The sequence below is a fragment of the Variovorax boronicumulans NBRC 103145 genome, from assembly GCF_001591345.1.
Taxonomy (GTDB): domain Bacteria; phylum Pseudomonadota; class Gammaproteobacteria; order Burkholderiales; family Burkholderiaceae_C; genus Variovorax; species Variovorax boronicumulans.
Genome location: NZ_BCUS01000053.1, coordinates 1 through 41,652, shown reverse-complemented (window position 1 = coordinate 41,652; position 41,652 = coordinate 1). Strand labels below are relative to the sequence as shown.

Here is a 41,652-nt window from a genome sequence, read left to right as displayed (position 1 = left end):
CTGCTGTCGCCGGGCGCCCGCGCGCCGGTGGCCGTGCAGTCGCGCGGCAAGCCGGTGTGCGCCTGCTTCAACGTGACCGACCGCGCCATCGAGGCCGAGCTGGTGCGCTGCACCGGCAGCGCCGACGAACGGCTGGCGGCGCTGCAGGGGGCGCTGAAGTGCGGCACGAACTGCGGGTCGTGCGTGCCGGAACTCAAGCGCATGGTGCGGGCCACCCCGGCCGAAGCACTGGCCGTGGGGGCATAAGCCGACTCACATTCCGGCATAAGCGTTGCGGGACAATCCGCCTACCCATGGGAATCAGCCACTACATCAAGGAAATCGGCCGCGGCGCGCGGGGCGCCCGTCCGCTCACGCGCGAGCAGGCCTGCGACCTGTTCGGCCAGGTGCTGGACGGCACGGTCACCGATCTGGAGATCGGCGGCTTCTGCCTGGCCATGCGCATCAAGGGCGAGACGCCCGAGGAGATGGCCGGTTTTCTCGACGCCACGCATGCGCGCCTGAACCCCGTGACGACCCGCGGCGGCCCGCTGATCGTGCTGCCCAGCTACAACGGCGCGCGCAAGCTGCCGGTGCTCACGCCGCTCCTGGCGCTGCTGCTGGCGCGCGAAGGCCTGGCGGTGCTGGTGCACGGCAGCGCGAGCGAAACCTCGCGCGTACTGGCATCGAACGTGCTTTCAGCCCTGGACATGCCCCCGATGACCACGCTCACCCCCCTGGCCGCCGGCCAGGTGGGCTTTGCCCCGACCGAGCTGCTGAACCCCGCGCTCAAGCGCCTGCTCGACGTGCGCCGCGTGGTGGGCCTGCGCAACCCCGGCCACAGCGTGGTCAAGCTCATGCGCCCGACCACCGGCCCCTGCGTGGTGGTGGCCAGCTACACGCACCCCGAATACGCCCGCACGATGGGCGAGACCTTCGAGCTCACGGGCATGACCGCCCTGCTCTCGCGCGGCCTCGAAGGCGAGGTGGTGTCCGACCCGCGCCGCACCGCGCAGATCGACGGCTTCGTGCGCGGCGTGCGCAGCGAACTCCAGGCCCAGGCCGCCGGCACCGCCGCCGACGTGCCCGGCCTGCCGAAAGAAATCGACGTCGCCACCACGGCCGCCTACACGCGGCGCGTGCTGGCCGGCGAGCTTCCCGTGCCCGAAGCCATCGCGACGCAAGTCAGGCACATCACCGAACTGGCCTCCCACGCATGAACACCCCTTCCACCCTCATCACCGGCCGCTGCACGCTGGTAGGCGCCGGCCCCGGCGACCCCGAGCTGCTGACCGTCAAGGCCGTCAAGGCGATCCAGGCCGCCACGGTGCTGCTGGTCGACGACCTCGTGAACGACGCCGTGCTCCAGGCCTACGCCCGGCCCGGTGCGCGCATCGTGCACGTGGGCAAGCGCGGCGGCTGCAAGAGCACGCCGCAGGCCTTCATCGAGCGGCTGATGATCACGGCCGTGCGCGAGGGCGAGACCGTGGTGCGCCTCAAGGGCGGCGACCCGTTCATCTTCGGGCGCGGCGGCGAAGAGGTGGAGCACCTGCGCGAGGCCGGCATCGAATGCGCGGTGGTCAACGGCATCACCGCCGGCCTGGCCGCCGTGACCTCGCTGGGCGTCCCGCTCACCCACCGCGACCATGCGCAGGGCGTGGTCTTCGTCACCGGCCACGCCAAGACCGGCGCCGGCGCGGCCGAAGACCCGACCGACTGGCGCGCGCTGGCCGCCACGGCGCACAACGCGCGCCTGACGCTCGTGATCTACATGGGCGTCTCGGGCGCCGGCCACATCGAGCGCGAACTGCTGCACGGCCTGCCGGGCGACACGCCCGTGGCCGTGGTGCAGCACGCGAGCCTGCCGCACCAGCGCCACCTCGTGACCACGCTGCAGGGCCTGCAGGCCCGCATCGCCGAGGCCGGGCTGGCCAGCCCGGCGGTGATCGTGGTGGGCGACGTGCTGCAGGGGCTGGCCGCGGCCGCGCTGCAGCCGGGCGACGCCGGCCGGTTCGGGACCTAGCGCGCAGCTTCGAGGTGCGTGACGGTCGGCTTGCCCTTCACCACCTCGACATGGAACCGGACCTTGTCGCCGGGCTTGACCTGTTCGAGCATCTGCTTCTCGGCCACATCGAAACCCATCGTCATCGGCGGCATCGCGAGATTCGGGATGTCGCCGTGCTTCAACACGATCAGGCCGCGGGCCGGATCGATCTTCTGGACCACCGCATCGGTCAGCATGCCCGGCGCGGACGCCTTCGCGGGCGGAGGCTCGCTCTTCGGCGCCTGGGCCTGGGCGGCACCGGCCAGGCCGGCGATCAGTGCGAAGGCAAGGGGATGGAGGAAGTTCATGGGGTGGCTCCTTGGTGGGATGAGTGGTTGGAAACAGCAGGCGACAAAGGGGCGCGGCGGCGCAACAGATACCAGGCCGCGGGCACGACCAGCATGCTCAGCAGCGGCGCGGTGACCATGCCGCCCACCATGGGCGCGGCAATGCGGGTCATGACCTCCGAGCCGGTGCCGCTGCCCCACAGGATGGGCAGCAGCCCGGCCATCACGACGGCCACGGTCATGGCCTTGGGCCGCACGCGCAGCACGGCGCCTTCGCGGATCGCGGCCAGGAGCGTCTCGTCGTTCATCGGCTCGCCGGCGTCGAGGCGCCGCGCCAGCGCGTTCTTCAGATAGACCAGCATCACCACGCCGAACTCGGCCGCCACGCCGGCCAACGCGATGAAGCCGACCGCCGTGGCCACCGAGATCGAATGGCCCAGCGCCCAGATGAGCCAGAAGCCGCCGACGAGCGAGAACGGCACGGCCGCCATCACGAGCGCCGCATCGGCGAACGAGCGGAACAGCAGGTACAGCAGCACGAAGATCACCGCCAGCGTGGCCGGCACGACCAGCTTCAGCCGTTCGGTCGCGCGCGCCAGGTACTCGAACTGGCCGGACCATGACACCGCATAGCCCGCGGGCATCTTCACGGCCTGGTCGACGGCGGCCTGCATGTCGTGGACGGCGGAGCGCAGGTCGCGCCCGCGCACGTCGACGTAGACCCAGCCCGACAGCCGCGCGTTCTCGCTGCGCAGCATCGGCGGGCCGTCTTCGATGGTGATGCGCGCGACATCGCCCAGCAGAAGCTGCGCGCCCTTGTCGGTCACGAAGGGCAACTGCCGCAGCCGCTCCAGCGAATCGCGGATCTCGCGCGGGTAGCGCACGTTGATCGGGTAGCGCTCACGGCCCTGGATCACTTCGCCCACGTTCTCGCCGCCGATGGCCGTGGACACCACGGCCTGCACGTCCGCCACCGAGAGGCCGTAGCGCGCGGCAGCGAGCCGGTCGACATCGACGTCGATGTAGCGCCCGCCGGTGAGCCGCTCCGCCAGCGCCGACGACACGCCGGGCACGCCCTTCACCGCCGCCTCGATCTGCGTGGTGAGCGCATCGATCGTGGCCAGGTCCGCCCCCGCCACCTTGATGCCGACCGGGCTCTTGATGCCCGTGGCCAGCATGTCGATGCGGTTGCGGATGGGCGGCACCCACACGTTGGTCAGGCCCGGCACCTTGACGGCGCGATCGAGTTCCTCGACCAGCCTGTCGGGCGTCATGCCGGCGCGCCACTCGCGCTTCGGCTTGAACTGGATGGTGGTCTCGAACATCTCGAGCGGCGCCGGGTCGGTCGCGGTGTCCGCGCGGCCGGCCTTGCCGAACACGCGCGCGACCTCGGGCACGGTCTTGATGAGGCGGTCGGTCTGCTGCAGAAGCTCGGCGGCCTTCGACACCGACAGCCCCGGCAGCGCCGACGGCATGTAGAGCAGATCGCCTTCGTCCAGCGGCGGCATGAACTCGCCGCCCAGGCGCATCAGCGGCACCACGGTGAGCGCCAGCAGCACCGCGGCGACGGCCAGCGTCCCCTTGGGAAAACGCAGCACCAGTTCCAGCGCGGGCCTGTACACCGCCATCAGCAAATGGTTCACGGGGTTGGCTGCTTCGTGGGGGATGCGCCCCCGGATCAGGTAGCCCATGAGCACCGGAATCAACGTCACCGACAGGCCCGCCGCCGCGGCCATCGCATAGGTCTTGGTGAAGGCCAGCGGCGAGAACAGCCGCCCTTCCTGCGCCTCGAGCGAGAACACGGGCACGAAGGACAGCGTGATCACCAGCAGCGAGAAGAACAGCGCCGGCCCGACCTCCACCGACGCATCGGCGACGAGCTGCCACCGCTCCACCACCGTCGGCTGCCGGCCCTGCGTCGTCTCGAAGGCCTCGATGTGCTTGTGCACGTTCTCGACCATCACGATCGCCCCGTCCACCATCGCCCCGATGGCGATCGCGATGCCGCCCAGCGACATGATGTTGGCGTTGACGCCCTGCCAGTGCATCACGATGAAGGCCGCGAGCACGCCGATCGGCAAGGCCACCACCGCCACCAGCGCCGAGCGCAGGTGGAACAGGAAGACCGCGCAGACCAGCGCCACCACGATGAACTCTTCAATCAGCTTGCCGCGCAGGTTGTCGACAGCGCGGTCGATGAGCAACGAGCGGTCGTAGGTCGGCACGATCTCGACGCCCGGCGGGAGGCCGGGCTTGAGCGCATCGAGCTTCGTCTTGACGGCCTCGATGGTGGAGCGCGCGTTCTTGCCCGAGCGCATGACGATCACGCCGCCGGCCACCTCGCCTTCGCCGTCGAGCTCGGCGATGCCGCGGCGCATCTCGGGGCCGATCTGGACGGTGGCCACGTCGCGCAGCAGCACCGGCGTGGCGCCCGTCACGGTCAGCGGGATGGTGCGGAAGTCGTCCAGCGAACGCAGGTAGCCGCGCGAACGCACCATGTACTCGGCCTCGGCGAGCTCCACGACCGAGCCGCCCGAGGCCTGGTTGGCCTTCTGCAGCGCCGCCACGACCGCCTGCTGCGTGATGCCCAGCGCGCGCACGCGGTCGGGGTCGAGCACCACCTGGTACTGGCGCACCATGCCGCCGATGCTGGCGACCTCGGCCACGTCGGGCACGGTCTTCAGTTCGAACTTGAGGAACCAGTCGTTCAGTGCGCGCAGCTGCCCGATGTCGCGCGTGCCGGTGCGGTCGACCAGCGCGTACTCGTAAACCCAGCCCACGCCCGTGGCATCGGGGCCCAGCGAGGCGTTCGCGCCGGCGGGCAACCGGCCCTGCACCTGGTTCAGGTACTCGACGACGCGCGAGCGCGCCCAGTAGGGATCGGTCTTGTCGTCGAACAGCACGTAGACGAACGAGTCGCCGAAGAATGAGTAGCCGCGCACCGTCTTGGCGCCGGGCACGCTGAGCATGGTGGTGGTCAGCGGGTAAGTGACGAGGTCTTCGACCACCTGGGGCGCCTTGCCGGGGAAAGGCGTGCGGATGATGACCTGCGTGTCCGACAGGTCGGGCAGCGCATCGAGCGGCGTGCGCACCACCGACCACCACCCCGCGGCCACCAGGAACAGGGTCGCGATCAGCACCAGGAAGCGGTTGCCGATCGACCAGCGGATGACGGCGGCGATCATCGCTTGGCGCCCTGTGGCATGCGTTGCACGGAGACCAGCTCGTAGCCCGTGGGGCCGCCTTCCTTGAATTCGAAGCGGACCATGTCGCCGGGCTGGATGTCCGGGAACGCCTCGGGTGATGCCTTCGCAAAGCCCATCGTCATCGGCGGCCACTTGAGCGTGGCGACAGGGCCGTGCGAGATCGTGAGGCCGTCGGGCGCCACGCTTTCCACCTTGCCTTCGGCCTGGTGCAGCACGGCAGCCGGCGCTGCGGCCGTGACCGCAGGCGATGCCATGCTGCCCAGCACCGACCGCAGCCGGGCCTCCGAGTCGATGAGGAACTGGCCGCTGGCCACCACCTGCTCGCCTTCATTCAGGCCGGAGAAGACTTCGGTGTCGTCGCCGAGGTCCGCGCCAGTCGACACGTCGCGCGGCTCGAACGCGCCGTCGGCCTTGCGCACGATGACGACCGCGCGCTTGCCGGTGCGGATGACGGCTTCGGACGGCACGACCAGCCGGGTGCTGGCGGGCCCCGTCACCTGCAGGCGCAGCAGCATCCCGGGCGTGAGCTTCCCGTTGCTGTTGTTGACCTCGAAGCGGGCCTTCAGGGTGCGGGTGGCTGCGTTGACCTCGGGCAGGATCTCGTCGAGCGTGCCGTCGAACGACTGGGCCGCATCGGCCTGGAGGACCGCCCTGACCTTCTGGCCGCGTGCGAGCCGCACGGCCTGTGCTTCCGGAATCTCGGCCACTGCCCAGACCTTCTCCAGGCCCGCGATGCGGAACAGTGTCATGCCGGGCGTGACCGCGACACCTTCGCGCACGCCCAGCTCGGCCACCACACCGTCGGACGGCGCGGTGAGCACGTAGCGCGCCTGCGCCGTGCCGGTTTCCTCGCTGCGGCGGATGAGCTCGGCGGGGATGGACAGGGCCCGCATGCGATCACGCGCGGCCGCAACGAGGTCGGCGGAAACGCCCGAGCGCTTGAGGGCCAGCCATTCGTTCTGCGGCCCGAGCCATTCAGGCGCGAAGACCGTCGCCAACGCCTGCCCCTTGCGCACGCGCTCCATCGGCGCGCGGACCGACAGGCGCTCGACGTAGCCCGCCACGCGCGTCTGCACGACGACATTGAGGCGCTCGTCGAACTGCACGGCACCGACCGCGTCGAAGGACTCGGAGACTTCCGCGCGCCGCACGCCGGCATACCGGATGCCGAGGTTCTGCTGGACCGTGGGGCTCACCTGCACGCCGCCTGCACTGCCCGTGCCGGTGGTGCTGTCGGCGTACATCGGCACCAGCTGCATGTCCATGAAGGGCGACTTGCCGGGCTTGTCGAAGCGCGGGCCGGGCACCATGGGGTCGTGCCAGTAGAGGACCTTGCGGCCGTCCGAGGTGGACGGCGTGGTCGCCGACGCCTCCGTGGACGGGGCTGTCGTGCGCCCCAGGTAGAAGGCGCCTGCGCCGAGCAACAGGGCGGCCAGCAACGCTGCGCCGATCGTGCGTGTACGGTTCATGGGGCCCCCTCGGTGGTGAGCGGCCGGAAGGCCAGTTGGACGTGGGTTCTGGCCAGGTCGCGCTGCAGCGTCAGCAGCTTGCGCTGCACTTCCACTTCGGCATGGCGCGCCTCGAACAGCGTGACGAGGCTGCCCTGGTTGGAGCGGTAGGCCGCCGTTGCGGCCGCGGTTCTCTGGCCGGCCGGAACGACCACGCCCGTGCGGTAGCGGTCGATGCGTTGCTGCAGGCGTTGCGCATCGCTGCGCAGCGCCTGGTACTCGGCGGTCGCGGCCCGGGTGACTTCGGCCAGATCGGCCTCGGCTTTCTCGACCAAGGCCAGCTTGGCGGCGGTGTCCCGATCCTGCCGCTCGCCGGGCGCCACGGGCAGAGGAATGCTCAGGCCCACCGACACCATGTCGGCGTAGCCGGTGCGCTGGCCGTAGGCGAGCTCCCAGGTCCAGTTCGGCTTGCGGTTGGAGGCGGTGACGGCCGCCGTCTGCCTGGCCACGTCGACATCGCGCCGCAGGGCCGCGACCGTGGGGTGCGCGGCCACATAGGCCGCTTCGGAGGGCGCGGCGATGGCGCCCGGAGACTGCAGTTCGTGGGGCGGTACGCCGACCCAGCGCTGGAAGGCGACGCTGGCGGCTTCCAGCTGCTGCAGGAGGTCGGCCGTCTCGTCTTCCGCGATGCCCCTGGCGCCGGCCAGCGCCAGCACATCCTGGCTGCTTCCCCCGGCCGATGACAGGCGTGCGCGCGAGGCCTCCAGTTCTTCGTGCGCGTGGTGCTCCATGCGCCGTGCGAGCTTGACGCTCTCGCCGACGTAGAAGGCGTCGACGTAGGCGAGCGCGGCCTGCCTGCGGGTGTCGGCCACGGCAGCCTGCACCCGCACCGCCTCCAGCCCGACCGACGCCTCGGCGGCGGCCTGCCGCGCAGCGCGCTTGTCGGCGGACAGCCATTCCTGGCTGATGCCGATGCGCTTCATCGTCATCGAGTCGCGCGTGGTGTGGAAACGATCCGCGCCCGTCGCGGGCAGGTTGTCGACGCCGATGCGCAACGTGGGGTCGGGAAGCTGCGGGGCCGCGGAGGCCGCCGCCGTGGCACTGGCGACGCCGGCACGGGCGGCGCGGGTGGCTTCGGAACGCCGGGCCGCAAGCTCCAGCGCTGCATCAAGAGATAAGGGGGCCGCCGTCGCCAGGTACGGCAGCAATGCGGCAGCCCAGGCGGCCGCGCGCGAAAAGGAAATGAACATGAAAACTCCGCAAACGAACGAGCGAATCGCTGGCAGGCGGACGCGCCGCACCAGCACCGGTCAGTCGACGGAGATGTCAGACGCGCAGTCGGCGCGTGGCGAGAAAAACGGGATCGGGCGGTGGATGCTGCCGCTCCGGCACGGCCTGCGGCGGAAGGACATGGCCTTCCGACGCCAGCACCAGCGGCATCACCACGAGCTGCACGATGGCCGGCAGCGAGGGCGTGGCCAGCTTCACCGGCTCGAAGGACAGCGACAGGTCGGCGGCGTGCTGGAAGCACAGCACCGGCTGGGCCATGTCCATGCCCTCGCAGGGCTCGCCCGACGCCATCATGTCGGCCATCGAACCCGGGCTGTCCGACGTGCCGGGGCAGACATAGCCTGCCAGCGCCAACTGCGAGAACAGCAGCGACAGGACCACGAAAATCGCGGTCGTGCAGCGACGAAGGGAGCGGCGGGCCATGAGGAGGCGCAGTGTAGCGCCGCCGTCCGGGCGCCGCCTAAAATCCCGCCCGGCCCAACGAACAAGAAGGAAGAGGCAGGGATGCTCGACAAACTCAACGAATTCACCGAAAGCCACGGCGAGCTGCGCCGCGGGCGCGGGCTGGTCACGGGCACCATTGCCTTCAGCCTCGCCGCCCTGTGCTTCCTGGGCGTGCTGGCCTTTCACTTCCCGCAGTACCTGACGACGCCCGAGCTGCGCAAGAGCTACAACGTCGACGTGATGCGCGTCATCTTGCTCACCGCGCTGGTCATTGCGGGCGGGCTCTCGCTGGTCAACATCATCTTCAACCGCTCGCGCTGGCTCTCGTCGGCCGCGTTCCTGCTGGTGGTGGTGTCGGCGCTGCTGGGCGGGCACAAGGTGCCGGTGCACGACTTCGCGGACCACACGCCGTACATCGGGCTCGATTGGTTCATCCTCGACCTGCTGGGTTCGTCGCTGATCTTCATCTTCATCGAGAAGCTCTTTGCACTGCGCAAAGATCAACCCGTGTTCCGCGAAGAGTGGCAGACCGATTTCCACCACTTCGTGGTGAACCACATGATCGTGGGCTTCGTGCTGCTGGCCACCAACCTCATGGTGCACAAGCTCTTCGGCTGGGCCGCCAACGACGGCATCCGCGGCTGGGTGGGCAACCTGCCGTTCTGGGCCGGCATCCTGCTGATCATTCTCGTGGCCGACCTCGTGCAGTACTGGACGCACCGCGCGTACCACGAGGTCCCGGTGCTGTGGCGCCTGCACGCCGTGCACCACAGCGTGAAGAGCATGGACTGGATGGCGGGCTCGCGCCAGCACATCCTGGAGCTGCTGATCACGCGCACGCTGGTGCTCGCGCCGATCTACGTGCTGGGTTTCAGCAAGGACGTGATCGACGCCTACATCGTGGTGGTCGGCTTCCAGGCGGTGTTCAACCACTGCAACGTGAGCGTGCGCCTGGGGCCGCTGCGCTACCTCATCGTGACGCCCAACTTTCACCACTGGCACCACAGCCAGGACATCGAGGCACTCGACAAGAACTACGCGGCGCACTACGCCTTCCTCGACTACCTCTTCGGCACGGCCGTGAAGAGTACCAAGCTCTGGCCCGAGAAGTACGGCGTGCTGGGCGACTACGTGCCCAACGGCTTCTTCAAGCAGTTGAAGTTCCCGTTCGTCTGGAAGGGATGACCATGGCCTCCCTTCTTCGCGCTGCGGCGCTCGCCGCGGCGCTGCCGCTCTTGCTCTCGGCCTGCGCCACGCGCATCGAGATGCCCTCCGAAACCTCGGGCCTGCGCCTGCGTGTGCAGAGCTCGGTGATCGCCCCCGGCAACGGCGGCGAGCTGATCGGCGCCGAGGTGCTGGCGCCCGGTGACATCCTGCTGACCTCGATCGCAACGGTGAACTCCTTCGGCATCCGCCTGGGCACCTTCTCGCCCGTGAGCCATGCCGTGCTGTACCTGGGCGACGGGCAGATCGCTGAGGCCGTGGGCACCGGCGTGCGCGCGCGGCCGCTGGCCGAGGTGGTCGACGAAGAGCAGATGGTCGTGGCCTTCCGCGTGCCGGGCCTCGTCGAGGCCGACGTCGAGAAGATGCGCGAGTGGGCGCATTCACAGGTCGGCACCCGCTACAACACCGCCGGCGTGCTGCTGAACGCGCCCTTCGTACTGAACCGCCGGCTGTGCGAGCTGCCGCTGATTCCCTCGGCCGTCAGCGCGTACTGCATCAGCGGCCTGGCCACGGTGCAGCTGGGCGCCAGCCGCAACGACCAGTTCTTCTGCTCCCAGTTCGTGCTGGAGGCCTACCGCCAGGCCGGCGTGCCGATCACCGACGCCGACCCGCGCTGGGTAAGCCCCGCCGACCTGCTCCACATGCGCGAAGGCGACGTGCCCTCGATCGCCGCCACGCAGCCGCTGCGCTACGTGGGCCACCTCAAATACAACCCGCCGCCGGTGCTGGCGGCGGACGGACCCGCTTGAGCTCTCCTTCTTCTTCCTCTCCCTCTTCTTCCTTTGACGTCGTTGTCGTCGGCGCCGGCGCAGCAGGTCTCTTTTGCGCCGCACTGGCGGGCCAGCGCGGCCTGCGCGTGCTGCTGGTCGACCACAGCGAGAAGGTCGGCGAAAAGATCCGCATCTCGGGCGGCGGCCGCGCCAACTTCACCAACCGCGACCTCGACGTGCGCGCCCCGCAGCGCCATTTCGTCGGCGACAACCCGAATTTCTGCCGCTCGGCGCTCTCGCGCTACGCGCCGCAGCAGTTCATCGACATGGTGCAGCGCCACGGCATCGCGTACCACGAGAAGCACAAGGGCCAGCTGTTCTGCGACGGCTCCTCGCAGCAGATCGTCGACATGCTGCTGGCCGAGTGCGCCGCCGGCAACGTCGAGCGCTGGCAGCCGTGCAAGCTCGGCGACATCGCCTTTGTCGACGGTCGCTACCAAATCAGTAGCACGCGCGGCCCGATCGACGCGCCCAAGCTCGTGGTGGCCACCGGCGGCCTGTCGATTCCCCAGATTGGTGCAAGCGACTTCGGCTACCGGCTCGCCGAGCAGTTCGGCCTGCGGCTGGTCGCGCCCCGCCCGGCGCTGGTGCCGCTGACCTTCGGCGGCGACGCCTGGGCGCCCTACGCCGGCCTGGCCGGGCTGGCGCTGCCGGTGCGCATCGAGACCGGCGGCAAGAAGGACAAGATGGCCTTCCTGGAAGACCTGCTGTTCACCCACCGCGGCTTGTCGGGCCCGGCGGTGCTGCAGATCTCGAGCTACTGGAAGCCCGGCGCCCCGCTGACGCTCGACTTCGCACCCGGCATGGACGTGGCCGAGTCGCTGTCCGACGCCAAGCGGCGCTCGAAGAAGCGCATCGCCAACGAACTGGCCGCGCTGGTGCCCTCGCGGCTGGCCGACGCCTGGGTCGGCGAAGACCCGGCCCTGCAGCGCCCGGTCAACGAAGCGACCGACAAGGCGCTGGCGGCGCTGTCCGAGCGCATCACCCGCTGGCAGATCACCCCCAGCGGCACCGAGGGCTACAAGAAGGCCGAGGTGACGGCGGGCGGCGTCGACACGCGCGATCTGTCGTCACAAACCATGGAATCGAAGCAGCCGGGCCTGTATTTCATCGGCGAAGTGGTCGATGTGACCGGCTGGTTGGGCGGATACAACTTCCAATGGGCGTGGGCGAGCGCACATGCGTGCGCAACCGCGCTATAATCGCGGGCTAACTCTGGCCTTCCCTCAACGGCCGCAAAAAGTTTTCAGTTGAGGAACCCCGGCTTGGGGCCTCGATCTCCCCCGGCCAAATCCATTTCAACGATTCATCAATGACCACCATCCGCGTTAAAGAAAACGAGCCCTTCGACGTCGCCCTGCGCCGCTTCAAGCGCACCATCGAAAAGCTCGGCCTGCTGACCGACCTGCGCGCCCGCGAGTTCTACGAGAAGCCGACGGCCGAGCGCAAGCGCAAGAAGGCAGCTGCGGTCAAGCGCCACTACAAGCGCGTGCGCAGCATGCAGCTCCCCAAGAAGCTGTACTAAGCAACGCCCAGGGCGGCTGGCCCCGACGAAAGTCCCTGCCAGCGCCCCGTTGCACCAGCCGCGCCAGGGAAACCTGCCGCGGCTTTTGTTTTTTCCGAAAGGTTGCGAAGAATGACTCTCAAAGAACAAATCACCGAAGACATGAAGACGGCGATGCGCGCCAAGGATTCGGAGCGCCTGGCCACCATCCGCCTGCTGCTCGCCGCCATGAAGCAAAAGGAAGTCGACGAGCGCGTGGAGCTCGACGACGCCATGGTCGTGGCCATCGTCGACAAGATGGTCAAGCAGCGCAAGGACTCGATCGCCGCGTTCACCACGGGTGGCCGCGCCGACCTGGCCGACAAGGAAGCCGCCGAGATCAAGGTGCTCGAGGTCTACCTGCCCCAGCGCATGAGCGCCGATGAAACGGCTGCCGCGGTGAAAGCCATCGTGGCCGAACTGGGCGCCTCGGGCCCCGGCGACATGGGCAAGGTGATGGGCGTGGTCAAGACCCGCCTGGCCGGCAAGGCCGACATGGGCCAGGTCAGCGCCGCGGTCAAGGCCGCCCTCACGGGCGCCTGAGGCGGCCACCGCCATGAAGAACGGCAGCAGCAGCCCGCTCGGCGCCGCCCCCGTCGCAACGATCCCGAAGGCCTGCGCCTGCCTGGTCGATGCGCAGGGCCGGCTGCTGGTGTTCCGTCACCCCGAAGACGGCAACATGCAGCTGCCCAAGGGCACCATCGAGCCCGGCGAGTCGCCCGAGGCGGCCGTGCGGCGCGAGCTGCTCGAAGAGTCGGGCCTGGTGTTCGCCGGCCGGCTGGAGTCGCTGGGCACGCTGGAGCGCGAATGCGAAGCCGGCGTCGAAGGCAACACGCACCGCCATCCGCAGCGCTGGCACATCTTCCTGATGCGCGACCACCGCGCCCTGCCCGAGACCTTCGAGCACATGGCCACGGGCAGCCCGGAAGAAGAAGGCCTGGTGTTCTCGTTCCGCTGGCTCGAGGCCGACGCAGCCATCGAGGACTTCGCCCTGCCCTACCGCCAGACCATCGAGCGCGTGCGCGCGGCCCTGCTGGCCGCCAGCTGACCGATCACGGGATCAGGCGGACATGACGGCGCGCAGCGCCATGTACGCCCCCAGCAGCGCCAGCCCGATCAAGAAGCAGCGCCGGAACACGGCCACCGGCAGCCGCTGCCGCAACCAGGTGCCCAGCACCATGCCGCCGACCGCCGGCACCAGCATCGCCAGCGACCCGCCCAGCACCGCCGCCGGGTAGCTTCCGTTGGCCGCCAGCCCCAGGGCCAGCACCACGGTCGAGGTGGTGAACGAGATGCCCATGGCCTGGATCAGCGCATCGCGCTGGAAACCCAGGGCCTGCAGGTACGGCACGGCCGGCACCGCGAACACGCCGGTCACGGACGTCACCAACCCCGTCGCAGCGCCCACCACGGGGCCCAGCCAGCGCGCCTGCGCGTCGCTCACGTGCAGCTGCCGCCCCGTCAACCCCCACAGCGCATAGATCACCAGCGCCACGCCGAGCGCCAGCGAAGCCCAGGCCCCGGCCGGTACGCCCAGCCACCACGCCCCGGCGAGCGTGCCCACCACGACGCCGGCCTGCATGCGACCGATGCGGCGGAACACGGCACCGAAGCTGGTGCGCGGTCCGGTCTGCCAGAGGTTGGTGACCAGCGAGGGCACGATCAGCAACGCCGCCGCCTGTGCGGGCGACATCCACAGCGCGAGCAGCGCCATCGCCACGGTCGGCAGCCCTAGGCCGATCACGCCCTTGATCAGGCCGGCCAGCAGGAACACCGCGCCAGCCGCCACCCACAGGCCCATCGCTTCATTGGAGATCGTCATCGCCGCGAAGTCTGCCGACCGACTCACCGGCTGGAAATGCGGCTTTCGCGCAGCCAGCCTCAGGCACAGGCTGAGGCTGGCGTGCTACCTTGCGCCTCACCATGCGATTCGATCTGACCGACCTGCGGCTCTTTCTCCACGTCGTCGAAGCCGGCAGCCTCACGGCCGGCGCCGGCCGCTCGCACATGACACTGGCCTCGGCCAGCCAGCGCGTGCGCGGCATGGAAGACGCGCTCGGCACCCCACTGCTCACGCGCCACGCACAGGGCGTGCGCCCCACCGAGGCCGGGCGCACGCTGCTGCACCATGCGCGCGTCGTGCTGCAGCAGATGGAGCGGCTGCGCGGCGAGCTCGGCGAGTACGGCCAGGGACTCAAGGGCCACGTGCGCTTCATGTGCGGCACCTCGGCGCTCACCGAGCACCTGCCCGAGGTGCTGAGCCGCTTCCTGGCCGAGCATCCGCGCATCTCGGTCGACCTCGAGGAGCGCGCCAGCCCCGACACCGTGGAGGCCCTGCGCAGCGGCCTGTGCGACATCGGCATCGTCTCCGACGCCATCGACAGCGACGGCCTCGAATGCCACCCCTTCCGCCGCGACGACCTCGTGCTCGTGATGCCGCGCGGCCACGCGCTGGCCGGCCGGCGGCGCGTGCACCTGGCCGAGGTGGTCGACAGCGAGTTCGTCGGCCTGCCCGCCGACAGCGCGCTGCAGCAGCTGATCACCGGGCATGTGCGCGCGCTCGCCAGGCACCTGGCCTACCGCGTGCGTGTGCGCAACTTCGAGGCCGTGTGCCGCATGGTCGAGTACGGCATCGGCGTGGGCATCGTGCCGCAGACCGCGGCCGAGCGCTGCGCCCGTTCGATGAAGATCGCGCGCGCCTCGCTGGCCGATCCGTGGGCCGAGCGCACGCTCATGGCCTGCGTGCGCTCGTCGGAAGACCTGCCGCTGAATGCGCGACGCATGCTCGACTACCTGATCGCGCCACCGCCGCCGGCGGACGCTACGCGCAAGTGACCGGCCGCCCCTGCTGCGCACGCGCCGCGATGAAGGCCTCGAAGGCTTCGCGGCTGGTCTTGCGCGGCACGTAGCCGAACTGGGTCTTCAGCGCGGTGTTCAGCAGCACCGGCCGGTAGCGCAGGAAGTCGAGTTGCTCGGGCCCGTAGCGGCTCACGCCCAATGCCGAGCCCGCGGCCAGCGCCGCCTGCAGCACGCCGGCCGGCCAGGCGATGGCGCGCTTGCCGAGCCGCGCAGCAATCTCGTGGATCGTGAGCGCGCCATCGCCCGCGAGGTTGTAGCAGCCGGGCGGTGCGCCGCCGAGCGCGTGGGCGATGGCGCCGGTCACGTCCTCGTCCCACACGAACACGAAGGGGCTGTCGCTGCCGCGGATGGCGATCAGCCGCTTCTTCTCGAACAGCGCCGTGATCTGGTTGTCGACGCGCTCGCCGAGGATGGTGCCGATGCGCAGCACCGTCTGCGCCAGCGCGGGATGCTGCACGCGGCAGTCGGCCAGCATCTCTTCCACCTGCCGCTTGTGGTCGGCATAGGCGAACACCGGGTTGCCGCGCAGCGGCTGCGACTCGGTGATCCAGGCCGGGTTGTCCGCGTGGTAGCCGTAGGCCGCCCCACTGGACGACACCACGATGTGCCCCACGCCGCATGCCACGCAGGCGTCGAGCACGTTGCGCGTGCCGCCTACGTCGACCGAATGTTCGAAGGCGCGGTTCGAGTCCTTGCCGGGCGTGACGATCGACGCGAGATGCACCACCGTGTCGATCGCGTGCGCGGCGAGCACGTCGGCAATGCCGTCGTCGCGCACGTCCTGCTGCAGGTAGATCACGCCGGGCAGCCGCCGCTCGGCGGGCACCTCGCGCACGTCGAGCGCCACCAGCGTTTCAAAGGTACCCTGTGCGGTCAATGCCGCGAGCACGCTGCGCCCCAGGAATCCGTCACCGCCCGTCACCAGCACGCGCCGCGCGGACGCCTTCCAGGTGTCGCTCATGGCGTCGCAGGCTTGCGCCCCCACCAGCTCGCCAGCGCCAGGCCCGCGATGATGTCCCAGAAGCCCCACACGCCGGCCACCACGGCCATGCCGCCGAGCCCGCCGAAGAAGCTGAAGATCAGCACCAGCCCGAGCCCCGCGTTGCGGATGCCCACCTCGATGGCCACCGCGCGCCGGTCGTAGTCGCCCAGCCCCGAGAGCCGCGCGCACAGGTAGCCCGTGCCGAAGGCCAGCGCGTCGTGGATCACCACGGCCATCAGCACCAGCCCCACGTAGTCGAGGAAGTAGCGCCAGTTGCCCGCGATGGCGCCGACGATGAAGGCGATCAGCGCCAGGAAGCTCAGGATGCGCGCCGGCTTCTTGATGCGCGCCGTGAACCGCGGCAGCTGGTGCGCGCAGGCCACGCCCAGCACGAAGGGAATGCCGATGATCATCACGATGTGACCCAGCATGTCGAAGGGGTCGAGCGCGATGGTCTTGAGCAGCACCGAGGCCGTGGGATGCAGGCCGCCCCAGAACGCGAAGTTCAGCGGCATCACCACGATCGACAGCGCATTCGAAATGGCCGTCATCGACACCGACAGCGCCACGTTGCCGCCCGCGCGGTGCGTGAGGATCTGCGAGATGTTGCCCGGCGGGCAGCAGGCCACGAGGATCATGCCCAGCGCGATGCTCGGCCCTGGCTGCAGGATCAGCGTGAGCACGAAGGTCACGGCCGGCAGCACCACGAACTGCGCACCGATGCCCACCGCCATCGCGCCGGGCATGCGCGCCACGCGCCTGAAGTCGTCGATGCGCGTGTCCAGCGCAATGCCGAACATCAGGAAGCCCAGCACCACGTTGAGCAGCACCAGCGAGGCCGGATTGAAGTGCAGGCGGATCTCGTCGACAGGCAGCATGCGCGGAACCCCTTGTAGAAAGACGATCAATCGGCCAGTGCGGCAGCGGCCTGGCGCACGGCCGCGCGGTAGGTGTCCTTGTGCACGTAGTAGGCCATGCGCTCCAGCTGCAGGTACTTGAAGCCGCCCGACAGGTCGGGCGGCGGCCCCTGCACTGCCGTGCGCAGCGCCGCCGCCTTGGGCGAGCCCGTGGCCTGTGCGCGGAAGTAGCGCGCCAGCAGCTCGGCCTGCTCGTAGCGCCCCTGCCAGCCGATGCCGCTGGCCTCGATCATGCCGAGCACGCCCAGCGTCTCGAAGCGCGGCGAGAAGATGTTCAGGTACAGGCGCGGCGCCATGCCCTGCCAGTTGAGCAGCTCGCGGTCGATGAACGGGTAGTGCAGCGCATAGCCCGTGGCCGTGAGGATCAGGTCGTAGTCGCGCGCGCTGCCGTCCTTGAAATGCACGGTGTGCCCGGCGAGCCGCGCGATGTCGGCGCGCACGCCGATGTCGCCGTGGCCCACGTGGTGCAGCACCAGCGAGTTCACCACCGGGTGCGACTCGTACATCTTGTAGTCGGGCTTGGGAAAGCCGAAGCGCACCGGGTCGCCCGTGAACCACTGCAGCACGGTGGCGTCGACCTTCTGCTTGAGCCACGGCGGCAGCGGGCGCTTGCCGCCCAGCGTGTCGGCCGGCTTGCCGAACACGTACTTGGGCACGAAGTAGTAGCCGCGCCGCACCGAGATGTCGACGCTGCGCGCGTAGTGCACCGCATCGACCGCGATGTCGCAGCCCGAGTTGCCGGCGCCGACGATCAGCACGCGCTTGTCCTTGAAGAGCTCGGCGTGCTTGTAGCTGCTGGTGTGCAGCAGCTCGCCGTCGAAGTGGCCTTCGAACTGCGGATGCTTGGGCTCCGAGAGCGTGCCGTTGGCAATCACCACGCCCTTGTACTCGTCGGTTTCCACCGTGCCGTCGGGCGCCTCGACGCTCACGCGCCAGCGCGTGTCGGGCGCCTCGCTCACCGGCTCCACGCGCAGCACGCGCGTGCCGAAGCAGAAGTGCGCGCGCAAGCCGAAGCGGTCGGCAAAGTCGCTGAAGTAGCGACGCAGCTCGCGGTGGCTCGGGTAGTCGGCCACGGTGTCGGCCATCGGGAACTCGGCGAACTCGGTCGTGCGCTTGCTCGAGATCAGGTGCGCCGAGTGGTAGACCGTGGAGCGCGGGTTGTCGATGTCCCAGAGGCCGCCCACGTCGCTGTGCGCCTCGAAGCCCTGGAACGGAACGCCGAGCTTCTGCAGATTGCGGGCGCCCGCCAGGCCCGAGGGTCCGGCGCCGATGAGGGCGATCTGTTCGTGCGTGGGAACGGTGGCGGCGGCAGCGGAAGACGTCATCGGCGGGGAGGTTCTTTCTGGGAATTCAGGCCGGGAATGGCGGTGGCACCGGCCTCGCCCACGCGCGGCTTGCGCGGCTGGCCGCGCAGCAGGCGGTCGTGCAGCGGCGCGGGCAACAGGCCCAGTGCTTTCGACAGCCAGCCAATGCGCCGCGGCAGCACGATCTTTTCGCGGCGGGCACCGAGCCCTGCCAGCAATTGACGCGCCGCCGCGTCGGCCTCGAGCAGCCCCGGCATCGCGAAGCGGTTGCCGGCCGTGAGCGCGGTGCGGATGTAGCCCGGGCTCACCGTGTGCACCGTGAGCCCCGTGCCGCGCAGCTCGGCACGCAGGCTTTCGAGATAGCGGATCAGGCCGCCCTTGCTCGCGCAATAGGCGCCGTTGCCCGGCATGCCGTGCCAGCCCGCGATGCTGGCCACGCCCACGAGCGCGCCGCGGCCCTGCTCACGCATCGGCTGCACGAAGGGCTGGAAGGTGGTGGCCGCGCCGAGCAGGTTGATCTCGAGCATGCGGCGGAACACGGCGAGGTCGTCGGCCTCGGCGGTGTCGTAGCCGCCGGCCACGCCCGCGTTGGCGATCACGAGGTCGGGCGGGCCGAAGCGCTGCATCCAGTCGGCCGCCATCGCCTGCATGGCGGGGCTGTCGGACACGTCGGGCGTGTAGGCCTTGCAGCGCCCTTCACCTTGGGCAGCGAGCGCGGCGAGGCGTTCGGTGTCGAGCCCCACCAGCGCCACGCGCGCACCGCCGTCGATCAGCGCACGCGCCAGCGCCTGCCCCAAGCCACCGCAGGCACCGGTGAGAACGACATTGCGAAACGGCAAGAGCATGGGCAGGGAGGCGCGCAGGGCTGCGAGTGGCAAAACGCAGCCACTGTAGCCGCGCCCTGCCAACGCACTCCCCAGCGTTTCCCCTTGTCCCGCGCCCTTGCGGGGCGTTCAGGCGGCTTCAGCGGCAGGGAATTCGATCTGGATCTTCACATCCGTGACGCGCCCGGCCGCGGCCTCCTCGAAGGCGGCGATGCCGTCTTCGAACGCGAAGGTGCGCGAGATGAAGGGCTTCACGTCGACCTGCCCCGACGCGATGAGTGCCAGCGCGCGCGGGAAGATGTTGGCGTAGCGGAACACCGACTCGATGCGCGCCTCCTTCGCCTGGATCGCGACGATGTCGAAAGCCACCTTCGCGGCGGGTATGCCCACCAGCACGAGGCAGCCGCCGGGGCACAGCAGGTCGAACACGTTGTCGAAGGCGCGCGCGCTGCCGCTGGCTTCGAAGACCACGTTCGCGCCCCAGCCGTCGGTGAGGGCCTGCACGGTGTCGGCGAGGCTCGTGCTGCGCACGTCGACCGTCGTCACCGCCGGGTTGTGGGCGAACAGCGCCAGCTTCTCGGGCACGAGGTCGGCCAGGATCACGCGCGCCGCGCCGCCCGCGAGCGCGGCCAGCGCCGTCATCGCGCCGATGGTGCCGGCGCCGATGACCACCGCCACGTCGCCCGGCTTCAGCGCCGCCTTCTTCGCGGCCTGCAGGCCGATGGCCAGCGGCTCGACGATCGCGCCTTCACCGAAGCTCACGTTGTCGGGCAGGCGGAAGGTGAAGGCGGCCGGATGCACCACGTAGGGCGTGAGGCAGCCGTGGATCGGCGGCGTGGCCCAGAAGCGCACGGCAGGGTCGAGGTTGTAGAAGCCTTCGCGCACGGCGCGCGAGTCCATGTCGGGAATGCCGGGCTCCATGCAGACGCGATCGCCGGGCTTCAGGTGGGTGACTTCGGCGCCCACCTCGGCCACCACGCCCGAGGCCTCGTGGCCGAGGATCATGGGCGCATCGACGACGTAGGGGCCGATGCCGCCGTGCTGGTAGTAATGAACGTCGCTGCCGCACACGCCCACGGTGTGCATGCGGATCTTCACATCGCGCGGGCCGACGTGCAGCGGCAGCTCGACATCGCGCAACGTGATCTCGTGCGCCTTTTCCAGAACCAGTGCTTTCATTGCATCTTTCTCAGAGGGTTGAAACGGGGCCACACACTCAGTGCAGCGCGGCATCCGGACGCAGCAGCGAAGCGCCCGTCGCGACATCGAACAGGTGCACCTGCTGCGCATCGGCCACCAAGCGCAGCGGCTCGCCGAGCCGGGGGCCCGCGGCGGACGGCAGGAGCACGGCGATCTCTTCGCCGCCCTGCCCGACGCTCACCAGCACTTCGTTGCCGAGGTATTCGATGAGCTGGACCTCGCCGGCAAAGCCTTCGCCGTTCGCCCTGGCGGTGTCGAGGTGCAGGTGCGCCGGGCGCACGCCCAGCGTCACGCGCTCGCGGCCTTCGAGCGCGAAGCGGCGCGCATCCACGCGCACCGAACCGCCGCCCCCGCGCAGCTCGCACTGCCCGTTGTCCAGGCCGTGCACCGCCATCTCCATCAGGTTCATCGGCGGCGTGCCGATGAATCCGGCCACGAAGGCCGAGCGCGGGCGCTCGAAGATTTCCTGCGGCGTGCCGACCTGCTCGATGCGCCCGTCGCGCAGCAGCACGATGCGATCGGCCAGCGTCATGGCCTCGTGCTGGTCGTGCGTGACGTACACCGTGGTGGTCTTCAGCGTCTGGTGCAGCTTCGCGATCTCGATGCGCATGTGGTTGCGCAGCTTGGCGTCGAGGTTCGACAGCGGCTCGTCGAACAGGAACACCTTCGGCGTCTTGATCATGGCGCGCGCAATCGCCACGCGCTGCTGCTGGCCGCCCGACAGCTCGGTGGGCTTGCGCTGCAGGTAGCGCTCCAGGCCCAGGGTGTCCGACACCTCCTTGATGCGGCTGTCGATCTCGGCCTTGGGCACCTTCAGGCGCTTGAGCCCGAACGCGATGTTGTCGCGCACCGTCATGTGCGGGTACAGCGCGTAGTTCTGGAACACCATCGCGATGCCGCGCTCCTGCGGCGGCAGGTCGTTCACGCGCTGGCCGCCGATGTGCAGGTCGCCGCCGCTGATGTCTTCCAGGCCCGCGAGCATGCGCAGGATGGTCGACTTGCCGCAGCCCGAGGGGCCGAGGAACACGACGAACTCGTTGTCGGCCACGTCGAGATCGAAGGCATGGACGACCTGCGTTTCCCCGTAGCGCTTGATGAGGTGGTGACAGCGAATGGCAGACATTTTGGGTTCTGGAGAAAGGGAAGCGGCGGGGTTCATTCAGCCTCCCGCTTGCGCTTGAACGCGGCATTGAGAAAACCGCTGAGCACGCCCACCATGAGCAATGGCGGCAGCGACAGCAGGATGACCGAGGCATTCAGGATGCCCCACGGCACATCGCGCCCGAGCTGGCTGAGCTCCGACGCCACGATGGGCAGCGTCTTGGCCTCGGAGGTCGTGAGCATCAGCGCGATGAGGAACTCGTTCCACACCAGCACGAAGCCGAAGGCGATGGCGCCCACCAGCGAGCGCGCGGCAATCGGCAGCGCGATGCGAAAGAAGATCGCGTAAGGCCCGTAGCCGTCGACGCGGCCCGCCTCTTCCACTTCCTTCGGCACCGCCTTGAAGGCCGGGATGGCGAGCCAGATCACGGTCGAGAGCGTGAGCAGCGTGTAGGTGGCGATGAGCGCCACGCGCGAGTCGTACAACTCCAGCTGCAGCCAGATCACCATGAGCGGAATGGCCACGGCCACCGGCGGCAAAAAGCGCATCGACAGCACGAAGAACTGGATGTCGTTGCCCCAACGCAGCGGGTAGCGCGCCAGCGCATAGGCGGCCGGCAGGCCCAGCACCGCGCCGATGATCACCGCTGCGCCCGCCACCACGATCGAGTTGACCAAGCCCGCGGCCACGGCCTCGCGGTTCAGCACGTACAGGTAGTTGTCGAGCGTGGGCGTGAAGAAGAACTTCGGCACGGCCGAGACGATGTCGACCCGGTTCTTGAACGAGTTGAGAAAAGTCCACAGCACGGGCACGAGCGCCGAGAGCCCGGCCGCGATGAGCGCCAGCCGCGCCAGCAGCGTTCCGATGGCAAGCTTCTTCATGATGGCTTGGTCCATTTCCAGATGTAGGTGAACGCGACCGTCGAGGCGACCATCATCAGCACCGCCATGCTCGACGCGTACGAGATGCGGCCCGACTCGATGAAGCCCTGCGAGAAGGCATACATGTCGAGCGTCTCGGTCGAGATGCCGGGGCCGCCGCGCGTCATCACGTAGATGAGGTCGAAGGCGCGCAGCGACTCCACCATCTTCACGAAGGCCAGGCTGATGAGCGGCGCCTTCAGCATCGGCAATGCCACGTAGGCATACACCTCCCAGGTCTTCGCGTGATCGAGACGCGCGGCCTCGAAGGGCTGCGGCGGCAGGGTCTCGAGCAGCTTCAGCACGATGACCCCGAAGAACAGCCCCCACTGCCACACGTCGACGAAGGCCACCGTGAGCAGTGCCAGCACCGGGTCGGCGAACAGGTCCAGCGGCTCGCCGGTGATCGCCTTGTACGGCCACGTGATGAGGCCGAACAGCGGATGGAAGGCGAACTTCCAGACGAAGGCGGCCGACACGCGCGGCAGCAGCACCGGCACGATGAACAGCATCGACAGCACCTGGCGCCAGCGCGGCGTGGCGCAGCGGTGCATCAGCGTGCCCATGAGCACGGCCAGGGCCATGGTGGCGCTGACGGTCAGCACCTCCCACACCAGCGACACGCGCACCGAGTTCAGGAAGCGCCGGTCGGAGAACAGCTGCACGTAGTTGCTGAACCAGACCCAGCCGGTGTCGGCCTGGCCCAGCTCGCGGTCCTGCAGCGAGATGGCAATGGCGAACACCGTCGGCACCAGCGCCAGGACGGCCAGCACGAGCAGCCCCGGCCCGATGAACACGGCCGGCAGCCGTGTCTTGTGGGAACGCATGCTCACTTCTTGCGACGCGCGATCAGTTGCTTGGCGTAGGCGTCGAGTTCGTCGAGCCCGCCCTGGATGTCGGTGCGCGAGCCGGTGATCAGCTCTTCCAGAATGATCCCCCAGCGGTCGCCCAGGTCAGGCCAGGCCGGGTCTTGCCAGAAGTTCACGGCTGTGACCTTGCCGGTGTCGGCCAGCGCCTTGCCCAGGTCGGCGCCATAGCGCTTGGCGAACTCGGGGCTGCCGAGCACGCTGGTGCGGTTGAGTTCGCCGAACTGGCCTTGCGCGAGGCGGCGCTGCTCGTTCTCCTTGGACGTGGCCCAGGCGATGAAGAGGCCCGCGCACTTCTTCGCCTCTTCGGTCTTGTTGGCGCGCGCGCCGATGGCCAGGCCGTGGCCGTAGCCGCCGCCGGTGAGCGGCGCGGGCGGCACGGCGTAGGCGATCTTGCCGACCACGGTCGACATCTTCGGGTCGAGCGCGTTGCCCGCCAGCGGCGTCGACTCGACCAGGATCGCGACCTTGCCGGCCAGGAAGGCGCCGGTGGACTCGTCCCATCCGCCCGTCTTGGTGCCGGGCGCGGAGTACTTGAAGAGATCGAGGTAGGTCTGGGTCGCCTTCACGGCGGCGGGCGAGTTGAAGACCGGCTTGTCCCCGTCGAACCACTGTCCGCCGTAGCCGCGGAAGAACGGCATCCAGCGCCACACGTTGGCGCCCGAGCCGCGCTGGCCGCGCAGCGCCACGCCGTAGACGCCGTTGGCCGGGTCGTTGAGCTTCTTCACGGCCGCCACGAACTCGTCGAGCGTGGCCGGCGGCTTGATGCCCGCTTTCTCGAGCAGGTCCTTGCGGTAGACCATGAGGTCGCCGCCACCGGTGAGGGGCGCGAACCAGGCCTGGCCCGCGAAGGTCGCGACCTTCTGGCGGCCGGCGTCGAAGTCGGCGTAGTCGTAGCTGGCCGGGTAGTACGGCGTGAGCGGCACGATCCACTTGGACTGGACGAACTGCGCCACGTTGGCCTCGTCGACGTAGTACACGTGGTACTTGCCGACCGTGGACGCATCGGCGCGCGACTTGGCGCGGCGGTCGTTCTCGTTGAGGTTGTCCACGCTGAACGAGGCACCGCTCAGGCGCTTGAACTCGTCCTTCGATTTCTCGAGCAGCGTCAGGCCTTCACGCGGCTGCGACAGGACGCGCACGTCCTCCTTGCAGACCTGCGCCAGCGCGGCGGGCGCCAGCGTGGCCAGCGCGAGCGCGAGGCCGGCCAGACGGTGGGAATGCGGAATCGGCATTTGTGTCTCCTTTGTTGTTCGTGCAAGTTGCCGGCGAAATGCCGGCAGAAGCAACGAAACAAAGGTTAGGCGGCCGATCCGAAAGGCCTCCTACACGCCCACCGGGCACCTGATACTTTGCTGCCAAGCCGTCTCGGGGTTTAGCCCAAGAGGCAAGCGCGTATCAGTCGGCAATCAGGCAGCGAGTGGCGTGTGCTGCGCGCTGCGCAGGCCGAAACGCTCCTGCGCCTGCTGCCGGTAGGCCGAGGGCGTCATGCCCTTGAGCTGCAGGAAGCGGCGGTTGAAGTTCGCGAGGTTCGAGAAACCGACTTCGTAGCAGATGTCGCTCACCAGCCGGTCGGACACCTGCAGCATCTCGCAGGCCTTGGTAATGCGCAGCCGCGTGACGAAGTCGGTGAAGGTGCTGCCCATGTGCTTGTGGAAGTAGCGCGAGAAGCTGCTCTCGGCCATGTTGGCGACGCCGCACACGGTGGGCAGCGAGAGCTCTTCGGCCAGATGGGCGTGCAGGTAGTCGAGCACGCGGCGCATGCGGGTGTTGGCCGTGGGGTCCTCGTCGCTCGGGTCGGCGTTGCTCGAGATCTGGCGCCAGTCGCTCCAGCTCGCGAGTTCGTGCAGCAGGCCGATGAACTCCGACAGCCGGGCCATGCCCTTTTGCTTCTGCACCCGCACGAAGCGCTCGCGCACGAGGTCGCCGATGCCGAAGAACTCGATGCCCAGCTTGGCACGGTCGAGCATCGGCAGCACCGTCTCCAGCTCGGGGAACAGGTCGACGCCCTGGCGCAGGGGCGCGTCGCGGAAATGGATCACCATGCTGCGGTCGGCCACGCCTTCGGGCGGCACGTCGTGCGAGATCCAGGTGTGGGGCAGTCGCGCGCCCACCAGGGCGACATAGCCGGGCTCGAAGCGGCCGATGTGGTTGCCGACGAAGGCGTCGCCGCTGGTGCGGTTGATGCACTGCAGCTCGTACTCGTCGTGGTAGTGCCAGCAGTCGAAGGGCCAGGGCACGCCGTGCTGCAGGCAGCGCACCGAACTGCTGCCCGCCGGCTCGAAGCCCAGGCGCGGGTCACGCAAGAGTTCGTGTTCGAGGGCCGGCTTGCGTACGGCGCTGTGTTTGCTCATGTCCTGTCCCCCTGTCCTTGAATGGAGGGGTCGTCGAGCCAGCGCCGTTGCGAGCGGCAGGGCCTGTCAGGCGCCCGCCACCTTCATGCGGTTGACCAGGATCGACCCCGTGGTTTTTGCGCCGAAAGTGTAAGCATCTGCGCCAATTGCTTCAATTCCCATCAACATCTGACGCAAATTGCCGGCAATCGTGATTTCCTGCACCGGATAGGCGATGCGGCCGTTTTCCACCCAGAAACCGCTGGCGCCGCGCGAATAGTCGCCTGTCACGTAGTTGACGCCCTGCCCCATCAGCTCGATCACGAACAGGCCGGTGCCGAGCTTGGCGAGCATGGCGTCGAGGTCGTCGCCGTGCTTCGTGAGGCGCGAGCTCAGCGTCAGGTTGTGCGAGCCGCCGGCGTTGCCGGTGGTCTTCATGCCCAGCTTGCGCGCCGAGTAGGTCGAGAGAAAGTAGCCTTCGAGGCGGCCGGCATCGACCACCTTGCGGGCGCGGGTGATCACGCCTTCGTCGTCGAAGGGCGAGCTGCCCTTGCCGCGCAGCACGTGCGGGTCTTCGGCCACGTCCACGTGCTTGGGCAGCACCGGCTTGCCCAGGGAGTCGAGCAGGAAGGTGCTCTTGCGGTACAGCGCCCCGCCGCTCACGGCCTGCACCAGCCCGCCCAGGAGGCCCACGGCCAGCGGCGACTCGAACAGCACCGGGCATTCGGTGGTCTTGATCTTGCGCGACTTCAGGCGGCTCAGCGCGCGCTCGGCGGCGTAGCGGCCCACGGCCTGCGGGCTGGCCAGTTCGTCGGCCGAGCGCATCGAGCTGTACCAGGCGTCGCGCTGCATGTCGTCGCCCTTGCCGGCGATGGGCGCCACCGAAATCGAGTGCCGCGAGCTGGCATAGCCGCCGCGAAAGCCGTGCGTGTGGGCGCTGAAGAAGTGGCTCTGCTGCGCCGAGACGCCCGCGCCTTCGCTGTTGGTGATGCGCTTGTCGGTCGACAGCGCCGCCGCCTCGCACTCCAGCGCCAGCTTGGCGGCCTGCTCGCTCGTCACGTCCCAGGGGTGGAACAGGTCGAGTTCGGGCTGCACCTTGGCGATGTCTTCCTCGTCGGGCAGGCCGCTCACCGGGTCTTCGGCCGTGAAGCGGGCGATGTCGTAGGCCGCCTGCACCGTGCGGGCGATGGCCGCCTCGGAAAAGTCGGAGGTGCTGGCGTTGCCGCGGCGGTGGCCCACGTAGACCGTGATGCCCAGCGACTTGTCGCGGTTGCGCTCGACGTTCTCGAGCTCGCCCTTGCGCACCGAGACGCTCAGGCCGCAGCCCTCGGAGGCCTCGGCGCCGGCGTCGGTGGCCCCGAGCTTTTTGGCGTGAGCCAGGGCCGAATCGACCAGGTTTTCGAAGAAGGAGCGGCTGTAGGCGAAGCCGGAATCGGCGCGCGAGGAGGATGTCGTCATGTGGTGGCTATGATACTTGCGCCCCCTGTTTCACGTTTTCCCTTCCGCGCCCCCTGTGCGCGTTGCAGCGCCGCACGGCGCGGCCCAGAATCCACCCCATGTCCCGCAAACCCAAAAAAGGCTATTTCGTCCGTGGCCACTTCGTTGCCGAAGGCAGCGAACTCGACCTGGAGCTCAAGCGCGAGCTCAAGGGCGGCACCGACGAAGCCAGCCGCACCGAACTCAAGCGCGAGAGCGCCGAACTGCAGAAACTGGGCGAAGAACTGCTCACCCTGCGTGCCGGCCTGTTCGACGCCCTCCCGCTGAGCGAGAAACTGGTCGATGCCATCGCCGAGGCCAAACGCATCACCAATTTCGAGGGCAAGCGCCGCCAGATGCAGTTCATCGGCAAGCTCATGCGCGCCCTCGACCCCGAGGTGCTCGAGGCCGTGAAGCAGGCGCTGACCGAGCAGAACACCGTGCCGGCCGCCGAAGCCGCTGCGCTGCACGAGGCCGAGCGCTGGCGCGAACGCCTGATCGCCGACGACGACGCCCTCGGCGGCTGGATCGAAACCCACCCCGCCACCGACTCCCAGCAGCTGCGCGCCCTCGTGCGCCAGGCCCGCAAGGACCTGAAGTCCGGCCCCGCCGGCGAAGCACCGCGCCAGGGCAAGGCCTACCGCGAGATCTTCCAGCTCGTGCGCGCGCAGCTCGCGGTGCATGGCGGCGACGATCACGCCGAAGCGGCTGCGGCGCAAGACCGGGAAGAAGACGCATGAGCGAGGCTGGCTTCGACGCGGTGCGCATCGGCATCGTCTCCATCAGCGACCGCGCCTCCAGCGGCACCTACGAAGACAAGGGCCTGCCCGCGCTCAAGGACTGGCTGGGCCGCGCGCTGAAGAACCCCCTCGAATTCGAAGCCCGCCTGATCCCCGACGAGGCCGACCGCATCAGCGCCACGCTCATTGAGCTGGTCGATGCCGGCTGCTCGCTGGTGCTCACCACCGGCGGCACCGGCCCCGCGCTGCGCGACGTCACGCCCGAGGCCACGCTGGCCGTGGCCCACAAGGAAATGCCCGGCTTCGGCGAACAGATGCGCCAGATCAGCCTGCGCTTCGTGCCGACCGCCATCCTCTCGCGGCAGGTGGCCGTCATCCGCGACCAGAGCCTCATCATCAACCTGCCGGGCCAGCCCAAGTCGATCGCCGAGACGCTCGAAGGGCTGAAGGACGCTGACGGCACACAGGTCGTGCCAGGCATCTTCGCCGCCGTGCCCTACTGCATCGACCTGATCGGCGGGCCGTACCTCGAGACCGACGACACGGTCTGCAAGGCCTTCCGGCCCAAGTCGGCGATCCGCGCGCGCTGAGCCCCTTCGCCGCCGGTTCTCGCGCGGCGGCTTTCACCGAAAACTTTCTGCTTCGCCGATGCGCGAAGGGCGCGCTCGCGCCCGCATCGCTCGCCTTGGCTTTTATCGGACCCGTCCGATGGTTCCGCCCCCCTGTTCTTCCTAGAGTTCCTGACGCCCGGGCCGCCGGATCGAACAGCGTGAATTCGCTGCCCGATCCGATCTTTCTTTCCCTTTTCAGAGCATAGGAACTGCATGGCATCCAAAAAGGCAAACGTCTTCGTCGACAACAGCCCGAGCATCGATCAGACAGCGAGCGCACGGCTCTTCACGCCACCGCCGCCCACCATGGACAGCGTCATCGACGACGCAGGCGACATCATGGGCACCCTCGCCTCCGGCGGCGTCACCGACGACCGCCAACCCGAGTTCCAGGGCCAGGGCACGCCGGGCGACACCATCCTCATCAGGAACCACGGCGTCGAGATCGGCCAGACCGTCGTGGACGAAGACGGCCAATGGGCCTTCACGCCGTCGACCGACATGAGCGAAGGCCACCACGTCATCACCATCGTGGCGCGCGACCCCGCCGGCAACGAGAGCGAGCCTTCGGGCCCGTTCAATTTCGAGATCGACGTCACGCCACCCAACGCCAGCAAGCTGTCCATCACCGGCGTCCTCGATACCGCAGGCGGCATCACCGGCAACGTGGCCGCCGGCAAGACCACCGACGACACGCGCCCGCTGCTCACCGGCACGAGCACCGGTCAGCCCGGCCACACCGTCACGGTGATGGTCAGGGACAGCACCGGCACCCATGCGCTGGGTGAAGCCGTCGTCGGCGACAACGGCCAGTGGTCGCTGCAGGTCATGGCGCCACTGGCCGCGGGCCTGAATACCTTCACGCTCGTGGAGAAGGACGCGGCGGGCAACGAGACCGCGCCGACGGGGCGCTACCAGGTGACCATCGACACCAGCAAGCCGACGCCCCCGGTGATCGAGCACGTCTACGACGACGTGGGCGTGCCCCACATGCTGGCCCCCGGCGAGGTCACCAACGACGCCCGGCCGACCCTGCACGGCACGGCCCAGCCCGGCCATACCGTGACGTTCCACGACGGCACCACCGTCCTGGGCACCACCGAGACCCGCGCCGACGGCACCTGGGCGTTCACGCCCAAAGACAACCTGAGCGAGGGTGCGCACCACATCACCGCCACGGCCACCGGCCCGGTGGGCCAGACCGGCGACGCGAGCAGCGCCTGGCACTTCGAGGTCGACACCCTGGCGCCCACGCAGACCCCCACCGTCTCGGGCATCGGCAAGGACAGCGGCATGGACGCCGACGACCACGCCACCAACGACGGCAGCGCGGGGCGCCTGATGACGGGCCGCCTGAGCGCATCGCTCGCGGCCGGCGAGACCTTGCAGGTGTCCACCGACGGCGGCCAGACCTGGAAGACCGCCTTCGTGAGCGGCACCCAATGGAGTGCCCAGGACGACCACAGCCATGCGGGCGACTGGACGGTGCAGACGCGCGTGGTGGACCCGGCCGGCAACGTGGGCCCGGTGAACGCGCAGGCGATGACCCTGGACACCGCCACGCCCCACGCGCCGACTGCGGTCGTGCTGGGCAACGGGCAAGTGACCGTGAGCTTCGACAAGGCCGCGGTGTCGCCGGGCGACCGGATTCACCTGCTCAATGGCAATCAGAACGTGGACCACCTTTTGACGGCGGCAGACATTGCGGCGGGCCAGGCCACCATTGCCGTGACCGACGTCTCGCTGAACCTGGCCGCGTCGGTGGTCAGCGCAACGGGCAATCATTCCCTCTACCTGGTGATCCGATCGAACGCCGAACAGGAAGATTTCGATGCCGGTGAGACCGTCGAACTTGCGCCGGGACAAACAGCCGATGCCGGCATGCTGCTCCTGACAAGAAAAGACGCGGCGGCCGACGCTTCGCCGAACAACGGCGTTTTCGACAGCGCCTCACCCGACCATGGGCAGGCATGGCACATCAGCGGCACCACAAACGCTTCACTGAAGGGCAACACCTACAACGCCATCGAGTTCGACTGGCGGCACTCCCAGGCCACGCAATCGGTCACCTTCTACGACGCATCGGGCAAGGTCATCTTGGAAGGCAGCTTCGGAGCAAGCCACAGCCTTCCGGCCGATGGACATGCCAAATTCATCATGCCCGACGGGCTTTCCTTTGCCTCCTTCGACATCCGGACCGGGCTCGTCGATGGCATCGAGACCGACTGGATCGAGGTCGACAACCTGTCCCTCGCCGTGCTGTACCCGCACCCTGAGCTGGTGGACACCCCCACCCTGCAAGAAATCCAGGCGGGCTCCGACGTCCACTACGGCGGGGCGGGAGACGACGTGTTCCTGCTCCCCGACGTGTCGTACTTCGAGGGCAGCCATGCAAAGGTCATCGGCAACGAGGGACTGGACACCCTCACCCTGACCGGCGCGGACCAGACACTCGACCTGAGCTCGGTCACGGGCAAGCTCAGCGGCGTCGAAGTCGTCGACCTCACCGGCACGGGCGACAACACCTTGAAGCTGTCGCTGGCCGACGTGTTGGAGAACGGCGCGGTCGATCAGTTCGTTGCCAACGGCCGCGTGCAGATGCTGGTCAAGGGCGACGCCGGCGACGCGGTGACGCTGTCGGACGCCCTGTCCAACGGCACCGACCCCGGCGACTGGGTGAGGGGCGCCCACGTGACCATCGACGGCGTGGTCTACGAGGAATACGCGCACTCGGGCTTTGACGCCGCACTGCTGGTGCAGCAGGGCGTGACTGTCAGCTTGCAGAACACCTCCGACACCTTCAGCGATGCCGGGCTCGGGGCCACACCACCGTTCACCGACAGCGATGAAACACTCATCGCCCGATTCGGTTATGCAGACCGGTTGGAGGACGGCGCGGGTGACGACACCGTCCGCCTCCATGGCGACGGCGACTTCGCGCGCGTCCCTGGCGGCCTGGGCGTCGGCACCCTCGCGATGGACGGCAAGGCCATGCACATCGACCTGTCGGCCCTCGACCTGAAGACGGCGCAGGGCGCGCAGAACCCGGTGTCCCCCGACGGCACGGTGCAGATGCAGCCCGCCGGCCCCCACGGCGAGGCTGACCCGCTCGACGGCGGCGGGGTCCAGGGCAGCGATGCCGCGGTGAGCGGCACCGCCGACCACATCTACTCCAACCTCGCCGGCACTGCACTGCTGGTCGAGGACAAGGTCCACGTGACGATCCTTTAGGCCTCCCACTCGCCGGCGCACCCCGCGCCGCGTGCAGCCGACAACGCGACAGCCGCCCCGTGCAGCTGTCGCGTTTTTTCATTTCTGCCTGGCAACACATCGCCTTGTGCCCTTCGGCACGACTTTGTTCGCGCTTTCAGCGCCGACTGACTTCTTCGCGTGCCGCTTTCAGATTCGTCCGATGGCCTTGCACAGGGCTTCTTTCTAGAGTGCCCTACCCCACCAGACCCCACGATCGGATTGCGTTCGCTCGCATGCCGATGCGGTCTTGTTTCTTCATGTCAGAGCACAGGAATTCCATGGCACTCGAGCAGACGAACAGCGTCGCCCCTTTCCAGAACATCGACCTCGCATCGACCTTTGCGCCCCCGCCTCCTTACGTGGGCAGCGCCGCCGACGACGCCGGCGACATCCTGGGCAGCATCGCCCCCGGCGGCGTCACCGACGACCGCCAGCCCACTTTCCAAGGCCAGGGCACGCCGGGCGACACCATCGTCATCCGCGACAACGGCACCGAGATCGGCACCACCGAGGTCGACGCCAACGGCACCTGGACCTTCACGCCCTCGACCGACCTGCTCGAAGGCCAGCACGCCATCACCATCGTCACGCGCGACGACAGCGGCAACGAGGGCACGCCTTCGCCCGCCTTCAACTTCGAGATCGACGTCACCCCGCCCGACGCCAGCCGGCTGGCCGTCACCGGCGTCGCCGACGCCGTGGGTGGCGTCACCGGCAACGTCGCGCCCGGCGGCACCACCGACGACACGCGTCCGCTGCTCAGCGGCAACAGCACCGGCGTGCCCGGCCACACCGTCACCGTGATGGTCAGGGACGCCACCGGCACGCGCGAACTCGGCCAGGCCACCATCGGCGAAAACGGCCAATGGACCTTCCAGGTCGATGCCCCGCTGGCCGCAGGCCCGAACACCTTCACGCTCGTAGAGCGCGATGCCGCCGGCAACGAGACTATGCCCACCGGCCGCTACACCGTCACCGTCAACACCGACAAGCCGAATGCCCCGGTGATCGACAGCGTGTTCGACGACGTGGGCGAGCCGCACATGCTGCAGCAAGGCGAAGCCACCAACGACGCCAGGCCGACCCTGGCGGGCACGGCGCAGGCGAATCACACCGTCAAGTTCCATGACGGCAGCACCTTCCTGGGTCAGGTCGTGGCCGACGCCTCAGGCAAGTGGAGCTTCACGCCCGAGATCGACCTGACCGATGGGGCGCACGGCATCACCGCCACGTCCACCAGCCCCGTGGGCCAGACCAGCGAGGCCAGCGGCAGCTGGAACTTCGTGGTGGACACGGCGCCGCCGGCCAAGCCGACCATCGTTTCGGTGGTCGACGACGTGGGCCCGGTGACCGGCAATGTGAGCAAGGACGGGTTCACCAACGACACCCGGCCGGCGCTCTCGGGCAAGGCTGAGGCCGACAGCACCGTGGTCATCCATGACAACGGCGTCGAACTCACCAAGGTGACGGCCAACGCCTCGGGCGATTGGACGTACACGCCGGCAACGGCACTGGGCCAGGGCGGGCACAGCATCACCGTAACGGCCGTGGACAAGGCAGGCAACACCAGCGTGGAATCGGATGCGTTCGGCTTCACCGTGGACACGGTGGCACCGACAGCCACAGCTACGGTTTCAAGCATCGGCAAGGACAGCGGTTTCAGCGATGTCGATTACCTGACGAACGACGGCAGCGCGGGGCGCTTGATGCGAGGCAGCCTGTCTGCCTCGCTCGCGGCGAGCGAGGCCCTGCAAGTGTCAACCGACGGCGGCAAGACCTGGAAGACGGCCTTTGTCTCGGGTACCCAATGGAGTGCGCAGGACGACAGCAGCCACACGGGCGACTGGGCAGTGCAGAGACGTGTGGTGGATGCAGCCGGCAACGTTGGCACAGTGAAATCACAGGCAATCTCATTGGATACCGTTGCACCCAGCGCACCGACCTCGGTGGTGATGGATGGCCTGAGCGGCGTGAACATCTCCTTTGACAAGACAAATGCAAAGGCTGGAGATCGAATTCACGTAACCACGAGCGACAGACAATTCGACTATCAATTGACAACCGCCGATATAGCTGCAGGGAAAGCGACGATCAATGACCCATCAATTGCAGTGTCTCAAAGAATTACTGCCGCCCTTGTTGACCAAGCCGGAAATTCTTCAGTCACCGCCTCTTTTGAAATAATCAGCACCACTGAAAAGTTCAATCACGCCAGACAAATCAATATTCCCAAACTTGAAACAAATTTCGGCAGCGTCGTCCGGGAATCTGGGCATCTAAGCGTTGGAGGGTATTTCAATCACTCCTACCCGAACGCGGGGAATCTTTACATCGGACGCACCAATGGCGCTGCAGTAGCCGTCACCAACTACGACGTGATCAGGTTCGACCTGAACAGACCCGCCAACAAGGTCATCATCAATGTCGCATACGATAACGCCGGCGCCAATTATTTTGAGTTTTATGACTCAACAGGAAGTGCACTGGGTAAAACTTTCGTTACCACGGACTCGGGCTCCCATGAGCATACATTCACATCATCAAGCGGAAAATCAATTTCCTATTTCAAGTATTTCGCCATGGGGGAAATAAATGGCATCAACATTGAACGGATCACGGTGGAGTACTCTCAATCCGCGCTGGGGAACAGTGATGTCGATGTCACAAGAAACGACGGGTACCTGGGCTCGGCAAGTACAGATACTTTCGTGCTTCGAGATGCCGGTGTTCTGCAAAATTTCAGTGGCTATATCAAGGGCAATGGCGGCACCGACACGCTGAAGCTGACGGGCGCCAACCAGACGCTCGACCTGACTACCCTCGCAGGCAAAGTCAGCTCGGTCGAAGTCATCGACATCACCGGCACGGGCAACAACACGCTCAAGCTGTCGCTGGCCGACGTGATGGAGAACGGCGCCATGAACCAGTTCGTGTCTGACGGCCGCGTGCAGATGATGGTCAAGGGCAATGCCGGCGACAAGGTCACGCTGACGGACGTGCTGCCCAACGGCACCGACCCGGGCGACTGGGTCAAGAAGGCCAACGTCACGGTGGGCGGTGTGGTCTACGAGGTGTATCAGCACTCGGGCTTCGACGCCGAGCTGCTCGTGCAGCAAGGCGTGACGGTCACGCTGCAGAACACGGGCGCTGGCACGTTCCACATCAGTCCCGAGGCCGAGGTCCATGTGCTCGACCACGCCACGCAGGTTTACACCGACAACGACGACACGCTCATCGCCAGGCTCGGTTTCGCGGACCGGCTTGCGGGCGCTGCCGGCAACGACAGCCTCCTGAATGTCGGCTCGGCCGACGTGGCCCACGGCGGCGCGGGCAACGATGTCATCCACGTCCTCAGCGGCGACTTTGAACGCGTCGACGGCGGACTGGGCATCGACACCCTGGCGATGGATGGCAAGGCCATGCACATCGACCTCTCGGCCCTCGGGGCCAAGGTGCAGGGCTTCGAGAAGTTCGACTTGGGCGCCGGCGGCAACACGCTGGCACTGCACGCCGACGACGTGCTGGCCCGCGGCATGCGCGGCATGGTCACGGCAGACGGCAAGGTGCAGATGCTGGTCAGCGGCGCCAATGGCGATGTGAACCTGCTCGGCGGCAACGACAGCTGGACCCAGGGCGATAGCGCCACGGTGAGCGGCGTGACCTACATCGTCTACACCAACCTCGCCGGCACCGCCGAACTGCTGGTCGAAGACAAGGTCCACGTGACCATCCTCTAAGCCTGCAGACAGGCCATGCGGCGCCCCATCGGCGCCGCCCCCGACGCGACAGTTGCCCCGTGCGACTGTCGCGTTTTTTGTCGTGCCCCGCCCTCGCGTCAGCCCGCCGTCACCGCAGGCCCGAACTCATGGGTCTCCCCCGCCTGCTCGCACGGCACGCGCTCCACCTGCACGGTCGAGTGGTGGATATCGAACTTCTCGGCCAGCAGGCCGCGCAGCTGCAGCATCAGCGGTGCCAGGTCGACCACGTCGGGCGTGCACACCACGTGCACGCTCAGGCTCACCTTGCCGCTGGACAGTGCCCACACATGCAGGTCGTGCAGGCCGGCCACGCCCGGCTGGGCCTGCAGCGCGCGCTCGACCTCGGGCAGGTCGATCTCGTCGGGCACGCCTTCGAGCAGCACGTTGAGGCTCTCGCGCAAGAGGCGCCAGGTGCGCGGCAGCACCCACAGGCCGATGGCGACGGCGATCACCGAATCGACCCAGGCCCAGCCGGTGAAGCGGATGACGAGCGCGCCCACGATCACGCCGACGGAGCCGAGCATGTCGGCCCACACCTCGAGGTACGCGCCCTTCACGTTGAGGCTCTCGTTCTTGCCGCTGGCCAGCAGGCGCATGCCGATGAGGTTGACCACCAGGCCGCCGATGGCCACGAGCAGCATCATGGTCGACTGGATCTCGGCCGGCTGCGAGATGCGCCGGTACGCCTCGTAGAGCACGTAGATCGCCACGAAGAACAGCAGCACCGCATTGACCACGGCCGCCAGGATCTCGAAGCGGTAGTAGCCGAAAGTGCGGCGCTTGTCCGCCGGCCGCTTGCCCAGCCAGATGGCGGCCAGCGAGATGGCCAGCGCCACGGTGTCGGTGGCCATGTGGGCCGCGTCGGACAGCAGCGCCAGGCTGCCCGACACCAGCCCGCCGATCACCTCGGCGACGAGGTAGGTCGAGGTCAGCGCCAGCGCCCAGCGCAGCGCCTTCTCGTTGCCACCAGCAACGGCTGTGGCGTGTGAATGCTCATGGGCCATGGGAACCTTGCAGTGCGGGATCGAGAGGTGCGCCGTGTTGCTGCTCTGCATTGGCTTCCTGCACCTCGTCTTCATCGCGCCGGTGCGCGATGCGGTACAGCAGCGGCAACACCAGCAGCGTCAGCGCGGTCGACGACAGGATACCGCCGATGACCACGGTGGCCAGCGGGCGCTGCACTTCGGCGCCCGTGCCGGTGGCGATGGCCATGGGCACGAAGCCCAGCGAGGCGACCAGCGCGGTCATGAGCACGGGGCGCAGCCGCGTGAGCGCGCCTTCGCGAATCGCCGCGTCCAGCGGCAGGCCGCCTTCGCGCAGGTTGCGGATGAACGAGATCATCACCAGCCCGTTGAGCACGGCCACGCCCGACAGCGCAATGAAGCCCACCGCCGCCGAGATCGACAGCGGAATGCCGCGCAGCCACAGCGCGACGATGCCGCCCGTGAGCGCGAACGGAATGCCGGTGAACACCAGCAGCCCGTCCTTCAGGTTGCCGAACATGGCGAACAGCAGCGTGAACACCAGCAGCAGCGACACCGGCACCACCACCTGCAGGCGCTGCGTGGCGGAGGCCAGGTTCTCGTACTGGCCGCCCCACACGGTCCAGTAGCCCGGCGGAATGCGCACGGCGCGCATGGCCTCCTCGGCCTCGGCCACGAAGGAGCCGAGGTCGCGCCCGCGCACGTTGGCGCTCACCACGATGCGGCGCTTGCCGTCTTCGCGGCTCACCTGGTTGGGGCCGGGCGCGAGGTCGAGCGTGGCCACCTCGCCCAGCGGGATGAAGCTGGTGCGCAGACCCTCGCCGCCCGCACCCTTCGGCAGCGCGATCGGCAGGCGGCGGATGGCGTCCAGGTCGGTGCGCAGGGTCTCGGGCAGGCGCACGAGGATGTCGAAGCGGCGGTCGCCGTCGAACAGCGTGCCGGCCTCGCGCCCGCCCACAGCGGTCGAAATGGCGTCCTGCACGTCGCCCACGTTCAGGCCGTAGCGCGCGGTCTTCTGGCGGTCGATGTTCACGGTGAGCATCGGCAGGCCGGTGGTCTGCTCCACCTTCACCTCGGCGGCACCGGGCACCTTGCCCAGCGCGTTCGACACCTGCGCGGCGGTCTGGTTGAGCACGTCCATGTCGTCGCCGAAGATCTTCACGGCCACGTCGCTGCGCACGCCCGAGATCAGTTCGTTGAAGCGCAGCTGGATCGGTTGCGAGAACTCGTAGTTGTTGCCCGGCAGCTTCTCGACCTCTTCCTGCACGGCGGCCAGCAGCTCGGGCCGCGTGCGCTTCGGCTTGGGCCATTCGCTCTCGGGCTTGAGCATGATGTAGCCATCGGAGATGTTCGGCGGCATCGGGTCGGACGCGATCTCGGCCGTGCCGGTGCGTGCGAACACGCGCTCGATCTCGGGGAACTTGTCTTTCAGCGTGCGCTCGAGCTGCTTTTGCATCTCGACCGACTGCGTGAGGCTGGTGCCCGGAATGCGCAGCGCCTGGATGGCGAAGTCGCCCTCGCTCAGGCTGGGCACGAACTCGGTGCCCAGGCGCGTGGCCAGCAGGCCCGACAGCACCACGGCCACCACCGCCGTGGTGACGACCAGCGGCTTGGCATTCATCGCGCGCGACAGCAGCGGTGCATAGCCGCGCTTGGCCCACAGCATGAGGCGGTTTTCCTTCTCGGCGACCTTGTTGCCGATGAACAGCGCCACGGCGGCCGGGATGAAGGTGATCGACAAAATCATCGCGCCCAAGAGCGCAATCACCACGGTGAAGGCCATCGGGTGGAACAGCTTGCCCTCGACGCCGGTGAGCGCAAAGATCGGCAGGTACACGATCATGATGATCAGCTGGCCGAACAGCAGCGGCCGGCGCGCCTCCTGCGAGGCCGCGAACACCTCATGAAAGCGCTCGCTGCGCGTGAGCGCCCTGCCGTGTTTCTCCTGCGCGTGCGCCAGGCGCCGCACGCAGTTCTCCACGATCACCACGGCGCCGTCGATGATGATGCCGAAGTCGAGCGCGCCCAAACTCATGAGGTTGGCGCTGACCTTCTGGTTCACCATGCCGGTGAAGGTGAAGAGCATCGACAGCGGGATCACCGTCGCGGTGATGATGGCCGCGCGGATGTTGCCCAAAAACAGGAACAGGATCGCCACCACCAGCACCGCGCCCTCGAAGAGGTTCTTCTTCACGGTGGCGATGGCCTTGTCGACCAGCACCGTGCGGTCGTACACCGTCACGGCCTTCACGCCCGCGGGCAGCGTGCGGTTGATCTCCTGCATCTTCTTGTCGACCGCCTGCGAGACGGTGCGGCTGTTCTCGCCGATGAGCATGAACACCGTGCCCAGCACCACCTCGCGGCCGTTGTCGGTGGCGGCGCCGGTGCGCAGCTCCTGGCCGATGCCGACCTCGGCCACGTCGGACACGCGCAGCGGAATGCCGCCGGCGTTGCCCAGAATCACGTTGCCGATGTCTTCCACCGACTTCACCTGCCCCGGCGCGCGAATGAGGTACTGCTCGCCGCGCTTCTCGATGTAGCCCGCGCCCACGTTGGCGTTGTTGCGCTCCAGCGCGGTGACCAGGTCGGTCATCGTGAGGCCGTGCGCCAGCAGCTTGGCGGGGTCGGGTGCGATCTGGAACTCCTTGGCGTAGCCGCCGATGGAGTTGATCTCGGTCACGCCCGGCACGTTGCGCAGCTGCGGCTTGATGATCCAGTCTTGAATCTCCCGCAGGTCGGTGGGCGTGTAGGGCTTGCCGTCGGCCTTCTTGGCGCCCTCTTCGGTCTCGACCGTCCACAGGTAGATCTCGCCCAGGCCGGTCGAGATGGGCCCGATCACCGGCGACACGCCGGGCGGCATGCTCTCGCGCGCCGACTGGATGCGCTCGTTCACGAGCTGGCGCGCAAAGTAGATGTCGGTGCCGTCCTTGAAGATCACCGTGACCTGCGACAGGCCGTAGCGCGACAGCGAGCGCGTCTGCTGCAGGCCCGGCAGGCCGGCCATGACGGTCTCGATGGGGTATGTGACGCGCTGCTCGGCTTCGAGCGGCGAGTAGCCGGGTGCGGACGTGTTGATCTGCACCTGCACGTTGGTGATGTCGGGCACGGCGTCGATGGGCAGCTTCTGGTAGCTGAAGACGCCGAGCGCCGCCATGCCGAGCACGGCCAGCAGGATCAGCCAGCGCTGCTCGATGGAGAAGCGGATGATGCGTTCGAACATGCGGTCGTCCTCAGTGGGTGTGCGTGGCCGAGCTCTTGCCCTGCTGCGACTTCACGACGAAGCTGCCGCTGGCCGCGTAGGCCGCGCCGGGCTTCAGGCCGCCCACGATCTCGACGCGCTGGCCGTCGCTGCGGCCGGTCTTCACGTGCTGCGGCACGAAGCCGCCGGGCACGCGCAGGAACACGGTGGGCTGGTCGTCCACGGTCTGCACGGCTTCGGCGGACACGGTGACGGTCGCGTCGGTTTCCGACGCGACCAGCTCCACGTTCACGAACAGGCCCGGGCGCCAGGTGCGCTGCGGGTTGGTGAGCGTGACGCGCGCGGTGGCGGTGCGTGTCTGTGCGCCGATGAGCGAGCCCACGTACGACACGGTGCCGCGCGCGGCCTGGTCGAAGGCGCCGGCGCGGATGGTCACGGCCTCGCCGATGCGCACCAGGTTCAGGTTGCTGGCCGGCACGCTGATCTCGGCCCACACGGTGGAGAGGTCGGAAATGGTGAACACGTTGACCGCCTCGCCCACCGATTCGCCCAGCGAGATGTGCTTTTCGACGACCATGCCGTCGAAGGGCGCGCGCAGTTCGTAGCGGCCCAGCGCCGACGAGCCGGGCGTGGCGCCCAGCGCCAGCAGCTTCTGGTTGGCGTTGGCCACGGCGATCTGCGCCTCCTGCATGGCCTGCTCGGCCTGCAGGTAGTCCTGCTGCGGGGAGATCTTTTCTTCCCACAGTTTCTTCTCGCGGTCGTGGGTGGTGCGCGCCAGCGCCAGCCGGCGTTGCGCGGTCTGCAGCTCGCTGCGCTGCTCCGAGAGCGCGGGGCTGGAGATCACGGCCAGCACCTGGCCGCGCTTGACTTCCTGGCCCAGGTTGGCCGACACGCTGTCGACCACGCCCGCCACGCGCGGCACCACGTGGGCCGTGCGGTCTTCGTTGAACTTGATCTCGCCGGGCAGCTGCAGCGACGTCTTGATGCGCGCCGGACCGACGCTGTCGATCGCGATGCCGGCGGCCTTGACCTGCTCGTCGGTGAAGGGGATCTTTTCTTCGTCTTCCTTGTGGGCGTTGGCGGCGGCCTTCTGGGGCTCTGCCGATGCGGGCGCTTCCTTGCCCGCGTCCTTGCCGGCATCCTTGCCTTCTTCCGCGTGGTGTTCCTTGTCGCCATGGCCTTCGTCATGCGAATGGCCGTGGTCGTCTTCCTTGCCCTTGGCGTGGCTCTTGTCTTCCTCGTGGTGCTCGCCGTCGGCATGGCCGGCGGACTCCGAGTGGCCGCCCGCCTCGGGCTTGGACGGTGCGGTGCGCAGGATGAGCGCGCCGGCAACGAGGCCGGCGAGCAGGACGGCGGCAATGGCGATCCACTGCTTGCGGCCGGCGGACGATGTGCGGTTGTGTGGTGTGGTCATGGTCGGAATCGGTTCGGTGTTCTTCTTCAGCGCGCGACCGGCGTCGGGTTCGGCGTCGCGTTCGAGGCGATGTCGTCGCCCCCGGTGCCCAGCAGGCGGTCGAGCTCGCCGGCCGCGCGGTGCGCCTCGGCCAGCGCAACGAGGTACTGGTTGCGCACCTGGAACAGCGTGCGCTGCGCGTCGAGCGCTTCGAGAAAGCTGAACTTGCCCAGCTCGAAGCCCTTGGTGGCGGCGCGGTAGGCGGTCTCGGCACCGGGCAGTGCGTCGCGCTGCAGCGTCTCGGCGGTGGCGCGTGCCGAGCGCAGGCGCTCGCTGGCCTGGGCCACGTCGGCGCCCAGTTGCAGCTCGGCGGCGGCGAGTTCGTCGCGTGCCTTGTCTTCGCGGCTCAATGCTTCGGCGATGTTGCCGCGGTTGGTGTCGAAGATCGGCAGCGGCACCGACAGGCCCACCACCACCTGGTTGCGCCGGCTGCTGCTCACGGCCTCGCCGCCCTCGCCTTCGGACGCGGGCACGCGCTTGACGCCGAGCGACACGGTCACGTCGGGAATGCGCTTGGCCTGCTCCAGGTCGCTGAGCGCGCGACGGCGCTCGACCTCGAGCCGGGCCTGGCGCAGCACGGGCGCATCGGGCAGGCGGCGCGCCACCTCGGGCGCGGCGGCCTGGGCGGGCAGCTGGTC

35 protein-coding genes are annotated in these 41,652 nt (G+C 68.3%); 14 read left to right on the top strand and 21 right to left on the bottom strand.

The genetic code is table 11. From position 1 onward, the window contains the following. The 3 genes from VBO01S_RS16690 to cobA all read left to right on the top strand — a co-directional run. Positions 1-246, top strand: a 246-nt coding sequence (locus VBO01S_RS16690; RefSeq protein WP_157627380.1) for a (2Fe-2S)-binding protein, incomplete at its 5' end; no start/stop codon positions are given. A 47-nt stretch (positions 247-293) separates the two neighbouring features. Then, positions 294-1,199 carry a DNA-binding protein YbiB gene (gene ybiB / locus VBO01S_RS16685; protein ID WP_062476543.1) on the top strand — a complete coding sequence of 302 codons (906 nt, stop codon included), beginning with the start codon at positions 294-296 and terminating at the stop codon, positions 1,197-1,199. Beyond that, positions 1,196-2,002 (top strand): uroporphyrinogen-III C-methyltransferase, encoded by an 807-nt coding sequence (cobA, locus tag VBO01S_RS16680; RefSeq protein ID WP_062476540.1) that lies wholly within the window; start codon positions 1,196-1,198, stop codon positions 2,000-2,002. Before ybiB ends, cobA begins: the two co-directional genes overlap by 4 nt. Here the strand turns inward: cobA and VBO01S_RS16675 are convergent. The 5 genes from VBO01S_RS16675 to VBO01S_RS16655 all read right to left on the bottom strand — a co-directional run bounded on the left by VBO01S_RS16675 (position 1,999) and on the right by VBO01S_RS16655 (position 8,677). Then, on the bottom strand, positions 1,999-2,331 hold the full coding sequence (locus tag VBO01S_RS16675; RefSeq protein WP_062476537.1) for a copper-binding protein: 333 nt from the start codon (positions 2,329-2,331) through the stop codon (positions 1,999-2,001). The two genes, cobA and VBO01S_RS16675, sit on opposite strands and share 4 nt — an antisense overlap. After that, complete coding sequence (locus tag VBO01S_RS16670) at positions 2,328-5,495, bottom strand: efflux RND transporter permease subunit (RefSeq protein WP_062476534.1); 3,168 nt, start codon at positions 5,493-5,495, stop codon at positions 2,328-2,330. The genes VBO01S_RS16675 and VBO01S_RS16670 overlap by 4 nt, the downstream gene beginning before the upstream one ends. Then, positions 5,492-6,985 carry an efflux RND transporter periplasmic adaptor subunit gene (locus VBO01S_RS16665; protein ID WP_062476531.1) on the bottom strand — a complete coding sequence of 498 codons (1,494 nt, stop codon included), beginning with the start codon at positions 6,983-6,985 and terminating at the stop codon, positions 5,492-5,494. The genes VBO01S_RS16670 and VBO01S_RS16665 overlap by 4 nt, the downstream gene beginning before the upstream one ends. Then, complete coding sequence (locus VBO01S_RS16660; protein WP_062476528.1) at positions 6,982-8,214, bottom strand: TolC family protein; 1,233 nt, start codon at positions 8,212-8,214, stop codon at positions 6,982-6,984. The genes VBO01S_RS16665 and VBO01S_RS16660 overlap by 4 nt, the downstream gene beginning before the upstream one ends. Before the next feature lie 76 nt (positions 8,215-8,290). Further along, complete coding sequence (locus VBO01S_RS16655) at positions 8,291-8,677, bottom strand: hypothetical protein (protein WP_062476525.1); 387 nt, start codon at positions 8,675-8,677, stop codon at positions 8,291-8,293. A gap of 81 nt (positions 8,678-8,758) precedes the next feature. On the opposite strand from VBO01S_RS16655, the gene VBO01S_RS16650 reads away from it, so the two are divergent. The 6 genes from VBO01S_RS16650 (at position 8,759) to VBO01S_RS16625 (ending at position 13,283) form a co-directional block, all read left to right on the top strand. Further along, the gene (locus VBO01S_RS16650; RefSeq protein ID WP_062476522.1) at positions 8,759-9,883 is read left to right on the top strand and encodes a sterol desaturase family protein; all 1,125 of its coding nucleotides are present in this window, start codon (positions 8,759-8,761) and stop codon (positions 9,881-9,883) included. Between the two features lie 2 nt (positions 9,884-9,885). Further along, the gene (locus VBO01S_RS16645; RefSeq protein WP_157627379.1) at positions 9,886-10,671 is read left to right on the top strand and encodes a YaeF family permuted papain-like enzyme; all 786 of its coding nucleotides are present in this window, start codon (positions 9,886-9,888) and stop codon (positions 10,669-10,671) included. Next, positions 10,668-11,894 carry a BaiN/RdsA family NAD(P)/FAD-dependent oxidoreductase gene (locus tag VBO01S_RS16640; RefSeq protein WP_062476516.1) on the top strand — a complete coding sequence of 409 codons (1,227 nt, stop codon included), beginning with the start codon at positions 10,668-10,670 and terminating at the stop codon, positions 11,892-11,894. The genes VBO01S_RS16645 and VBO01S_RS16640 overlap by 4 nt, the downstream gene beginning before the upstream one ends. Positions 11,895-12,004: 110 nt before the next feature. Next, the gene (rpsU, locus tag VBO01S_RS16635) at positions 12,005-12,217 is read left to right on the top strand and encodes a 30S ribosomal protein S21 (protein WP_007833691.1); all 213 of its coding nucleotides are present in this window, start codon (positions 12,005-12,007) and stop codon (positions 12,215-12,217) included. 111 nt (positions 12,218-12,328) lie between these two features. Continuing rightward, on the top strand, positions 12,329-12,778 hold the full coding sequence (locus tag VBO01S_RS16630) for a GatB/YqeY domain-containing protein (protein WP_062476513.1): 450 nt from the start codon (positions 12,329-12,331) through the stop codon (positions 12,776-12,778). A gap of 13 nt (positions 12,779-12,791) precedes the next feature. Continuing rightward, positions 12,792-13,283 carry an NUDIX domain-containing protein gene (locus VBO01S_RS16625; RefSeq protein ID WP_062476510.1) on the top strand — a complete coding sequence of 164 codons (492 nt, stop codon included), beginning with the start codon at positions 12,792-12,794 and terminating at the stop codon, positions 13,281-13,283. 12 nt (positions 13,284-13,295) lie between these two features. Here VBO01S_RS16625 and VBO01S_RS16620 read toward each other — a convergent pair whose 3' ends face one another. Next, the gene (locus VBO01S_RS16620) at positions 13,296-14,057 is read right to left on the bottom strand and encodes a sulfite exporter TauE/SafE family protein (RefSeq protein WP_062476507.1); all 762 of its coding nucleotides are present in this window, start codon (positions 14,055-14,057) and stop codon (positions 13,296-13,298) included. 101 nt (positions 14,058-14,158) lie between these two features. Between VBO01S_RS16620 and VBO01S_RS16615 the strand changes: the two genes are divergently transcribed. Continuing rightward, complete coding sequence (locus VBO01S_RS16615) at positions 14,159-15,070, top strand: LysR family transcriptional regulator (protein WP_062476555.1); 912 nt, start codon at positions 14,159-14,161, stop codon at positions 15,068-15,070. Here VBO01S_RS16615 and VBO01S_RS16610 read toward each other — a convergent pair. The 11 genes from VBO01S_RS16610 to pmbA all read right to left on the bottom strand — a co-directional run bounded on the left by VBO01S_RS16610 (position 15,057) and on the right by pmbA (position 27,000). Beyond that, positions 15,057-16,055 (bottom strand): SDR family oxidoreductase, encoded by a 999-nt coding sequence (locus VBO01S_RS16610; protein ID WP_062476552.1) that lies wholly within the window; start codon positions 16,053-16,055, stop codon positions 15,057-15,059. The genes VBO01S_RS16615 and VBO01S_RS16610 overlap by 14 nt on opposite strands. Further along, positions 16,052-16,954: a bile acid:sodium symporter family protein gene (locus VBO01S_RS16605; RefSeq protein WP_082818169.1), complete on the bottom strand. Its 903-nt coding sequence runs from the start codon at positions 16,952-16,954 to the stop codon at positions 16,052-16,054. The genes VBO01S_RS16610 and VBO01S_RS16605 overlap by 4 nt, the downstream gene beginning before the upstream one ends. A 26-nt stretch (positions 16,955-16,980) precedes the next feature. Next, positions 16,981-18,318: a flavin-containing monooxygenase gene (locus tag VBO01S_RS16600; RefSeq protein WP_062476505.1), complete on the bottom strand. Its 1,338-nt coding sequence runs from the start codon at positions 18,316-18,318 to the stop codon at positions 16,981-16,983. Continuing rightward, on the bottom strand, positions 18,315-19,142 hold the full coding sequence (locus tag VBO01S_RS16595; RefSeq protein ID WP_062476502.1) for an SDR family oxidoreductase: 828 nt from the start codon (positions 19,140-19,142) through the stop codon (positions 18,315-18,317). The genes VBO01S_RS16600 and VBO01S_RS16595 overlap by 4 nt, the downstream gene beginning before the upstream one ends. A 108-nt stretch (positions 19,143-19,250) precedes the next feature. Beyond that, the gene (locus VBO01S_RS16590; RefSeq protein WP_062476499.1) at positions 19,251-20,300 is read right to left on the bottom strand and encodes an NAD(P)-dependent alcohol dehydrogenase; all 1,050 of its coding nucleotides are present in this window, start codon (positions 20,298-20,300) and stop codon (positions 19,251-19,253) included. A gap of 37 nt (positions 20,301-20,337) precedes the next feature. Continuing rightward, positions 20,338-21,444: an ABC transporter ATP-binding protein gene (locus VBO01S_RS16585; protein ID WP_062476496.1), complete on the bottom strand. Its 1,107-nt coding sequence runs from the start codon at positions 21,442-21,444 to the stop codon at positions 20,338-20,340. A 32-nt stretch (positions 21,445-21,476) separates the two neighbouring features. Further along, a complete protein-coding gene (locus tag VBO01S_RS16580) occupies positions 21,477-22,289 on the bottom strand; it encodes a carbohydrate ABC transporter permease (RefSeq protein ID WP_206167906.1) in 813 nt (270 codons plus the stop codon). Between the two features lie 11 nt (positions 22,290-22,300). Further along, positions 22,301-23,170, bottom strand: a complete 870-nt coding sequence (locus tag VBO01S_RS16575; protein WP_062476493.1) for a carbohydrate ABC transporter permease — start codon at positions 23,168-23,170, stop codon at positions 22,301-22,303. Positions 23,171-23,172: 2 nt separating this feature from the next. Beyond that, a complete protein-coding gene (locus VBO01S_RS16570; protein WP_062476490.1) occupies positions 23,173-24,444 on the bottom strand; it encodes an ABC transporter substrate-binding protein in 1,272 nt (423 codons plus the stop codon). A gap of 174 nt (positions 24,445-24,618) precedes the next feature. Then, on the bottom strand, positions 24,619-25,563 hold the full coding sequence (locus VBO01S_RS16565; RefSeq protein WP_062476487.1) for a helix-turn-helix domain-containing protein: 945 nt from the start codon (positions 25,561-25,563) through the stop codon (positions 24,619-24,621). A 66-nt stretch (positions 25,564-25,629) separates the two neighbouring features. Next, a complete protein-coding gene (pmbA, locus tag VBO01S_RS16560) occupies positions 25,630-27,000 on the bottom strand; it encodes a metalloprotease PmbA (RefSeq protein ID WP_062476484.1) in 1,371 nt (456 codons plus the stop codon). Between the two features lie 98 nt (positions 27,001-27,098). Here pmbA and yjgA point away from each other — a divergent pair, with 98 nt between their 5' ends. The 4 genes from yjgA to VBO01S_RS16540 all read left to right on the top strand — a co-directional run bounded on the left by yjgA (position 27,099) and on the right by VBO01S_RS16540 (position 35,358). Then, positions 27,099-27,758 (top strand): ribosome biogenesis factor YjgA, encoded by a 660-nt coding sequence (gene yjgA, locus VBO01S_RS16555; protein WP_062476481.1) that lies wholly within the window; start codon positions 27,099-27,101, stop codon positions 27,756-27,758. Continuing rightward, positions 27,755-28,348 (top strand): molybdopterin adenylyltransferase, encoded by a 594-nt coding sequence (gene mog, locus VBO01S_RS16550; RefSeq protein WP_062476477.1) that lies wholly within the window; start codon positions 27,755-27,757, stop codon positions 28,346-28,348. Before yjgA ends, mog begins: the two co-directional genes overlap by 4 nt. A 234-nt stretch (positions 28,349-28,582) precedes the next feature. After that, positions 28,583-31,600 carry an Ig-like domain-containing protein gene (locus VBO01S_RS16545; RefSeq protein WP_062476474.1) on the top strand — a complete coding sequence of 1,006 codons (3,018 nt, stop codon included), beginning with the start codon at positions 28,583-28,585 and terminating at the stop codon, positions 31,598-31,600. Between the two features lie 299 nt (positions 31,601-31,899). Then, positions 31,900-35,358 (top strand): Ig-like domain-containing protein, encoded by a 3,459-nt coding sequence (locus VBO01S_RS16540; protein WP_062476471.1) that lies wholly within the window; start codon positions 31,900-31,902, stop codon positions 35,356-35,358. A gap of 98 nt (positions 35,359-35,456) precedes the next feature. Here VBO01S_RS16540 and VBO01S_RS16535 read toward each other — a convergent pair whose 3' ends face one another. The 4 genes from VBO01S_RS16535 to VBO01S_RS16520 form a co-directional block, all read right to left on the bottom strand. Then, positions 35,457-36,383: a cation diffusion facilitator family transporter gene (locus tag VBO01S_RS16535; RefSeq protein ID WP_062476546.1), complete on the bottom strand. Its 927-nt coding sequence runs from the start codon at positions 36,381-36,383 to the stop codon at positions 35,457-35,459. Further along, positions 36,373-39,582 (bottom strand): CusA/CzcA family heavy metal efflux RND transporter, encoded by a 3,210-nt coding sequence (locus tag VBO01S_RS16530; RefSeq protein ID WP_062476469.1) that lies wholly within the window; start codon positions 39,580-39,582, stop codon positions 36,373-36,375. The genes VBO01S_RS16535 and VBO01S_RS16530 overlap by 11 nt, the downstream gene beginning before the upstream one ends. Positions 39,583-39,592: 10 nt before the next feature. After that, entirely contained in the window at positions 39,593-40,975 is a 1,383-nt protein-coding gene (locus VBO01S_RS16525) for an efflux RND transporter periplasmic adaptor subunit (RefSeq protein ID WP_062476466.1), read from the bottom strand. Between the two features lie 26 nt (positions 40,976-41,001). Next, the coding region (locus VBO01S_RS16520) for a TolC family protein (protein WP_169805061.1) at positions 41,002-41,652 on the bottom strand (651 nt) is incomplete at its 5' end.

Excerpts from the sequence above, each read along its gene's own strand:
- VBO01S_RS16650 (WP_062476522.1), top strand. The coding sequence starts at position 8,759 with ATGCTCGACAAACTCAACGAATTCACCGAAAGCCACGGCGAGCTGCGC.
- VBO01S_RS16665 (WP_062476531.1), bottom strand. The coding sequence starts at position 6,985 with ATGAACCGTACACGCACGATCGGCGCAGCGTTGCTGGCCGCCCTGTTG.
- yjgA (WP_062476481.1), top strand. The coding sequence starts at position 27,099 with ATGTCCCGCAAACCCAAAAAAGGCTATTTCGTCCGTGGCCACTTCGTT.
- VBO01S_RS16585 (WP_062476496.1), bottom strand. The coding sequence starts at position 21,444 with ATGTCTGCCATTCGCTGTCACCACCTCATCAAGCGCTACGGGGAAACG.
- VBO01S_RS16535 (WP_062476546.1), bottom strand. The coding sequence starts at position 36,383 with ATGGCCCATGAGCATTCACACGCCACAGCCGTTGCTGGTGGCAACGAG.
- VBO01S_RS16610 (WP_062476552.1), bottom strand. The coding sequence starts at position 16,055 with ATGAGCGACACCTGGAAGGCGTCCGCGCGGCGCGTGCTGGTGACGGGC.
- VBO01S_RS16620 (WP_062476507.1), bottom strand. The coding sequence starts at position 14,057 with ATGACGATCTCCAATGAAGCGATGGGCCTGTGGGTGGCGGCTGGCGCG.
- VBO01S_RS16575 (WP_062476493.1), bottom strand. The coding sequence starts at position 23,170 with ATGCGTTCCCACAAGACACGGCTGCCGGCCGTGTTCATCGGGCCGGGG.
- VBO01S_RS16530 (WP_062476469.1), bottom strand. The coding sequence starts at position 39,582 with ATGTTCGAACGCATCATCCGCTTCTCCATCGAGCAGCGCTGGCTGATC.
- VBO01S_RS16630 (WP_062476513.1), top strand. The coding sequence starts at position 12,329 with ATGACTCTCAAAGAACAAATCACCGAAGACATGAAGACGGCGATGCGC.
- VBO01S_RS16625 (WP_062476510.1), top strand. The coding sequence starts at position 12,792 with ATGAAGAACGGCAGCAGCAGCCCGCTCGGCGCCGCCCCCGTCGCAACG.
- VBO01S_RS16675 (WP_062476537.1), bottom strand. The coding sequence starts at position 2,331 with ATGAACTTCCTCCATCCCCTTGCCTTCGCACTGATCGCCGGCCTGGCC.
- VBO01S_RS16590 (WP_062476499.1), bottom strand. The coding sequence starts at position 20,300 with ATGAAAGCACTGGTTCTGGAAAAGGCGCACGAGATCACGTTGCGCGAT.
- VBO01S_RS16595 (WP_062476502.1), bottom strand. The coding sequence starts at position 19,142 with ATGCTCTTGCCGTTTCGCAATGTCGTTCTCACCGGTGCCTGCGGTGGC.
- VBO01S_RS16615 (WP_062476555.1), top strand. The coding sequence starts at position 14,159 with ATGCGATTCGATCTGACCGACCTGCGGCTCTTTCTCCACGTCGTCGAA.
- VBO01S_RS16540 (WP_062476471.1), top strand. The coding sequence starts at position 31,900 with ATGGCACTCGAGCAGACGAACAGCGTCGCCCCTTTCCAGAACATCGAC.
- VBO01S_RS16605 (WP_082818169.1), bottom strand. The coding sequence starts at position 16,954 with ATGCTGCCTGTCGACGAGATCCGCCTGCACTTCAATCCGGCCTCGCTG.
- VBO01S_RS16655 (WP_062476525.1), bottom strand. The coding sequence starts at position 8,677 with ATGGCCCGCCGCTCCCTTCGTCGCTGCACGACCGCGATTTTCGTGGTC.
- VBO01S_RS16570 (WP_062476490.1), bottom strand. The coding sequence starts at position 24,444 with ATGCCGATTCCGCATTCCCACCGTCTGGCCGGCCTCGCGCTCGCGCTG.
- pmbA (WP_062476484.1), bottom strand. The coding sequence starts at position 27,000 with ATGACGACATCCTCCTCGCGCGCCGATTCCGGCTTCGCCTACAGCCGC.
- VBO01S_RS16565 (WP_062476487.1), bottom strand. The coding sequence starts at position 25,563 with ATGAGCAAACACAGCGCCGTACGCAAGCCGGCCCTCGAACACGAACTC.
- VBO01S_RS16600 (WP_062476505.1), bottom strand. The coding sequence starts at position 18,318 with ATGACGTCTTCCGCTGCCGCCGCCACCGTTCCCACGCACGAACAGATC.
- VBO01S_RS16645 (WP_157627379.1), top strand. The coding sequence starts at position 9,886 with ATGGCCTCCCTTCTTCGCGCTGCGGCGCTCGCCGCGGCGCTGCCGCTC.
- cobA (WP_062476540.1), top strand. The coding sequence starts at position 1,196 with ATGAACACCCCTTCCACCCTCATCACCGGCCGCTGCACGCTGGTAGGC.
- VBO01S_RS16660 (WP_062476528.1), bottom strand. The coding sequence starts at position 8,214 with ATGTTCATTTCCTTTTCGCGCGCGGCCGCCTGGGCTGCCGCATTGCTG.
- VBO01S_RS16670 (WP_062476534.1), bottom strand. The coding sequence starts at position 5,495 with ATGATCGCCGCCGTCATCCGCTGGTCGATCGGCAACCGCTTCCTGGTG.
- rpsU (WP_007833691.1), top strand. The coding sequence starts at position 12,005 with ATGACCACCATCCGCGTTAAAGAAAACGAGCCCTTCGACGTCGCCCTG.
- VBO01S_RS16545 (WP_062476474.1), top strand. The coding sequence starts at position 28,583 with ATGGCATCCAAAAAGGCAAACGTCTTCGTCGACAACAGCCCGAGCATC.
- VBO01S_RS16525 (WP_062476466.1), bottom strand. The coding sequence starts at position 40,975 with ATGACCACACCACACAACCGCACATCGTCCGCCGGCCGCAAGCAGTGG.
- mog (WP_062476477.1), top strand. The coding sequence starts at position 27,755 with ATGAGCGAGGCTGGCTTCGACGCGGTGCGCATCGGCATCGTCTCCATC.
- ybiB (WP_062476543.1), top strand. The coding sequence starts at position 294 with ATGGGAATCAGCCACTACATCAAGGAAATCGGCCGCGGCGCGCGGGGC.